We start from the raw sequence: 45938 nt of genomic DNA, 5'->3' as shown, positions 1-45938 counted from the left end.
TGAAAGAAGGAAGGTTATATGCTATGCGATGATTGCAGAAAAAGACCGGCGACGATATTCTTTAAAGAAGTGCTGCCCGGTAAGATAGTCGAACTGCACCTTTGTGAGGCATGCGCCCAGAAGCGGGGCCTTATTATGGCGCAGAAGATGTCGCAGATCGAAATTCTGCAGAAGCTGCTCAAAGAGAAGAGCGCCAAGGACGAAAAGGTTATATGTCCTGTCTGTTATCTCTCGCTTGCCGAGTTCAAACGTATAGGAAGGTTCGGCTGCAGTCATTGCCTGGGTACCTTCCAGCCGTATATTAAAAATCTTATAAAGCAGATCCAGCAGAGCGACAGACATGTGGGCAGAAAAAGGACAGCCGGTGCAAAGAGGGGATTTGAGGTTTTTAAACTACGTGAGCAGTTGAAAAAGGCGCTGGAAAAAGAAGCGTATGAAGAGGCGGCGAAGATTCGTGATAAGTTGAAGGCTTTCGGAGTCGATAATGTTGGATAATATCAAATGGATTCTCCCTTCTGACAGGGAATCGTACACCGGCGCCGAAGAGGATGAGATCGTCGTTTCTTCCCGAATAAGGATCGCCCGTAATATTTCGGATATTCCTTTTGAGATAAAGTTGAAGGACAATGACTCGGACCGGTTGGTGCGGTTGGTGCGTTCGGTGGTCGAAGAAAAGTTGAAGGGAAAGTTTCTGGACATCCAGAAACTTTCACCCCTGGAAAAGGAATCCTTGCTGGAATGCCATCTCATATCACCGGCGTTTCTTAAACTCAACAGACCAGCCGGACTCTTTCTGAGCGAGGGCGGCGGAATCTCCATTATGATCAATGAAGAAGACCATTTGAGAATACAGGGATTGTCGCACGGCTTGAATCTGACCGAGATATCCAGTGACGTCTTCGCCTTGGACGAGAAGATCGGCGAGGACCTGGAATATGCCTTTGACGAACAGTATGGTTTCTTGACTTCCTGTCCGACAAACCTCGGCACCGGGTTGAGGGCGTCAGTGCTTCTCCATCTTCCAGGCCTTGTTTTTACGAACGAGGTCGAGAAGGTATTGAAAGGTGCGGTGCAGATCGGTATGACCGTCCGCGGTCTCTATGGAGAAGGAACCGAGATAAAAGGAAGTCTTTTTCAACTTTCCAATCAACATACCCTGGGTTTGAAAGAAGAAGAGTTGATCCAGACCATTATCAAACTGACCCATATGATTATGGATATCGAAAAGAAAGCCCGAAATGTGATCTTTGAAAAGGCAAAGGATGAATTCGAAGATAAGATATTCCGCAGTTTGGCGGTCCTCAAGTCGGCGCGGCTGATCAGTACGGACGAGGTGCTGAATTTGCTCTCCGCGGTACGCTTCGGTATCGGTGTCGGTGTTATAAAAGATATAAGTCTTGATGTAATCAACGAAATTATGCTCGTCTCCAGACCGGCGAATATTCAGTTGTATTTCGGCGAGATTCTGGAGGAGCACGAGCGCGACGTCAAACGTGCGGAATACATCAGAAAAAGACTCACCGAGGCGGCTGGAGAGACGGGTGCGGAAAAGTAGAGCTTTTTAACCTATCTTTTTCTGAATCTTCCAATCTTCATTATCTTCGCGATATTGGCGTTCGGGTTTATGACAGGTTCGATAATCGGTTTCGCCGCCGACATCAGTGTAGTAACTCCAGGACCGTGTCCTGCATAGCGGCAGTCACCATGGATGACGATTCCGATTGTCACGGCTCCTTTGCGGAAACTTCTTCCGTATACATTGTCGTGGTTCATCAAAGCCACGAAATCACCGAAGCGTAACTTATCGATTTGATATTTTTTAATGAATTTTTTGTCGGTCGTCATTATATCGTAGTCACCGCCGGTCATCATCAAGCTGCCGGTTCCAGAACCCATCAGTTCGGCGGGGATCTTCGCCGTCACCGGTACCCGGAGTTTTCCCCGGACCGCTTTCAGCCCCATTTTACGCAGGAGGCGCGGGTCAAGATTGTAGATCACGACATCCGGGTAGTCAAGGAGCTTAAGCCCTTGACCATAGCCTTTGATCATTATCTTGTCGTCGTGGGTCAATTTTTCCAGGACAGAATCCGGGAAGTCGATCATCACGTGTTCTGCACCGCCGTGATGGCCCGTAACGATTCCTTTTTTCCCTTTTGCGTCGCCAGTTTTGATTATCGCTTCATTGCCCACGCAGGCGTAGAAGACATAACCGGTATTGGAACTGTCGTATCTGTTCTTTTCATCCAGGATCGAAGATACGCAGGGCTCGATGTGGTCCGCTTCCCAGCCGAACGCCGGATCTCCGACCTTTATGTTATACACGATTCCGCCTGTACCCGGTAGATGAAAGGGCTTTCCCTGGGCGTCGACGCCGTGCATTCTACGGGCGCCGGGATTACATACTTTACCCTGAACCGACATCATGACCAATTTTTTTTCATTTGTTCTCAACATAAAGTTCTCCTTTTTATCTTCTTCTTTACTACGGGGTGATTATTATCTTGTGCCATTCCCTCAGCACGTGCAACACCTAAACCTGCGGAAGTTTTTCCATCTGTTTCAAAACGGTCAATTTACAGATGGATTTCAATGTGTCGAAAACGCCTATTCCTCTTATGGCGACACTCTCGAAGTATGTATAACCGTCGCGGTTTATGTGAAGTTGCAGGTCGCTGATCGGCATGATATTTGGAAGATCACGTTTGTTGTATTGAATAACCAGGGGAATGTCCTTAAGGGTTAAATTGTAGCTTCTTAGGTTATCAAGGAGGTTATTGAAACTTTCGATGTTTTCATCAAGGCGCTCTTCCTGTGAATCGACGACAAAGACGATACCGTCCACATTTTTTAATACCAGTTTTCTGGAAACATTGTAGTATATCTGGCCGGGAACCGTGTAGAGATGGTGTCTCAATTTCCATCCTTTGACATTTCCGAGGTCAACGGGCAGGAAATCAAAGAAGAGCGTCTGATCGAGTTCTGTGGCGAGACTCATCATCTTGCCTCTTCGGTCGGGACCGAGGGCGGAAAAGATTGTCCGAAGATTGGTGGTCTTTCCGCATAGTCCCGTGCCGTAATAAACAATCTTGAGATTCAACTCTTTTTTCGCAAAGTTAAGATTCGCCATTATCTATTCCTCTGTCTATTATCCTCAATCGGTTGTCTATTGTATAAAAATTTATACCGTCTGTCAATACCGGCGGCGGATTTCCTTCACCGAACGGCAGCAACGGTTTCAGGATGTGAACATTCGATTTATCGAGGAATACCGGTTTTTCTTTTTTCAGAGTCGCCTCATTATTTTCAGTGGTTGAATCCCCGTCGTCTGAAACATATCTGATGACGGCTTCGACGAATCGGTCGAGATTTTCTTTCACCATGGTAAAGCCGGCGGCGGATTTGTGCCCACCGAAGTCCTGGAAAAGTTCTTGAAATGATTGGAGCATTTTATAGAGATCAAGATTATAACTGCGCAGTTCACCGAAGCACTTTTCGTCTTTCAGCCCGATCACGACAGCCGTTCTTTTGAAGCGTGATTTCATACGAGAAGCGACCACACCGAGATAGTGCTGTTTTGAAAAAGGGACGATTGAAACGACGATTTCGGGCAGGATCTTGGCTGCTGATACGGCTTCTCTGAAGAGGCGGTCGGCGCCGCGCCTCCGCTCACCGGTTGTTGTTTTCAGCTCTTCAAGAATCGCGTTCAGGTACTTCCGGTCGTCTTTTATCAAAAAATCGACTCCGTATTGCGGATTACAGTATGCCGCCGATGCAAGCGTCGGGATGATCTCTTCTGTGATCTGATTTATCGTCAACTCATTGTCTTTCCGAAACAGACCGGTCCAGGGCAGTTCCCTTTTTTTGAGTATCTCCATGCCGCAGGTACAGAATATCCTGTTTTCCTGAAGCAATGTCACACGGTCGGAAAAAGTGCCCAGCATAACCAGGACAAAGAAATCCTTTTTCAATCTGTAGAATTCGTCTGCTGAAAGTTTGAATACCTTTTGATAAAGAAACTGGGCGAGCTTGAAGCTTACTCCGACACCGGCGAGTTCACGAAAGGGATAGTTCGAATCAGGTCTTTTGGGGTCCACGGCAGGTACTGGAAAGTCGGTATTTCGGGTTTCATGATGGTCGCAGACGACGAGTTTCAGACCTCTGGTTCGGGCAATTGTAAAATTTTCTCTGTTGCTGATGCCGAAATCCACGGTGATGACAAGTTCGACTCCGCGTTTCTTGAAATCGTCAAGTACATCCGGGTTGAGGATATAGCCGTCTTTTTCGCGGACGACCGGATAGACGAAAAGTTTTTCAGTATCGCGGCTGATTTCTTTTAATGTTTTGTACATGACCGCGGCTGCGGTGTAGCCGTCCACATCGTCATGTGAATAGATGAGGAGTCCTTCGTTCTTCTTTATCGATTCTATGATTATATCTGCAGCGGTTTCAATGTCGGGAATGGTGTCGGGTGGATAAAGGTCTTTGATGTCCGGATTCAGAAAAGATTTTGCATCCCGGTATACAGGAAAGCGTTGAGCCAGGATCTGCGCCAGCTCTTCGGGAATGGAAAGATCAGAGGCGTATTTACGGGCGAGAACCGTATTTTCATCCTGCATACCCGGCCTTATTCCTTTTGTTCCTTTTCTTCTTCCTGCTCGATCCGTTGAAGGAAGAAATCAAAGATCACCTGAGATGCGTTCTCGTCCTGCGGAAGTAGTAAAAAGACACCGCGGAATTTATTGAGAAAGGTTTTGTGTTTGAAGGGGCTCAGAAGGAGGCCGTTCTTTCCTCGGTAAACTTTTTTGAATTCCGTTAATCTTCTTTTTTGTGTTGCGAAGATGTTTTTGATGATGATGCGTTCATCGTTGGCTTCATAACGGGTGGGGAAGTAATAGGAATGGAGCGACAGAAAGAGGACGATAAAACCAAAGACCGCCCAGAAGACACCGTAGAATACCGCAATGAAGATGAGAAACCCGAAGATGAAGACCAAACTCACAATCGTTTTTGTTTGATTATCCTTTGCGGGGTGGACAGACCATTTCATGAACCGACAATTATAGCTCTAAAAAGGCGTGAGTCAAGTAGGCAATAAAAAAAATGGGCCCGGAGGGATTTGAACCCCCGACCCGCTGATTATGAGTCAGCTGCTCTGACCAACTGAGCTACAGGCCCGATACTGAACGCCAAATTATATTCAAAATAATACGGTTGTCAATCACCTTAATCTCCGGGGCGTTTTTACACAGTGGAAAGGGTTGAAAAAGGTGATACGGACTATTGACTTTGAGCCGAATCTTTGTTATAATTTCGGGTGATGAATGAAACAAAGGCGATAACTGTTTCAGAAAAGAAAGTAAAAAAACTTGAAAATCTGCTCGGTGATTTTTGCGCCCGGGCAAATACGGTATGGGCGATATTTTTGACCATATCCGGACAGCTTCTTGTGCAGAAGGGGTTTGTATATTCATTCGATGTGCTTGCGATTTCAGCACTCGCCTGCGGTGTTTTCAATTCCACGATGGAACTCGCCCGCATCGTCGGTGAGAAGCGATTCAATCAGTTTCTGCAGGAAGGTGAAAAGTTCAGCATCTATTATATAGGTGTTAATGACGACTACTTATTGGTTTCACTCTTTGATGACCGCACACTGCCGGGTGTGGTCAAGGTCGCAAGTGAGGCGTTTTCACAGGGAGCAGAGGAAATTTTGGGGAACGGAGCATGAAACGGGATATGAATTTTGAAAATTTTTACGTCTACGAAGGGAATAAGGTCGCATTTCTGGCGGCTCAGAAAGTCATAGAATTTCCCGGAGAATTGTTTAATCCTTTATACATTTACGGCGGGACCGGGCTCGGTAAGACCCACCTTTTATGGGCGTTGTATACCGAGTTGAGTAAAAAATTTGAGGTTCTCTTTTTTTCAGCAAAAGAATTTGAAAAATATCTGGATGAGACAAAAGATTTTAACACCCCGATAATCGTCGACGATCTCCATATTGTGGCAAAAGAGTATCATGATTTGATACTGAGCCTTATTGATTCGTGTCTTACCAACAACAGGCAACTCTGTTTTTCGGGAAACGCCGCACCGAGGGAGTTGAAAAATTTCGATGTGAAATTACTCTCGCGGCTTGAAGGAGGACTCGTCTGTGATATATCTCCGGCAAAGGAGATGGCTCTGGTTGAAGTGATAAAGAAAAAGTCAGGGGAGAGCGGCCTCATCCTTCCCGATGATGTGGTGCTTGAGCTTGCTCAGATTTCCACTGGGTCCATTAGAACCATCGAGGGGATGGTTAATCGGCTGGTCGCTTACTCTTCACTGGGGAATCTTTCACTCGACGTCAACAGTATACGAATGATCTTGAAAGAGTTCTATCCCAAAGGGATATACAGTCCGGTGTCATCGTTATTGGAAGAGCTGAAGAAAAATGCGAGCGAAATCCTGGAGGGGGTGTCGGAAAAACTCGATCTGAAAGAGGAATATCGGGAAAAGATATACGTGTGGGAGATGAAGGGGTTTGATACTTCTTCTCTGAAGCCGCTTCTGGACGGAGATGTCGAAGTTCTAAAGAAGGAGTACGATAATTTCATCAAGAAGGTTGAGAAACTGATTGAACTTCAGAAAGAATTCGGGGCTCTGGACACCAGAGGGTTTTCAGATGAGGCGATGAAAATAGAATCGATGCTTTTTTCACCGGATCGTCTTGATGAGATCGAAGAGTTGATCAACAAAATCAAAAGTGCGGTTCCTGCTCCGGCGGCTGAGAAGCCGTTCGATAAACTGCTTATCGGTGAGCACAATCGGCAGGCGGTCGAGATTTATCAGGAACAGGTTTTGAAAAATTTCGGTGAAAAGTTTAATCCTTTTATCATCTTCGGTGCTCCGGGAACCGGCAAGACACGGTTGCTGAAGGCTGTTGATGCCGACCTGAAACAGCAGGGAAAGAAAGTGATGTTCGTTGATTTCGGCGGTTCTGAGAGCGGATTTTCTTCTGGTGAGCAAGAGCAGTATGATGCTTTTCTCTTCGATGATTTTCATCGGGTTTTTTCACAGGAGTTCGACAGGAGAGGAGAGGTTTTCGAACTTATCCGTGAAGCCCAGAAATCAAATAGGGCGGTTATCTGTTGTGCGGAAAGATTCTCTTCTGAGGTGACACTTTCAGAAGATGAAAAAGCGGTTTTTGAGATGGGAATCGAGGTCGAGTTGAAGCCGCCGGATAAAACTGTTGTTGAGGAGTATATCAAAACAAAACTGGATTCGGAAAGAGCAGAACAGGTGATAGGACAGGGGCTGCCGGAGTTCTCTTCTTTTTACGCAATAGATGAATTCCTGGAGAAACTTGAGAAAACACCGCCGGAGCCTGCTCCAGAGGTCGTGGCTCTCGGTCTGCCCGGCGAAGAATCCGCGCCGGTCAAAGAGGAGAAAAAAGAAGAGGCGGAAGTTATCGCACTCGGCTTGCCGGGAGAAGAGGCCGTTCCAGAAAAAGAAGAAGTCGTTGAATCTGCAGCTCCCGAACAGAAAGGAGCGGAAGTCGAAGCCAGGTCAGAGATCGAACTTCCGGTTTCTCTGAAAGCGGTCAAGGGTGAGAGATTCATCATTCAGGAGATTCCTGAAGAACTGATTGAGGATAATTATTGATGTCGTTCAAGAATAACAGAGGTGATTGAAAAATGGCGATCAAGGGTTCGTTGTCAGAAGCTTCCTTGCCTGATGTGATACAACTTTTGACATATTCCGGTAAATCCGGGTGCCTTTCGGTCACGGACGGCAGAAATTTCGGCAACATATTCATCTCAGAGGGGAAGATTATTTACGCGACGATTCTGAATAAGAAACAACGATTGGGCGATATTCTGTTGATGAAGAAAACGATTGATAATGAAACCCTTTCCAGGGCGCTGGAGATTCAAAAATCGGACAAGAAGAAACGGCTCGGTGAAATTCTCATTGATATGGGTGCCATAAACAGAGATCTCCTGGAGAAGGAACTCAAGGAACAGATCGAACAGACGATCTTTACGATGTTGACCTGGGAGAGCGGGTATTTTAATTTTGAAGCCGATTTGCTTCCCTCTGCCGAGGAATATACTGTTCAACTTTCCGCACAGGAACTTCTTCTTGAAGGTGCCCGTCGAATCGACGAATGGCGTAAGATAGAGAATAAGATTCCTCCTTTTGAAACGATCCTTGTCCGAAAAGAAAATACCGAAGAAATACCTTTGACGGCCGAAGAGAAGAAGGTGGTCGAACTCATTGACGGCAATAGGACCATAGATGACATTCTGAAACTTTCGGATTTTGATTTTTTCGAGACCTGCAGAACAATATACGGTTTATTGTCGGCGGGATTGATCGAGAAACCGGAGAAGCCGCTGGAAAAGAAACGGGTAACCGGAGACATATCAGAGCATAAGAATCTCGGCATCGCTTTTTACAAGACCGAGATGTACGAAGAAGCAGAACGTGAGTACAATAAAATACTGGAGATCGACGGACAAAACGCCGAGGCGTTTTTCTACCTCGGGCTTATAGAACTTGCACGCGGCAACTATGAGGAGGCGCGTGAGAAATTATTGGAGGCTTCTGAAAACGAACAGCGTGCCTCGATATTGATTAATCTCGCCTATGTAAGTTCACGCCTGAGCCTGTACGATGACGCGAAAAAATATTTGAATCAGGCGAGGGAACTCGAGCCCGACAACGTAAAGGCAAAGGTTAATCTGGGAATTGTTCTGTATAAAAACGGAGATTTGAATAAATCAGCCGGGATATTAAAGGAAGTGATTGAAGGATCTCCTGAAGTGATTACACCGTATTTTTATCTGTCGAAGATCTATCTTGAGGAAAATAAGATTGAAGAGGCATTGCAGGTGTTGAATGATGCCATCGATCGATTCCCCAGATTCACCGCTTTTAAAAATAATCTGGCGGTCCTTTACGAAAGTATGGATAAACCAGAAGAGGCTGAAAAACTGTACAGACAGGCGCTTGAGGTGACTCCTCAGGATGATTTGATATGCAGGAATCTCGCTGATTTTTATTATGAAGCTCAGATACTGGGTGCGGCGAAGGAATTATATGAGAAGATTCCTGATGACAAGAGGGACTGGCAGATTCTCTTCAAACTCGGCAATATTTATTTGCGTCAGGGAGATTCGGCGAAAGCCCTTGATTTCTGGAAAGAAGCTCAGAAACTGAATCCTTCCGAAGAGGTTATTGCGCGGAATATCGAGGTGCTCCAAAAATCTGGTGGAAAATAGTTTCAAGGAACTCATCGACTACATCGGAAAACAGACTTCATTCCGATGCCAGCATTACAAAGAGAAACCGCTGAAGAGACGGATAAAGGTGAGGATGAGGGCGTTGAACATCCACGGCTTTGAGGAATACCATCAATATCTGAAAAAAGAGCCTGAAGAGATGGAGCGGCTGCTGGACACGATAACAATCAATCTTTCGTATTTTTTTCGAAATCCCGAGACATTTGAGTATTTGAGCAATTCGATATTTCCGGAATTCAAAAAGAGGACCGGGCCGATGGTGTTCTGGAGTGCAGGTTGCGCCCACGGTGAAGAACCTTATTCCCTGGCGATCACCGCGGCGGAGAATTCACTGCTCCATCGAGTGGATATCTACGGCACTGACATCGACAATAATGTTTTGCAAAAAGCGCGCGCGGGAGTCTACACGAAGCTCGTCTTCCAGTATACCCCTGAGGAAATTTTAAAAAAGTATTTTACAGAGACTGAGGACGGTTTTGCTATTTCCGATAAGATAAAAAGAAGAGTTACTTTTTTGAACATCGACCTTTTTGAGCCACCGTCTTTTGACCCGTGTGATTTGATCGTCTGCCGGAATGTATTGATATATCTGGACCGCAGTGCGCAGTCGACCATATTGAAAAATTTCTACGACCACTTGAAACCGGGCGGTTATCTGGTCATCGGTAAGGCGGAATTGCTGATCGGAATCCCTGAAGTCAAGCTGTTCGAGGTCATCAGCCGTCCCGAACATGTCTACCGAAAAAAACCTGTTCAGTCGTAGCGTGGATATGAATGGGAAGGCGGCTGTGAACTGCGTTTTATGAAATGAACGAAGAGAAGGTAGGGATAGGAGAATTGAAGGTCGAACAGGGAGAAGCCGTGCTTGCTGCTTATGGGGTAGGTTCCTGTGTCGTTATTATACTTTATGACACCGAGAAGAAGATCGGCGGTCTGGCGCACTGCCTTCTGCCTTCAGGGAACGAGAACAGCTTGAAATACCCCAGGGCTGCGATTGCGAAGATGATGAAAGATATGATTGAGATGGGGGCGCAACCTGATAAGATAATCGCGAAGATCATCGGCGGCGCCACAATGTTTGAGGGATTTGCCAAACATGAGATCGGTAAAAGAAATGTCCTGCAGACGAGGGAAGAGTTGAATAAATTGAATATACCGATTGTCGGTGAAGATGTTTTCGGCAATTGGGGGAGAACGGTTTTTTTGAATCTCAGTACCGGCGAGGTGAGGGTACGTTCGTTTAAACATGGAGAAAAAGTTTTATGAAGAAGAAAGTTCTGATTGTTGAAGACTCTATTTTGATGCAGCGGGTGATAGGTGATATAATCGATTCATCCGGTGAATTTGAGGTATGCGGTTCAGCGCGTGATGTGGTCGAAGGATGGGCGAAGTTCAACAAATTGAAGCCCGACCTTGTGACCCTGGATTATGAATTACCGGGGGAAAACGGTCTGGTCCTTCTTGAAAGAATCATGCAGACAAACCCCACACCGGTTCTGATGCTTTCCGCCCACACCAAATCAGGCGCCGAATTGACGATACGTTCGCTGGAGATGGGAGCGGTTGATTTCTTCACCAAACCATCCGGTCCTATTTCGATTGACCTGTATAATTACAAAGAAGAGTTGATCGCCAAATTAAAAGCAGCCGCCGTTGCGAGATTGACACAGAGATTGAAGAAAAAGACTTTCCGTACGACTGAAAAATTCAAGGACCTTTACATCGGGATCGCCGCATCCACGGGCGGGGTCAGGGCGTTGAATTACATAATTCCTTCACTGCCTGCGAAATGCGGTTTACGGATCATCGTGGTGCAACATATGCCCAAGTATTTTACCGCGAGTCTGGCTCTTCATTTGAATGAAAGGTCCAGTATGGTCGTGAAAGAAGCGAGGGACGGTGATTTGATATTGAACGGCGAGGTGCTTATCGCTCCCGGCGGCTACCACACCACAGTGGACGGAGAAGGCAAGAGGGTCGTCTTGAATAATGACCCGCCGCGTCACGGCGTCAAACCGTCGGCTGATGTTCTGTTCGATTCAATGGCGTCCGCCTTCAAAAACAAGGCGATCGGGCTTGTTCTGACCGGTATGGGACACGACGGCGCCGAAGGAGTTATAAGAATCAAAAAACAGAATGGAATTGTGATCGCCCAGGATCCAGACGATGCAGTGATCGGCGGAATGCCGCAGTCCGCGATAAACACGAATATGGTGGATTATGTTCTGCCGCTGAAATTGATTCCCGATAAGATTTTCGAATTTATTTCCAGAAGATGAGCGGAGAAGATGAAATGGAAGATTTAAAAAATCGATTGCAGGCTTTGAAGAAAAAGGTTAAGGAATTCACCCCTGATAAAGAGAAGGAGATTAAAGAGGAGATCAAGGAACTTTACATCGACATAGCCCATTCCTTGAAATCTTTGAATGATGCACAGAATGAATTGAGGGCGATCGCCCAGGATTTCAAACGCAGCAAGTCATCGAAACTCGAGGTGAGTAAGTTCTATTCTTTTGTCAAATCGCAGACCTCTGCAGAACTGGATCTTGCAACCCTTATTGATCGGGCGTGGAATTTGATTGTGATGGAGGATTACAGTGAAGCGGTGAAGGTCCTGCGTCGGGTTCTCGATATTGATCCCCAAAATATCAAAGGTCTGGGTTTTATGGGATTGGCGCTGATGAATAAGGGACTTTACGACGATGCTATGCTCTATTTACAGCAGGTTTTGTTGACCGACCCGGATAATCCTTTTGCATTGAACAATATCGGTTATATCTGTTACAAAAAAGGAATCTGGGGAGAAGCGATAGAACATCTGGTAAAGGCTGCAAAGCAGACCAAAGATCGGATGGCGGCTCTCTATGCGAATTATTATTTGGGACTTGTATATTACGAACGCTCGATGCTGGCGGATGCGGTTAAGTTCTTTGAAAAAGCGCTGCAGCTGGGGCCCAATCTTCAGGAAGCCTATTATTATCTCGGGCTTTCAGAAACAAAACAGTATGAGTTCAAAAAAGCGGTTGAATATTTTGAAAAATGTATCAAGATCGACAAGGATTCCAAATACGGAAATCTTTGTGCTGAGGAACTCAATAAGATAAAACCGTTGATCGAACCTGACAAGATATTCAAGAAGGAAGATTCAGCTGAATGAATTCCCTGTCTTTGAACAAAACCCTTGAGTTTGTTGTTGAACTGGTGTGCCGCGTCGGCGGATATCTTTTTGAACAGATCGGCAGGCAGAAACGGATTCGTTATAAGGGGGAGGTCGATTTAGTAACCCAGTTCGACAGGAAATCCCAGGATATGATAATCCGGGCACTCAGAAAAGAATATCCTGATTACGGAATTCTCAGTGAAGAGGATATGACGCGTAGGATTGAAGCGGTCGTCAAATGGATTGTCGACCCCCTGGACGGCACCACAAATTTCGCTCATAATCTGCCGATCTGGAGTATTTCGATCGCCCTTGAAGTAGACGGTGAGGTGGTGCTGGGTGTTGTTTATGACCCTACGCGAAAAGAACTTTTCTCAGCGGTCAAGAACAGGGGTGCTTTTCTCAACAAAAAACGAATCAGGGTTTCCCGCATCAGGAAACTCGAGCATGCCTTATTGGTGACGGGGTTTCCGTATGACATCCGCAGGACGCGGAAGAATAATCTTTCCAATTTCAGTAAGTTTGCCCGCCAGGCTCAGGCGGTGAGGAGGCTTGGTTCTGCGGCGCTCGATTTATGCTATACGGCGTGTGGAAGATTCGACGGCTACTGGGAATTGAAACTCTCTCCCTGGGACCAGGCAGCGGGTTCATTGATTCTCAAAGAAGCCGGAGGAAAGATCACGGATTTTAAGGGGAGACCATTTGATATTTACGGTGATGAGGTGCTGGCGACCAACGGGTTTATTCATAAACAGATGATGAGGGTTCTCAATCCGTAAGAAAGATCAGAATTTACAGTGGAATTTCAACCCTCCGGCATACTGTCGTCCTTTAAGACGGTATTCATCAAATAAGAGGTCGGTATAATCGGTTGCATTGGATATCGTGGTGAAGAGTGTAAAGTGTCGGAACTGCAGGGCTATTGTCGGCGTGACGAGCATAGTCGGAGAAAGGGATTGGGTAAGTCCGTTTCTTCGGGATAAGTATTTTATCTCGGTACAGAGATTCAGAATACCGTATTCTATACTCAGACTGTCGCAGAAGAGATATTCAGGCATAAAAGGAATTTCTAAATCAGCCCGGTTATAATCAAGGCGTAATCCATTCACGATCTTCAATCGGCTGAAAGTGAGATTGTCGTTTAATTTGATTCCTATATTTATTTCCTTAACTTCTTCAAGATAGTCGATTTCAAAATTTTTTCCGATGATAAGGCGGTTGAACCAATCGTTATAAGTGCCTGTGATATCAAGAGATTGGTTAAGAAACTCAAATGAAATATTCAATTCAAAACCGACTCTCAGATTCTCTTCTGGTACCGCCATTCTATATTTCAGCGGTGTATTCGGGGTAAAGCGCTCTTTAAGTGTTTTATAGACGTCGCCTGAATTGACCCCTGCCGAGAACTTCAAACCGGGGATTGAATATTGAAGGTATAAACGGGGCGCAGGAAAGGCGTCGGATATTGAAGAGCCGATCGCCAGGTGAAGATTACGGATATGTACCTTTGCCGCGGCGTCGGTTTTCAATCCTCTGTTTATATAGAAATTGTTTATTTCAAAATATGGAAGAAACCAGAGGCGGTCGAAGAATATATTGAGTTTTGTCTTTCCTTCAATATGGTGCATACCATTTATTTCCCAGAGGTCGAATTCGGTTCTGCCTGAGATGATCGACCAGGGATTGGTCGAAGCGAAACTCAATCCCGGACAGACTGCTTCATAGTAATCGACCTTATCGAGGAAAAAGCCTGAGAAGCAGGGTTCAACCCAGAGATGCGTCAGAGGAATCGAATAAGAGCTTTTCATCCCGGCTTGTTTTGAAGGGAACCAGTCACTGCCTTTTTTATAATAACCGGAGGAATTCAGATTGCCGAATCTGAGGTTGTAGTATCCGTCGTAGAAGTCACCGGCGGCGCCGCTGATTGTAAGGATGTTGTCGATTTTTTTCAGCCAGAGCTCTGGTTCGGGAAAGAGAACATCAGACAGGATCGGAAGAGGAGGTAATGAGTCTACGGCGATTAAAAAGAATATGAGCGTCATTTTTGAGCAGTCCTGAGTAATCTTTCAATATTTTTTTCATAGGGAGGTTCTATGATTCCTTTTTCAGTGATTATCCCTGTGAGTAAAGAGTGCGGTGTGACATCGAATGCGGGATTGCAGACCCTGGCTTTTGATGCGGCGATCTGTTTTTCGTTGAAAAAACGGATTTCTTCTTCACAACGTTTTTCAATCGGAATCATTTCACCGGATTCGATTTCAAGATCAAAGGTTGATGTCGGAGCGGCTACGTAAAATGGAACACCAAAGTGTCCGGCTATGATTGCGATTCCATAGGTTCCTATCTTATTGGCGGTATCACCGTTCTTTGCTATGCGGTCGGCGCCGACAAGGACGAGATCCATTTCCGCCATATATGTCGCCGCCATATTATCACAGATGAGATTTGTGACAATACCGTTTCGGGTGAGTTCCCAGGAAGTAAGGCGTGCTCCCTGAAGCAGAGGTCTTGTTTCACAGGAATAGACAGAGAATTCTTTTCCTTGAGCCTTTGCCGTATAGAGAATTCCGAGGGCGGTTCCGATACCCGTGGTCGCCAGGGCGCCGGCATTACAGTGGACCATTATCTTTGAACTGTTTTTTATCAGTGGTGCACCGGCTTCGCCGATCGCTTGACAGGATTCGCGGTCTTCTTTTTCAATCGCCTTTGCTTCTTCCAAAAGAATCCCGTATATATCCTTGTCTTCAGCGGCTTTCGCTTCCATCCGCTCCACCGCCCATTTGAGATTGACCGCGGTGGGGCGTGCAGACTTCAACAGCTCTGCCGCTTTCATCACCTCGTCAGCGTTCCTATTGTATGCCGCCAGGACCATACCGTAAGCCGCCGCCACTCCGATCAGCGGCGCACCGCGCAGCTGCATATTTTTGATTGCACCGTACACTTCCTCGGGTGTTTTGAGATGGATGTAAATTTCCTGTTCGGGCAGTTTTGTCTGATCGAGTATTATGATTTCATTACTTTCTTTTATGTATTCGATTGTTTTAAAGTCGACCATAACAGAGGATGTTATTTAATATCGGCGTGCGCTTTCGCCGACTGGATTGTATTATACAGAAGCATTGTGATGGTCATCGGACCGACGCCACCCGGTACCGGAGAGATTGCACTCACTTTTTTACTGACCTCTTCAAAGTCCACATCACCGACCAGACGATACCCCCTCTTTTTGGTGCTGTCTTCCACCCGGTTGACTCCGACGTCGATGACCACTGCTCCGGATTTCACCATATCCGCGGTAATGGTATGCGGTCTTCCCACCGCCGCCACCAGGATGTCGGCGGTTTTTGTGATTGTCGACAGATTCTCGGTCCGGCTGTGACATATCGTAACGGTTGCATTCGCCTGCGGATTTTTCTGGATGAGAATCATTGCCAGCGGTTTGCCGACGATATTACTTCTTCCGACGATGACGACATGTTTACCCTGAATTTCGATTCCATTACGCACCAGCAGCAGCTGAATTCCATGGGGGGTGCAGGGAAGAAATGACGGAGCGCCGATCATCATCTTGCCGATGTTTATGGGATGGAAACCGTCCACATCTTTTTCCGGACTGATGCTGTAGATTACTTTTTCTTCATTGATATGTTCTGGCAGGGGCAGCTGGACAAGAATTCCGTGTATGGTTCTGTCATTATTCAATTCACCAATGAGATTCAGGAGTTCTTCTTCTTTATAGTCGGGATCGAATTTATATTCACGGGACAAAATTCCCACTTCGGCACATGCCTTTTCTTTTCCTTTCACATACGACATTGATGCGGGATCGTCGCCGATGAGAATGACCGCCAGGCCGGGAACAAGGTTATATCTGCTCTTCAATTCTTCTATTTCGGATTTGAATTCTTCACGCATCTTCCGGGAAAGTTCTTTACCGCTCAGGATTTTTGTCATTCAACCTCCTTATCCAGATAATATCCAGAATATCGGTATTGTCAATCATTTGAAGAATCTCCGATGCAGGAAGCGGGACAGCGTGAAAGAACCGAACATCATCAAATAGATTTCCACGGGCATTCGGTATCTTATCAGCCCCACATGAGTGATTATATAGATGAGCGAGAGGAGAATGATGAAACAGGTTATAAAGACCGCTTTTTTATTCACGGGATGATATAGTGAAAAGAAAACGCCGCAGAGTCCCAATATCAGGACGGGCAGGTAGAGTACGATATGGAAATTACGGTATTTATTTGCGTCGGGAGACCCGTTTATCTGCAGCGGGGCGAACCACCAGAAATAAAGGGCCTTTTTGCAGAGGAGGATGATGAATTTTGCGGGTTCTTTTTTAATGAACTTCATTCCCTCAGACAGAAAAAAATTCGCACGTTCGATTTCCGTATATGAGATCAGGTTCTGTTTCATGCTCCGCGGCAGGGTTTCAACCATGAGAACAAAATCACCCTGTTCAGGCGAAGATACTTTATAGTAATCTGTGCCGGTCGCATGGGGATTGTTGCCGATCCAGAAATTCACTCCCGCCTGTGTAGTGATTGGGATGAGCGAGTGGTGGACCGCATAATTTCTGATTGTCCAGGGAATGAGGGTGAGCAGGGTGATGACGAACAGAATGATATATTGTTTCAGGATTTTCCTTCCCGTGATGATCCAGTGTAATATGATGGCGGGAATGAGGCTGAAAGCGACGGGATTGCACAATATTGACAGGCCGAGTGTAAACCCGGCGGCGATTGCGGTTCGGCGGCGGGCGTTGTTCAGTTTTAAAATCAACAGGATTGTGGAAGCGAGTAAAAAGAGAAAGAGCGTCGTCGGCGTGAGTTTAATGGAGTAGTAAATCAAAGGAGGGTAGAGGCAGATGAACAGGGCGCTTATGGATGCGGCGGTTCTGTTGAACAGAAGCAGGGCGGTTTGATGTATCAGCAGGATGGTTATTGTGGAAAGAATTATCTGTAATATTAAAAGCGGTACGGCGCCGCCGGTCGTTTTATATGAAAAGGCGAGGAGATACGGATATAAAGGAGCATGACTGGAAGTGGGTTCTAAGGAGTCACTGAACCGAGCCACGCGACTGAAACCATTGCCTGCGGCGATATTCTGTGCGATGTCACCGTATTCCCATGCCCCGGGATGTTCATACGCTTTTGTTCCAAGGAGAGCACCTGTTCTCAACAGCAGACCGATTAATAACAGCAGTGTTACAATGCCGGAGATTCGAAATTTTTGCTGCACTTTTCATTATATTGCGCGTGCCGAGGATGTCAATATGAAGGTTATCTGACTCCTCTTCACTTTTCTCATATTTCCATTTCTCCCTTCTCCCATTCTCCGTTTCCCCCTTTCTCCCGCTCTCCGTTTCCAACGCTCACAACGCTCTAAACGCTCCTCCTTGTCATTCTGAGTCCGCCGCAGGCGGACGAAGAATCTCTCTTTTTTCCAGCGCAGCTCCCTTCCATGCACGAAGTGCATCCCTTCCAGCGCAGCTTTCTTCCAGCACCGCTCCCTATGCCCTCCGCCCTTCGCCCTATGCCCTTAGCCCTTCGCCCTCCGTCCTGAGTAGAACGAAGAAATGACAGGGAAAAGGATGGTCTGTAAATCAAACAGGGCTATTTTTTATTGGTGCAATAAAACATTTGACATCGGCGGATTTCTTGTTATTATTATAGCAAACGTTCTATGAAAATACTTCTATCATCTGATTCATACTATCCGCATCCCGGAGGCGTGTCAGAATATATGCATTTTCTCGGTAAATACCTGGAAGACCTCGACAATGAAGTCGTGATTCTGGCACCACATTATTCTGAACCGTATCATGATGATCTTAAGACAAGACGAATCGGAAAGTGTTTTTTCTTCAACGGGAACAAAGCGACGATCACCTTCACCTTTCATCATAGATTACCCATTCTGGTGAGAAACTTCGTGCGGAATGAAAGATTCGACATCATACATACAAACGGTCCCATCGGCTGGAATCTGCCTTACTGGGCGCTCCACTATTCCAGGGCAGTGAATGTTGCGACGTTCCACACCGCTTTCACCGGTGTGAATCTATATAAGTTCGCGAAGGTCTTCTTCAAGCGTATGTATCATAAGAAACTACACGGTGTAATCTATCCGTCGAAAACCGCTTCATTGACCACGTTTCCGCATTTTCCGATTCCCTACCGTATAATTCCAAACGGCGTCGATACCGAGCGATTCCATCCTGAGGTGAAACCCCTCGAAAAATTTCCTGCAGACAGACCGAAGATATTATTCCTGGGCAGACTCGATCCGAGAAAAGGGCTTGATAAGCTCTTGAAGGCGTATCCTTTGATAAAGAAGAGAATTGAAGATGCACTTCTCATTGTTGTCGGCGCCGGTCCTTTGATGGAGCAGTATAAAGAGATGGTTCCCCGCAGGTTGCGGGAATCCGTGTATTTTGAAGGGAGGGTGACCGGCGAGATGATTCCACGTTATTATGCGACATGTGATATTTATGTTTCACCCGCCACCGGCGGCGAAGTTTTCGGCATCGTCCTCACTGAAGCGATGGCTACGGCGAGACCTGTTGCAGCATCGAATATCGCCGGATATAATGAAGTAATTGAGGACGGAATGAATGGATTGTTATTCGATCAGAACAATCCCTATGATATTGCGGATAAGGTTATACGGATTCTGGAAGACAGCCGCTTGAGAAATAGATTGAGCACCAATGCACGGAATTTCGCCGTTAAACTTTCCTGGCGTAACATCGCTGCAAGGGTTATGGCTTATTATGAAAGTTTATTACAACGGCAGCGCGGTTCATCAATCTATGGCCATAAAAAGGAGGTAAGATGAAATATCTGGCTGCATTTTTTCTGATTTTGCTCGCCTGTGCCGGACCTAAGACCGAAAAGGTTGAAGCAGGCGGTGAAGTTAAGGAATTAGGGAAAGGATTATATATGAATATCAAAGTAAAAGACTTCGGGGATATCGTCATTAAATTATATCCGGAACACGCCCCAAAAAATGTCGCCAACATCGTGAAATTGACGAAGAAAGGTTTTTATGATGGTCTGACATTTCACCGGGTGATAAAAGGTTTTGTGATTCAGGGAGGCTGTCCCAAAGGAGACGGCACCGGTGATCCGGGTTATGAGATTGAGGATGAAATTTCACCGACACTCAAACATCTGAAGGGAACCGTGGCGATGGCTAACCGCGGACCCAATACCAATGGTTGCCAGTTTTATATCTGTCTTGCTCCGCAGCCGCGTCTGGACGGCGGCTATACCATCATAGGAAAAGTGGTGGAAGGGATGGATGTTGTGGAAAAGATCGGTGACGTCAAGACCGGTTATATGGATCGACCCGTCACTAAGGTTGTAATGGAAAAGGTCTGGATTGAAGAGAAAGAATGATAATTCTCCGCGGATAATATAAATATTTCATTCTTTAAACCTTTCCGTCGGCGCAACCGTCTAATTTCATAGAAGGAGGTTAAAATGAAACAAATATTTTCTATAACAGCCGTTCTTTTCATCGTAGTTTCACTCGGTTTTGCACAGGAGGGATGTAGAAATTTCCCACCCGGCCAACCGCCCCACGGGCATAGGATGATGCCTGAGATGAGACTCGAGATGCTCGATCTGACGGCTTCCCAGCGTGATGAGATAGAAGCGGCGCGACTTGAGGCTCAGAAAAAGATAATTCCTTTAAAGGCTGAGATTGAATTGAAACGACTCGACCTGGAAAAAGAGATGAGGGCTGATACGCCGAATAGAAGTAAAATAATGAAATTGACCGAAGAGATAAACAAGATCGAACTTAAAATAAAACAGACAAAACTCGACGAGATGCTTAAAATCCGGTCGGTCCTCACTCCGGAGCAGAGAGAAGAACTCAAAAAACCGCTTCTGAAGAAAATAATGAAGAAGAAGATAATCAAGAAACACTGCTGCGAGGAAGAAGAAGTCGAGGAATAAGAGAATTATGCCTCCTCTTCTAAAAAGAGGAGGCATAAAACATTTCTGTTCGCACCCTTTACTCTTAAGATGTATAAGAAGATGTTGATGTAATTCGGTTGTATCCTTCTATTGACAACCCTTTTTATTTTTGTATAATCATAACCTGAATAGTAAAACTATTCAAAGGAGGATTTATAGCAATGAAAAGTTATTCAGAAGAAGAAATGAATAAACTTCTTGAAGCATCTTTTGTTACACCGAGAGAGGGGGAGATTGTAAAAGGTACGATAATCAAACAGACGGAAAACGGCGTTCTTTTGAATCTCGGGCTGAAGGCGGAAGGTTTTTTACCGATTGAAGAATTCGCCTCGCCTGAAGACGCCTTTGTCGGCAAAGAGGTCTATGTTTTTCTGGAGGCCTATGAGGACCGCGACGGTTTTCCGGTGATTTCCAAAAAGAAAGCGGATTTTCAATTGGCTTGGGACCAGATAAAACATCTCTATGAAAACGGTGAACTTGCGACTGCAAAAATCAGAAAACGTATCAAAGGTGGATTCGCCGTTGACATCATCGGTGTTGAGGCGTTCTTACCCAGTTCCCAGATTGAATTCAAATCTCAGGCTGATATCGACGCCGCGGTCGGTCAGAAGATCGAAGTCAAGATTGTAAAGATAAATATGATGCGCAAGAATATCGTGGTTTCCCGGAAACTCGCGGTTGAAGAAGAACAGGCAAAGGCACGGAAGAAGATATTCAATAAGGTGAAAGTGGGGGATGTGATAAATGGTGTAGTGCGTAATATCACTGATTTCGGCGCGTTCATCGACATCGGTGGAATCGATGCCCTGCTTCATATAACGGATATTTCCTGGTCCAAGATCACCCATCCGGCTGAAGTGGTCAAGATCAATGATAAGATAAAGGTTAAGGTCCTGGTTATGGACCGTGAGACAGGCAGGATTGCGGTCGGACTCAAACAGCTTTCACCACATCCCTGGCTTAAGATTGAAAAGAAATATCCGGTTGGGACAAAGATCAAGGGTAAGGTCACCAGTGTGGTGGACTACGGCGCCTTTATCGAGATTGAAAAAGGTGTGGAAGGTCTTGTCCATGTTTCAGAGATGTCCTGGACCAAGGATATCAAAGATCCGACGAAGATTCTTAAGGTCGGCGATACAGTGGAAGCGGTGGTCTTGTCGATTGCGCGCGAAGAGAGGAGAATTTCGCTCGGCATAAAACAGACAAAACCTGATCCCTGGTCAACGGTCGACGAAAAGTTCAAGGTGGGGCAGAAGGTCGTCGTCAAAGTCACCAACCTGAAGGATTTCGGCGCCTTTGTGCAGCTTATGGACGGTGTAGAAGGTCTTATCCATGTGAATGACTTCTTCTGGGACAAGAAGGTCAAGAAGGCTTCTGACTATCTCAAAAAAGGACAGAAGATTGAAGCGGTGATCAGGACGATCGATCGCAAGAACCGCCGGATTTCGTTGAGCATCAAACATACGAAAGAAGACCCGTTCACCAAATTTACTGAAGCGCATTCAGAGGGTTCGACGATCACCGGCAAAGTGAGTGATATTCTGCCCAAGGGAATAAGGCTTATGCTTGAAAACGGTATCGAGGAGTTCATCCCGGCGAATTACCTGGCGCGGCGCGGCAAAAAACCAAAGGATTTATATAAACTCGGTGAAGAGATAGAGGTTTTGATAAAGAAGATAAATCCGAGATTACGGAGAATCATCCTCAGTGAAAAAGAGTTGCACAAACCGCCGGTTAAGAAGAAAGAAGCCGTTAAGCCGAAACCTACCGATAAATTCACCATCGGTGATATTCTCGGCTTGAATAAAAAACTCGGCGAAAAAGAAAAATAGTTTTCTATTTGTAGTTGAGTATTGCAGAAAATATTCAATTTAGGTTGCAAACTGAATCAATATGAGGGCTTTTGCCTGCTTGAAAAGTTCGGCGGAGTACCCGACCTCGTAATCGTCAATACCTGCTGTGTCACTAAAGAAGCCGAGATTAAATCACTGAAAAAATTCAGATATGCGCTGAAAAAATATCCCGGCGCGAAGATTATCGCGACCGGCTGTGCCTGCAGGATCCACCCGGAAAAGTTTTCCGGAGCGTTTCGGGTCATCGACCATATTCAACGTGAAGAACTAATTCAGGGGATTTATCCTGAACCTGATCGGGGACGCTTCTTTCTCAAGATTGAAGACGGATGTAATGAAGAGTGTACTTATTGCATTGTAGCAAAAATAAGAAACAGAATAAAGAGCAAAAGATACGAAGATATCAAAAGAGAGATCCAGTGGGCAGTGGACAGAGGATATAAAGAGATTGTCCTGGTCGGTGCGAACATCGGTCTTTATGGAAAAGAGGTCGGTGATTCCCTTATCGGACTTTTAAGGTTTTTGAGCGGGCTGGAGCATTTGCCGCGGATAAGATTATCTTCCCTGGAACCGAAATTCATTGATAAAGAATTGATTTCGGTTTTAAAAAGCTTACCTTTTTGCCGCCACTTTCATATTCCACTGCAGAGTGCCGATGATGAGATTCTCTCGAGGATGAAGCGCGGTTATGATGTGAAATATCTCGGGACGGTGATTGATTTGATAACGACGAACTTCGACGATGTTGCTGTCGGTGCTGATATTATCGTAGGTTTCCCCGGTGAAGACGATGGAAGGTTCGACAACACCCGCCGGTTCATCGAGGAGAATCCGTTCACCCATCTTCATGTTTTTCCGTATTCTCCACGGCCGGGTACTGAAGCATACGGTCTCGGCGACCCGGTGGTGCATAAGGTAAAAAAAGAGCGGCTCTGGGTATTGAAGAATTTGATTCGTCAGAAGAATCACATTTTCAGAAAGCGTTTGTTGAACCGCATCTTCAGTATTATCACTGAAGAGAAGAACGGTTCTGTTTCGGGCATTACTGATAATTACATCCGGGTGAAGATTGCGGAAAAATGCGGCGGAAACCGATTATTGAATGTGAAGATTACAGAGGTCACTTCAGACGGAACTTACGGTGAAGTCGTATCTGATTCTGATATCGGCGGTTGAAGATGGCGAAGAAGTTTTATATCAGAACCTTTGGATGTCAGATGAACAAGAACGACAGTTCGATCATCACGAAGATACTGGAGGACAGAGGATATACGCGGACCGAGGAAATTCCACTGGCTGACATACTGCTCGTCAATACCTGCTCGGTTCGGGAACACGCCGAGAACAGGGCATTGGGGTATATCTCCACACTGAAGCGATGGCGTAACGAGAAGAAAAGGGTGCTTGGTGTGGTCGGCTGTATGGCGAAGCGTTTAGCCGGCAGGATCACCGCCCAACTGCCTTTTGTCGATCTGGTGATCGGACCGGATTCTTATCGGAATCTGCCGGATTACATAGAAGATGTCATTGAGAGCTGTACCAGAATTATAGAGACCTCTGATTCTGACGAGACCTATTGCGGGATTTATCCCCGCAGCCCGGCTGTTTGTGACTTTGTTTCGATTATGCGCGGCTGTAACAACTACTGCTCATACTGTATCGTTCCCTATGTCAGGGGCAGGGTGAGGTCAAGACCTCCTGATGATATAATTTCAGAGATAAAACATCTGATTGCAAAAGGGGTGAAGGATATAACCCTTCTCGGACAGAACGTCAATGCGTATTATTTTGACGGTGCCACTTTTGCGGTTCTGCTTCAAAAAGCGGCGCAGATTCCCGGGTTGACCAGGTTGCGGTTTCTGACTTCGCATCCAAAGGATTTCAATGATGAAATGATTGATACTGTAAAAAAGTATGAAAACATCTGCGAGTGGTTTCATCTACCCCTGCAATCAGGATGTAACCGGATTTTGGAACTGATGAATCGAGGGTATACAAAAGAAGAATTTGTCGAGCTCGTTACAAAGATCAGACATTGTATTCCTGAAGCGACGATCACCACGGATGTAATAGTCGGTTTTCCTACTGAGACAGAAGAAGAATTTATGGAAACACTGGCGCTTCTGGACGAACTGAAATTCGATGATGCATATATGTATCGTTACTCGCCGAGACCCGGAACCCGGGCGTGTAGATTGACGCCGTTGCCGGAAGATATAATAAAAAGCAGGTTGAAGAAGTTGATAGAGTTCCAGAACAAAATTATGCTCGATAAAATAAAAGCAATGGTCGGTCATACCTATGAGGTTCTCTTTGAAGCAAAGAGCGAATATGGAGGGACACGGGGTAAGACAAGGGGTAATCGGGATGTCGTTGTCGAGGAGACGATTGAACCCGGCGAGATCAGAAAAGTTTTGATTTGTGAAGTGAGGGGGAGAACCCCGATCGGAAAGACAGCGTAGACAAAGTCTGGTTCTACTTGACAACTGAGGATTCATTGGGTATCATTTATGCAGACAGGTTTATGATAAAAGAAGGGGAGTATTTACCGGATTTTATCGGTCCCAGGACAATGGAGGACAAATTGCGCGGAGTGCGATACACAATGACCTATGGAGGTGGTCAGGAGCAATGGATTGAGGAGTATGCTGTAGATTCCAGGGATTATGCACCAGGTATGCATACGTTCAAGGCAGAGGGCTGGGGCGGCAGAGCACCAGTGTATGATTCAGTGAGTTTGTGTGTGTTTGATTTCTATATTCGAGAGCATCTGGTGAAGAAGTACTTTAATCCGCTTAAACCAGACAGTGCCCGTGTGGTTTATCAGATACTGCCTCCAGAATATGCCGATCCTGAGGTTGCTCCCAGTCCGATAAAGATGGAGGTGGAGATTCGTGATAAGGATTCAGTTTTAGTCTATGGGCCGCGAGAATTGACCACCCAGGAGCAAAAGTATCAGCTGTTGTGGTGGGATGGGAAGGATAATGGAGGGGAGGTGGTTGCTTTTGACGAGGGTCCTTATAATTGCAAATTGACAGTTTACTATCGAGAAACTGGGGTTCGTCTATTATGGGGATGTTCTGAGAAGACACCCTTGTATCCTACAGAATTCAACTTAATTGCCTATGATTATGAAAACAATGAAGTTCCTGATAGCGAGGAGGTTAATCCTGGCGTTTATGTGCATTTTAATTTGGATAATGATAATAACAGCGATAATTCAATAGCGGGTTCGGAGGGTCGTCATCCTGGTGGTGATTATCTTGAGGATGGTCCGGTGAGTGGGGAGGATGATTTGGAGTTGGTAAAGATTGAGATGAAGCCGTTATTACATACTGGTAGGGTGGAGTTAAAACGAGACAATGCGAGTATTCGTGTCTGGAGCAGTTCGAATAAAGGTGCTGATAAGAAAGTATTGTATGACAATGATGTAAAGTCCTGGAATCTTGCGATTCCATCAGAACGGCAGGAGTTTGAGAATTTGAAGGAGAATCTTTGGGTTGAAGGTCTGGGGTACAATGCAGAAGGCCATCTTTTTATCTGGTATTACGATGCCTCAGGTACTCGTTGGACAGGTGATTTAGTGAAATATACATTTATTGCTGCGGATTGTGGTAGACAACCGAGGACCGAACCTGAAGCAGTATACTTTCGGATTTATAACCCAATAACACAAGAGTGGCATTGGGAATTGAATCCTACTTATGTCCAAAAGGATAACTATCAAAATCCTAACATATTTCCTAATTTGAAAGGTTGTGAATGGAGTGTTACTCAAGACCTGCGGGTTGTCGGAAACAAGAAATATTCAAGGCCAGAATACAATTGCATAGCATGGTCTGTAGGTGAAAGCAATGTTTGGTATAACCCAAACTACATTGATATGAATTACGGTAACCACAATGGTATATTTGAAGACGTTGATATGGATAGTTTTTATTTTAAGAAAAAGGGATGGAAGTTAGTCACCTCAGGTTCAGATGAAGAAAAAGCAAAAATTGCCAAGGCAATGTACTATTCGTATGTAGGAGATTGGAATTATTTAAATGAACCACCACCAGCGAGGGGTTGGAATTACCTAAGTGAACCGCCCGATAGTAAACTTATTGGTAAATCAATCGGTTTTCATGGAGCAAGGCGCTATAAATGCGATTGCGGTGCAGGAAAGTGGATAATGTATGAAAGTAAATGTGGACAAGGTGAGAAGATTGAGCACATATGGAATCAATTGAACGGACCCGTTTATGGGATTCCAACTAGGTTCTATAGATGAAAGGAGTGAGCAATGCAAGAATATTCTTCAATTGATAATTTATTATTTGTGGTTTTTGGGTTTTTGTTAATTTTATGGCCGTATTCTTCTACTGCAGGTGTCGATTCAGCAGAGGTTAGAGCGAAATTTGAGGAAGAATACAATAGACCTATAAAAGAGCCGCTTTCAATTCGGATTCTACGTTCAACAATTGGACCTGAGGAATGGTGGAAATATCGGAGAATTGCGGACTTAGGACCAGCTGTAATTCCTCATATAATTGAGAAAATGGAAGCGGGCGATTTTTTTATAACTCTTTCTCTACAGATGATTACCAAAAAGTTTTTTGAAAAAGAAGAATATAAATCTTTTGGTTGCCGTGATTCAAGAGATGAAGCTAAGTTATATATTTACTGGTGGCGTGAGGGCCGAAAGCAGACCCCCCAGCGATTTAAAAAGTTATATACCGAGTGGCAGAGTTTAAGGAAAGAAGGGGAAACCGAAAAAGCAAAAGAAAAATATCAATGGATAATTGATATGGGTATTATTGTATTGCCCTATCTGATTGAAAAGATATCTGAAGGTGATACTGCATTAATTCCTGCGGTGTCCGAACTTACTGACGGAGAGGTCAAAGAGGACGCCACACCTGAGGAGTGTGTGAGGTGGTGGAAAGAGAACAAAGAGAGGTGGTATATACCGATTGAGGGTGATCCGGGAGAGGAAGAAATAAAAAAAGACGATAAATAGCGGAAACTTTATTGGTCATTGAGTCATAGTGCAACCGAGGTATGTCCCCGTTTGCATTTATCTCTTGACTTCAGTTGTTTCTCGTTTATAATAAAATTAAGGAGAAAAGATATGATTGAAGCTTCATTATCAAAGAAGATATTAACTCTGGAAATGGAATTGAAAGTCATTGAATCACAATTGAAAGAATTCGCGTTGAAGAAGAAAGGGAAAAATAAATTTGTGGCTTTATATGGAATATGGCGATTTTACTTATAATGAGATAAAAGAATCAGAAATCAAATTACCTTCCGAACTATCGTAAATAATGGTATATATTGTAGCTACACATACATTGGTAGTCTTGACTTTATGTGAATTTTGATTACATTTATTTATAGATAATGGAGGAAATATGGCCACAATTTTAGAAAGAATCAAGCGGGAAGCTGAAAAATTAACACCCGAAGAGTTGTTGAAGTTAGTTGATGAATTTATCCATCGTTTACTGGAAAAACAGACAGTAAAACATAATAAATTTGATGTAAATCGAGTTTATGGTTTAGGTAAAGGATTATGGCATAATAAAGATGTTCAAGATTATGTAATTCGATTAAGGGAAGACCGTTTCAAATAGAATGCTTTTAGTTGAGGAAATCAATAAAATCAAATCTATTTTTATTGATACGGCTCCGATTATTTATTATATTGAAGCTCATCCTGAATTTGGTCCTTTAGTTAAGCAAATTATGGAGATTTTATCACAGGGACGATTAACAGTTTTTTCATCGGTGTTGACCTTGACCGAAGTTTTAGTGAAGCCGGTTCAACTTGGTAGGGAATATTTGGTGGTGGAATTCATTAATTTTTTAACAAACGGACTGTGTCTTGTTGAAATTGATCCAATTATCGCGGAGCGAGCTGGTAGGTTAAAAGGTAAATATTTTAGTCTTCGAACACTTGACGCTTTGCAGATCTCTGCGGCATTGAGTGTGAATGTAGATGCTTTTTTGACTAATGATAAAAATCTTACTCAAATAGAGGAGATAAGAATTCTGTTGTTAAAGGATTATTTAAGTTAATTTTCAGTTGTTGAGAGAATTCCATACGTATGTCGACAGGATGAATTCCATTGAGATTCTTCGCTTCGCTCAGAATGACAAGGGAGCGTTTAGAGCGTTTGGATCGTTGTGAGCGTTGGAAACGGAGAAAGGGAGAAACGGGGAAACGGAGAAAGGGAGCGGTGCTGGAAGGGAGCTGCGCTGGAAGGGACATTTAGTCATTGGTCATTGAGTTATTGAGTCATTAAGTCATTAAGATTCTTCGTCCGCCTGCGGCGGACTCAGAATGACAAAGCCTGTTTATGCTTAAATCGTGTATTTACCTCTATTATTGACAAACCCCTGAAATTCCATTATGATTCCTGTATGAAAAAGATCAATAAATACATAGATCAGACGATTTTAAAACCAGACGCCGCTAAGGATGATATACTGGTGTTTATCGATTCAGTCAAAAAATACCGATTCTATGCGGCGGTGGTGAATCCCTGCTGGGTGGAACTGCTGCACAGCGCCCTTCCTGAAGAGATAAAGGTATGCAGTGTTGTGGGATTTCCCTTGGGTGCATCGAGCACAAAGGTAAAGGTCTATGCTGCCCTGGATCTTATAGATAAGGGCTGTGATGAGATTGATGTGGTAATGAATATCGGCAGGTTTAAGAGCAGGGATTATAAGTATGTCGGAAAAGAGATCAAGGCAGTGGTTAATGCTGCCCAGGGCAGGATAGTAAAGGTCATTATTGAGACCTGTTTACTGGATGATGCTGAGAAAAAAGCCGCTGCCCGGATTATTATGGAAAGTGGGGCGAAATTTGTAAAGACTTCAACCGGTTTTTCAAAACAAGGAGCCACAATAGAAGATGTGCGGCTTTTAAAACAGACAGTCGGTGATAAGCTGCATATCAAAGCCTCGGGTGGTATTCGTGATCTTGAGACTGTAAAAGCGCTGCTCAAAGCAGGTGCAGACCGCATCGGAACCTCGGCAGGCGTAAAGATCATGGAACAGTCCCTTAAAATCCACTGAAAATTGAGAAAAATGCCATAATTTTAAGACTTTTTTAAAATTACCCCTTGACAAAGCCCGATTTTTCGCTATAATGTAATTGTCGAAAGGAGGTGCAAAAATAGATGACGAAGATCACGGTCTACGAGGGCGAATCTTTTGATAACGCTATCAGACGTTTTCGCAAGTCAGTCGAGCGTGCAGGGATTTTAAGAGACGTCAAAAAACACGAAGTTTATGAAAAACCGAGTGAAAAGAGAAAAAGGCGTCTTATAATGGCTCGTAAAAAAGAACTGAAGCGGCAGAGGGAGGAGATATAACAGATATCCGGACCCATGCCGAAAATGTTTTAGAACTCACCAAGGTACTTAATATCCTCTCAGGGTTCTGTCAGATTGAGGCTACAAAACAGAGGGTATTGACATATCGGCCATTCACAAGGAAACAGGACGCTGAATATGAACTTAAAAGAGTGGAGAAGATAATTAAATTTGGTGAGTCTGCAGACTTCAGTATACCTGCTGACCCTGGTGTTCTACGGGAAAAATTGGCTGTTTCGGCTTATTTACCGGTAGAAGATATAATTAAGTTAAAATATTGGTTTAATTCAATCGGGGTTTTAAAAAAGAAATTCAATAAAAGTTCATTGAGGGAATACTTTATTAAACTTGGAGAATATTCTGAACTTACTGATGAAATCAACAGAATATTCGATGGATACGACCAGGTGCGCGACGACGCCTCTGAAAGGTTGCTGAAGATACGAAAAGAAAAGAGACGCATCAAACAGACGATTGAAGAAACGCTCAATCGGATTCTTGCGAGGCGTTCTTCTCTATTTACGGATACGACAATCATAAAACGAAATCAGAGATTTGTGCTGCCGGTAAAACGGAACTTCAAGAACGATTTCAAGGGGATTATTCATTCTTATTCCAATTCCGGTGAAACCGTGTTTATCGAACCGATGGAGATAACCGAGTATTCTGCACGGTTGTTTGAACTGTCGGCTCAGGAACAGGAAGAAATAGAGAGGGTGTTGAAGTCTTTGACCGACCAGATCCGGCTTCGGATTGAGGATATTGAAGCTGATATTGAGGCGGTTATTGACCTCGACCTTTTATTTGCCAAGGCAAAATATGCCCGGGATCTGGATGCCGCCATGCCGGTATTTGATGAGCAGATCAATATTGTGAACGGTTTTCATCCAATTTTGAAGACGGTCGAAACAGAGGTGGTTCCCCTTAATCTGAAGATCGGTTCTGATAAGAAGATTCTTTTGATTTCCGGCCCGAATGCCGGCGGTAAGACTGTAGTTTTAAAGACCGTGGGATTGATCGCCTTGATGGCGAAGTGCGGTATGTTCATCCCCGTGGAAGAAGGAAGCACGATTCCCTTTTTTGACCGGATGTACGCGGACATCGGTGATGAGCAGAGTATTGAATCTCATCTTTCCACCTTTGCGGCACATATCAAGCAGATAAAAGAGGCATTATCGGCTCCGTCCAATTCCCTTGTGCTGCTGGATGAATTGATGAGTCAGACTTCAGTCGAAGAAGGGTCGGCGCTTGCAATCGCGATTCTTGAACGGCTCTCACAGCGCGGCGCCACAGTACTTGCAACGACCCATAATGAGAATCTCAAGATTTTCGTGAGTACCAGGACCGATATGGTCAACGCCGGCATGGAGTTCACTGACAGACCGACCTATCGGTTGATTCTGGGTATACCGCAGCCGAGCAATGCCATAAGGCTGGCAGGAGAACTGGGGATCAACCATGGTGTGCTCGAGAATGCACTGAAACGGCTTGATAAAGAAAAGGTTTCGATGAACAACCTGTTTAGTGATCTGTCAAAGGAGTTGAAAGAGGTTCAACAGGAAAGGGCGAAGTTGAACCGATTGATCAAAGAATATGAGTCGAAACTGGAAGAGCTCAATTTGAAGAAGAAACGCGAACTCGACGAGTTGAAGGCTAAATACAAAAGGGAGCTCATTCAATCAAAGAGGAGTATTGAACGGCTCATAAAAGAGCTCAAAAAAGAAGGCCCGAAACCTGAAAAAGTGCACGAAATGAGAAAGTTCTTTGATGAAGCGCTTCATGAAGACGATGAATCCCGGGTTCCGTACTTTCCTTCCATAGGGGAGATCGTACGTATCAGGAGTTTGAAAAAAACCGGTCAGGTCGTGGAAGAACACGCTGGTAAGTTCAAGGTGAGCCTTGAAAATATCTATTATTGGGTGGAACCGAAAGAACTGGAATCATTACCCGGTGACGGATGAACCGTGATGGATTTTAATCTATGATTGAGAAAGAGAAGATCGAAGAGATAAAAAGGCAGACCGATATCGTGGGTTTGATCTCTCAGTATGTCCAGTTGAAAAAGGTCGGTAAGAATTACCGGGGTTTGTGTCCGTTCCATTCCGAGAAAGAGCCCTCTTTCTATGTGGTTCCGGAAAAGGGAATTTTTTATTGCTTCGGCTGTAAGAAAGGTGGGAGCGCCATCAACTTTTTAATGGAGTATGAAAAATTGGATTTTCCATCAGCGGTTAAAAAATTGGCGAAAAATCTCGGCATCGAGATCGATACGACAAAAGGTTTGAAATACAAGGAGCTGTACGAGGTCAATGATTATGCGTCTCAGTTCTACACTTTATGTTTGAGTAAGGAAATAGGTAAAAGAGGAAGACATTATCTGGAAAGTCGTAATATTAATATTGATTCCTTGAAGGAATTCAGACTCGGTTATGCACCTGTTTCCGGTGGACTCGTCACCTTTATGCGCCAGAAAGGAATTTCAGTAGAGGGGTTGATAAAGGCGGGGCTTGTTTCCCGCTCAGAATCGGGCAGAGGAGCTAATCGGGAGGTATTCAGAGACAGAATTATTTTTCCGATATTCAACCTTTCCGGACGGATTATCGGTTTTGGCGGACGCGGGATTGATGAATATCTAAAACCCAAATACTTGAACTCTCCTGAAACCCCGATCTTCAAAAAAGGTGAGATTCTTTACGGTCTGTATCAGGCGAAAGAAGCGATGAGAATGAAAGGTGAGGCGGTTATCGTTGAGGGCTATTTTGATATTCTGAGTCTTTTTCAGAAAGGAATAAAGAATCTCTGCGCACCTTTAGGAACATCTCTGACCGAGAGCCAGTGTTTTTTAATCTCACGGTTCGCCAGGAAGGTTAATATTCTCTTTGACGGAGACCTGTCCGGCATAAAAGCCGCACTCAGAGCGATCGGTCTGCTTATCAATGCGCAGGTCGATGTTTTCGTCACCGAACTGCCGCAGGATACGGATCCGGATACTTATATAAATAAAGAAGGCGCCGACGGATTAAAAGAGATGCTCGGTTCTGCTCAGGACTTCTTCCATTTTTACAGGAAGGTGATTAAGCCCAAAACCGTTGAAGAAGAGGTTGGTGTGGTGAAAGATTTGATTCAGATAATCAGCAGGATTCGTGATCCGATCAGATTCGATAGATATTTGAAATATGCATCACGTGTGTTCGACATTCCGAGTGATACTATTCTCAAAGAGATGAACAGAAAAAAGCAGACAACTGAGAAAAGAGTGCAGAAACTGAATACCAATACCGAAGAACGATTGATGGCGATGATACTCAACAGCCGTGATGATTTTTATTTTGTGAAGGAAGTATTGAAACCGGATGATTTCAACACCCCCGGTTTGAAAAGACTTTATAAGGCGATGCTTAGAGATCAAAAGTTCGACGTCTCTGATCTCTCGGAGACGAATTTAGTTGATGAGGTCTTACGGGAGAAGTTGCTTTCCTTGATTATCAAGGAACTCCCGGTTTCAAAAGAGGCATTCAGAGAAGCGGTCTTCCGCTATAAATGCAGCATTGAGGAGAAGAAGATCAAGGCGCGGATCAGTAAGGCTCAGGCAGAAGGAGACGAAGTGGAATGGTCCAGGTACCAGAAGAAACTCAATGCGCTCAAGCGGAAAATGCTTCATATTAAGTTAGACGGAGTCGCGCCGAATGAAAAATTTTAAGTGCCTGTATTCAGGCGGAAAACGTCGGAGTTTTTCTTAAAAAAGGAGTGTAAAATTGAAATATTCGCGGAAAATATTTGAAAAAGCAAAATCGGCGGGGAAGATTTCGCTTAATGACATCAATAAGTTGATACCCGAAAAGGCGACACCCGAAGAGATCGACGAGATCCTGGCGGTGCTGTCGCGTCAGGGTATTTCCATTGTCCAGGATGAAAAGAAGGAGCCTGCCAAACGCCTGCGTTCCAAAAAATCACTGAAACCCGAGGAGCCGATCCGTGCTTATTTCAGAGAACTGGCTAAATACGACCTGCTTACAAAAGAGGAAGAGTACGAGCTCGCCGTGAAGATTGAGACGGGGTATCGGATGATTGAACGCCAATTTCTGCCTTATCCCTGTGCGGTCCGTAAATTACTTGAAATCTGCAGACAGGTTGAGTTGTGCCATAAGAGTCTCGATCAGATTTCGCGTGTCGAGATCGAAGCGATGATGGATAAGAGGACGTTCTGGGCTGAGCGTCAGCGTTTTGTCCGTCGTGTTAAATCCATAGAAAAGGATTATGATTCTCTGCTGGCGCTTTACAAAAAATATAAAAAGGACAAGTCGAAGGCAATCGAATGGCGGATATTCGAGAAAGAAGAAAGAATCCTCAGGAAACTTTCGATTCTTTCTTTACAACACAGCGTCGTTAACGTCGCGATATATACCTTTAAAGAGAAGATTGAAAGATTGAAAAAGGTTGAGAAAACACTGCCCAAGTTGCGGAACAAAGATGAAATAAAGGCATATACAAAAGAGAGAAAGAGTCTGTTGAAGGAGTTGAACACCGATACAGACGGAATCAACGAGACATTGATGATCGTCAGGACATGGGAAAATTTGATCAATCGTGCACGCCAGAGGATGATTGAAGGCAATATGAGGCTTGTTATTTCCATCGCAAAGAAGTACGTCAATCGAGGGCTGGAGTTCGCCGACCTCGTCGGTGAAGGGAATAACGGACTCATCAAGGCGGTTGAAAAATTTGATTATCGAAAAGGATATAAGTTTTCCACTTATGCAACCTGGTGGATCAGGCAGGCGATAACAAGGGCGATCGGTGATCAGGCGAGGACTGTCCGAGTACCCGCCCATATCCTCGATACAATGAACAAAGTGGCGCGCGCCAAACGGGATATGATACAGGATCTGGGACGTGAGCCCACAGTCGAAGAGATCGCAGGCAGACTTGATATTCCGACCGACAAAGTAAGGATGGCTCATAATATTTCTCTGATTCCGATTTCTCTTGATAAACCGATCGACGATGAAGAGTCGAGTTTTGTGGGTGACTTCATCAAAGACCCGCTTGCTGATTCTCCGTCCCGACGTGCCGCCATCTCCGTGTTGAAAGACCGGTTCAACGATATTCTGAAAGACCTGCCGAGGCGGGAAGAGAAGATTATCAGACTGAGGTTCGGATTGAACGACGGGCTGCCGAAGACCCTTGAAGAGGTCGGCAGAATGTTCAATATCACACGAGAACGCGTCAGACAGATTGAAGCAAAGGCGCTGAAAAAGCTCCGACATCCGACCAGACTGCGTAAGTTGCAGATGTACAAGGATCTGATCGATTAGTTCTTTGACGGTATTGACAGAAGAGATAATTTAAATATAATTGCCTATGAAAAAATCACGAACTGTTTTGAAGAATATCAGAAAATCTGAACGTCGCCGCAAGATTAATGTGGTGAAGAAAAAAGTTTTGAAGAGCGCAATCAAACGGCTCAAAAAGATGACGTCGAAGAAACAGGCGCTGAAGGTCTATCCCGAGGTACAGTCTTTGATCGACAAATCAATCCAGGATGGCATCATCAAGAAGAATAAAGCGGCGCGTTATAAATCACGCCTTTTGAAACATATCGCGACGAAGAAATAATTTTTCAAAATTTCCTGTTGACACAAACCACTATATTCTTATAATATGGTTATGTTTTGATTTCGATCCCCTGAAATTGCGGAGAAGATCATCCACAGGGGAATTTTTTTATTGCGATTTTGTATAACAGATTGAAGGAGGCAATTATGAAATCGAAAATCCTTGGTTGTATCGTTATAATAATGTCACTGGGGTTTTTGTTCGGAGTGAACTCATCAGAGAAAACCGGTGACGAATTGCATCTCAATATTCCCATTATCGGCATGAAGGGCAGGATCGGTAAATGTGAAGTCGAGATACTCGACCTTGAAGATAATGTACTCGGAACCGGTTATCGTTATGCCTACATCAGTAAAGAACACTACAAATTACCGGTGCGGATTACCCTGAAAGAGGAGGTCGAAGATTATGACCTTTTACGGGTTAAAGTGACTTTCAAAGAGCAAAAGCGTATTTATTCATTCTATCAACTCAAGGACAGAATGACCGTGAAGATTGTGGGACAGAATGAGTTTATCAAGGGAACAGATGTTACTTACAGGATAATCGTGCGTAATCAAAGTACAGGTGAGGCGATTCCCGGCGCCGAGGTGAAGATCACCTTAAGCGATGCCGAGAACGGAGATTATCTTTTTAAAGGAACAACTGACCGCAATGGTGTCTGCACCACGGATTTCACACTTCCTGATTCACTCGACAAAGCCGATTTACATTTTGAAATCACATCAAAACTCGGGAAGGACCAGTATGATACAAGCATAAAATTGCTCAACGGTGATCTGACCTATCTGGTCACCGACAAACCCATATATCAACCGGGTCAAACAATCCATATCAGAACCCTGTCACTGCAAAAACCAGACCTTAAGGCGGTAGAGGGTGGCGATCTGACTTTTGAGGTGGAAGACAGTAAAGGCAACAAGGTTTTCAAAAAAAGCATTACGACCGATGAATTCGGAACGGCGTATGTGAAATTTACGCTTGCCGACGAGGTCAATTTCGGAGATTACACCATAAGGGCGGTTCTCAACGGAGAAAAGACCGAGAAGACGGTCAAGGTGGAGAAATATGTCCTTCCCAAGTTCAAGATCGTTTTTAAAACCGATAAAGAATTTTACCTTCCGGCGGAAAGAATGGAGGGTGACATCGATGTCCAGTATTTCTTCGGTAAACCGGTTGTAAACGGAAAGGTCAGGATCACCACCTACCGCTATGACATCGGGTTTCAGAAAGAAGCGGTGATAGAAGGTAAGACAGACGAGAACGGCAGATACCATTTTGTCTATACTCTGCCCGATTATTTTGTCGGAGAGCCTCTGGAAAAAGGCGATGCCTTTGTCCGCGTCGATGTTGAGGTGATAGATAAGGCGAATCACAGTGAAAAGATTTCAGCCAAGAAAAAGGTCGTGAAGAATTTGATCTCCCTTTCAATCGTTCCGGAAGGCGGTTCTTTGAGACCCAATCTTGAGAACAGAATTTATGTACTGGCGAACTATCCAGACGGCTCACCCTGCAGTGCCCGTATTGAAATGACCGTCGATGACAGAACGAGTACAGCCGTCACCGATGAGTTCGGAATCGCGGAATTCAAGTACACCCCTGTCGGGGCGGACACCCGTATCCTGGTGAAGGCACAGGATGAAAAAGGGGAGACCGCGGAACTGGAAAAAGATTTCGCACTTGATGTTGAAAACGACCAGATTATTATGAGGATGGCACGCGGTATTTATGAAGTCGGGGATTATGTGGAACTTCAGTTTTTAACGACGAAACAGAACGGAAGAGTGTTTCTTGATATCATCAAGGACAATCAAACATTCCTGACAAAGTCCATTGCGGTGAAGAACGGCGAGGGCAGGTATCGTCTGCACCTGACTCCTGAACTGAGCGGTTCTATCTGGCTCCACGCCTACATCGTCACCACCGGAGGAAACATCATTCGTGATACGAGGTTCTGTTATGTACATTCCGCCGATGACCTTTTGATCTCTGTAAAAGGGGATAAGAAAGAGTATTTACCGGGTGAAGACGGTGAGATATTGTTCACGGTTACGGACAAAGACGGCCGCCCCCGGGTCGCGGCTCTATGTGTCGCGGTCGTCGATGAAGCGGTCTTCGCCGTATCCGAGTTGCAGCCTGGACTGGAAAAGGTTTACTTCAGGCTGGAAAAAGAGATTCTTGAACCCCGTTATGAAATTCACGGGTTTGAGCCGGTTAAGATCGTTGAAAGACCGGGTATCAAAGCGCGCGCCGAAAACGTGCTCTTCTCCACACTCGTTCCCAGAGAACCTTTTCCGGTCAATTACACCACGCCTCAAGAAGTGATTGATAAGATAAGAAGGGTCTTCTATGATCATCTGCTGAATACGCGCGATCGGATCTACAGGGCGATCAATGAATACTACGCAAAACATAATAAGTATCCGAAGAGCGCCGACGGCGTGAATGTTCTGATAGAAGAAGGGTTCCTCTCTGAAGAAGATATTCTGGATCCCTGGGCGCATAAGTACCGCATTACCACAGGCGGTGAGTACTTTTCCTGGTTCGAAATCGTCTCCGCCGGACCGGACGGTGTCTTTGACAATGAAGACGATATCAATGAGTGGTCGTTCCAGCGTTTCCTGCCCGAAGAAGAAAAGATGTTGGATCGCGTGATGGCACCTATGGCAGCCGGCAGAGTGGCAACTGAACAACCTGCTGCCTTTCCGCGTGGAAAGGTGAAATCGCAGACAAAAGGAGCGAGAAAAGAACCACGGGTACGCGAATTCTTTCCTGAAACATTCATCTTTGAACCGGCTTTGATAACCGATAAACAAGGAAAAGCGCGCCTCTGTGTGACTATGCCGGATGCCATCACCACATGGCGGGTGACATCATTCGCGTCCTCGGCTGACGGTGAACTCGGTTCAGCACTTTCTCAGATACGGGTCTTTCAGGATTTCTTTGTTGATATTGATCTGCCGGTGGCGTTGACCAAAGGAGACGAAATTTCTATACCGATCGCGGTTTACAATTATCTGCCGCGCGCTCAGGAAATAAAGCTGGTCCTTCAACAAGAAGATTGGTTTGATATCCTTGGAGAGAAAGAAGTAACGAAGAGATTGAAAAAAGACGAAGTTTCCGTCGTCTATTTCCCCATTAAAGTCAAAAAGCTCGGCTACTATTCACTTCTCGTCAAGGCATACGGTGAGATAAAGTCGGATGCAATTAAAAGAAATATCGCCGTGCTTCCGGACGGCAGAAAATTCGAAGACATAATTTCCGACAGACTCGAAGGGAATGTCGTGAAGAAAATAACCTATCCTTCGGATGCAATCGACGAAGCGAACACCTTAATCCTGAAGATCTTTCCGGGTATCTATTCTCAGATCGTCGAGGGGCTCGACGGACTTTTCAGAATGCCCTTCGGCTGTTTTGAACAGACCTCCTCGGTCACCTATCCCAATATTCTTATTCTGGATTATTTAAGGGAGACTGAACAGATCAAACCGGAAGCAGAACTTTCTGCAGAAGAATACATCAGTATCGGTTACCAGCGGTTATTGTCTTTTGAAGTCCAGGGTGGAGGTTTTTCCTGGTTCGGTGACGCTCCTGCCAATAAGGTCCTCACTGCTTACGGTTTGATGGAGTTTAATGACATGGCAAAGGTTTACGAGGTCGACGAACGTGTGATCAAACGTACGGCTCAGTGGCTCAAGAGTCAACAGAACAAAGACGGTTCCTGGTCACCTGACAAACAGTACCTCCACGCCGAATCCTGGACAAGGATACAGAAGAACGAAATCCTTCCGACCGCATATATCTGCTGGGCACTGGGTGAAATCGGAGAACAGGGCGGCGCAGCGGCGAAAGGTCTTGCCTTCCTGAAGAAGAACTGGAAAACAGCAAGAGACCCGTATATCCTGGCACTCATCGCCAATGCCTTTGTCGCCGTTGAACCGAAGGGGACGGTTACCATGGAAGTTCTCAAACATCTCGTCGGTATGGCGAAAGAAAAGGATGATGCTGTTTACTGGAACTCGGATATTCCATCGATAACCTTTTCGCGCGGAAAGGGTGCGGATATCGAGGCGACCGGCCTGGCGGCATACGCACTGATCAAGTCCGGAAAATACAGCGATCTGGTTACAAAGGTGTTGACCTATCTGATCAGGGAAAAAGATGCATCCGGATTGTGGTATACTACACAGGGAACAGTCATCGCCCTGCGTTCCCTCGTTGCCGCTTTGGGCAGTACTGCCGAAGATATCGACGCCCGCATCGTCGTCAAGATGAACGGTGAAAAGATCAAAGAACTGAAGATCGATGACAGTAACGCCGATTTGATGCATCAGGTCGAACTATCCGATTATCTTAAAAAGAACAATACCGTTGAAATCGATATCCGCGGTGAAGGCAGCTTCCTGTATGAACTTACCCGCGGATACTATATTCCCTGGGAAAAACTGCCCCGACCGACAGAACCGCCTTTTGTTATCGACGTCAAATACGACCGAACAGAACTGGCTGTGAATGATATCGTGGGAGTCGATGTTTCCATAAGACTGACTAAACCCGGTACCGCTCAGATGGTTATGGTTGATCTGGGAATACCCCCGGGCTTTGAAGTCCAGACACCGACTCTGGATGAGCTGGTCGGCAAGAAGATTCAGAAATACACCATTACACCACGACAGCTCATTATCTATCTTGATGAAGTATCTTCCAAAAAGCCGGTTCGTCTGACTTACAGTATCAAGGCTAAATATCCGATAAAGGCGAAGATCCGTTCTTCACGTGTCTATGAATACTACAACACGTCAGATGAAGGAGTTGAGGTTCCGATTGAGATGAAAGTCACGCTTTAAAAAAACAGAAATAAAGAATGAAAGCCCCTGCAAAGCAGGGGCTTTCATATTTATCAGGACCACGCCCGACTGAGTACGACAATCCGTCGTATATTCTCTATATTCATCAAAAATGCGATGAGGACAAGTGCTGCAAGGGGCTGGTTGAATAATCCACCGAGAAAGATTATAAAGATCCTCAGATCCCTTCCAATTCTGAAATATTGATTTCTTTTCTTACTGAAGAAACCGTCGTATTTCTCCGCGGTATAGCTGTTGATTAACGAACCGATGAGTGCTGCCGCTCCCAAGAAAATCACTCCGGGGTTGTTCATCTCCTGGAAGATGTGATAGGTGAGTCCCAGCAGAAGCAGGGCATCTGCATATCGGTCGAGCACGGCGTCGAACCATCCGCCGAATCTGGTTTCAAGGTCTTTAAGCCGGGCTATTTCACCGTCACAGCCGTCGAGGATTGAAGCCAGTTGAGCCAGCACCGCTCCGATGGCCAGGGGAAGGTACCCTTTCAATGAGAGAAATAACGCGGCGATAATGGAAATCAGAAAACAGAAAACGGTTATGGTGTTGGGTTGAATTTTCGTCTTCATCAAGAACTTCGTGATTCGCAGGGAAAACGGTCTATTTATGTATTTCGCAACAGGACCGTCGCATTCTTTGTTTATCAGGATACGGGTGAGATGATGTTCCGCCCGCATCAGTTGTGCTTCATCATCGACATCGATCCAGTAATTTCCATTGACGTCGAACGCTTTAACACACGATTTCCGCGCCAGTATCTTCATCCCACCGGAGAGGCTGGTATTACCTCTTTCAGAACTCTGTTTTAATGCCTTGAAGATCGCCGGCGTACAGAGAAAAACACCGGTGTCATAGGCATTATATGATTCAAGTTCTTTGCCGATATCAACGACCCTCTGGTCTTTTACAATCACTTTTGTTGCATCATCAATATTAACGAATCTGTTGTTTTTGATATTTGAATCCACGGCCAAAATGACCTCACCGTCGCTTATTTTTTGATTCTTTAATTTTTTTATGATATTCTCGTCTATAATATGGTCGCTCATAAGAAGAATAAATTTTTCTTTAATAACGTCCTTCGCCTTCAGCACTGAGAGGCCGTTTTCCCTTTCCCAATTTTCATTGTGCAGGCAGGTGATCTTCAATCTTCTCTCTTCAGCGAAGAGTTTCAGGTATTCCTGAAGTTCTTTTCCACGGTAGCCGGTGACGATGTAGAACTCTTTTATACCCGCTTTTCGCGCCTTCAGGATGACGCGGGCGATAAGGGGAAGACCCAGAACAGGGGTCAGGGGCTTGGATGGAGATCTGGTAGCGAGGCGGCTGCCTCTACCACTTGCAATTATCAGACATTTCATTTTCAATCACCTCCTCGTAACAAACATCAACACCATCTACTCTATAAGGTTCGGTCGATTAAAAAGAAACTATCTTATCAGCAAGTGTGTTTCCACAACCAGATGCTTTTGATGTCAATAAGTTACGTTATATTTTATTATAATAAAAATCCCTCTTCTGTCAAGGTCCTGCGGGTTTTTCCATACCACGGCCGCCGGTCTTTTCGCTTTGTTCAAGATAGACCGTACGGATCGGAAAGGGAATATTTATGTTTTCTTCCTTGAACCTTTTGTGGAGAGCTTTTATAAATTCGTGCTTTACCAGATATTGGTTGACGAATTCCTTTACCCGCAGGATTACCGAAAAGTCGATGCTTGAATCACCGAAAGTATGGTAGCGGATAAAAGGTTCGAATTCGGACTGTCCTCCCTGCACGTTTTGCAGAACTTCCTTTGCGACTTCGATCGTCACTTTTTCAACCTTCTCAAGGTCACTGTCATAACTCACACCGCACTGAATCACTACTGACATCTCTTTCTGGGGTTGGTGAAAGTTCGTGACGATCGTGTCGGCTAATTTGGCATTGGGAATGACGATGATGTTATTCGGCAGTTCTCTTATCTTTGTATTACGCCAGGAGATGTCAGTGACATAACCCTTTTCACCGGATTCAAGCTGAATATAGTCACCGACTTCGAGCTGTTTGGAGATGATTATCTGAATACCGGCGAAGAGATTCGACAGGGTGGGTTGAAGTGCCAGGGCGACTGCAAGACCTCCTATTCCCAGGGCAGTAATCAGGGGCGTGATCGAGACACCGATCGACTGCAGAATGATGAGGCCGCCGATTGCAAAGATCGTTATCTTGGTGAGATTAACGAACAGAGACGCGGACGGCAGGGCGGTCGTCTTTTTACTGTGGAGATTGATCAAACCGCCGGCGATTTTAGCCAGTACCACAGTGGCGGAGAGAATTAAGACCACGAGGAGTGATTTCTGCAGGATATTCGCGAGATTCGGTTTAAACGGAAGATTCAAGAGCGCGCCGTAGAGCCCGCCGATTCCACACCAGAGAATCGCCACCCCGCGGATCGCTCCGATTATTATTTCATCGCCTTCCCATCTTGTTCGCTCCGCAAACTTCCTTAACTTCGCCAGAATTATTTTTTCCAGGATAACACCGATGATGACTCCGACGGCTATGAATATCATTGAAATCAACAAATTATTAAAAGACAATTTTTCTGTGAACATAGACGACTCCTTTTTTTATTATGATGATATCTTTACCATAAACGTTTATTATTTATTTCCGTCATATTCTATTCAAGCCGACTGCGAAGTCAAGTGGGGAATGGGCGAAACGGAGAGCGGGAGAAAGGGAGAAACGGGGAAACGGTGAAGGGGCGGAGGGCATAGGGCTAAGGGCAGAGGGAGCGGTGCTGGAAGGGAGCTGCGCTGGCAGGGATGCACTTCGTGCATGGAAGGGAGCTGCGCTGGAAAAAAGAGAGATTCTTCGCTTCGCTCAGAATGACAGAAGAGAGAAACGGGGAAACGGAGAGCGGGAGAAACGGGGAAACGGAGAAAGGGAGAATGGGGGAAACGGGGAATGGGCGAAGGGCAAAGGGCGGAGGGGGAAGGGTTGGATAAAATATCTTGACGAATGGCTTGAAATTTGTAGAATAGATGCATGGCTTGGCCCAGTCAAAACCATTTGGAAAATTTAGAGGCGATTCTTGTAAGGCTGCACTGGCTTCTGCAGCCGGATACAGTGCTCACCGAACTTCCTTATGACCTCGAGTTTGTGAGTCAAACAGACCTCGAGCGTTTTACTGATTGGTGCCGCAGCGCGGTGAGTAAGAGCGAACTGGAAAAAGGGACCCACACAATCAACCGTGCCCTGATTGATTTCTTCGTTAAAAAGAATCATCCCCAGGTGGGACTGGAGCAGCGCAAAAAAAGGGTGGAGTCCCTCTTCAGACAGCTCCACAATATTCTTGATTTCCCTGATTATATGCCGATACCTTTGAATAAAGAGAACATTGGAAAGATCTTCGTAAAGATAAATGAAACACCCGGGGAGAGCCACTTTGAGAAGACCGCCAAGAAGATCAAGATCGGTGTCGCCCTGAAATGGCTTCAGGACAGCGAACTTAATGAAAAACTTTCAGAAAACACCGTCAGATTCATCAGCCGGCTCGGTGATTATTACGGCAAGGTGAAGCGCGGGGAACGGGTGTATGTGCGTGATATCGGAACCTACAGAACTCCGGAAGACGATACAAAAGTGATTGTGGAGGATTACGGTAGAAAGGTTGAACTTGCATTGATCGAGGCGTCTTCAGAGATCAAGAATGTAAAATTGAAATATCATAAAGACGAGGAGTTCGGTCAGTTCGGAAAAATCATAAATATGGTGAGGAGGATAGAGAAATATATAAACGGCGGAGAGAGCGAAGAGTATGACTACATCGAACAGTTCAGGGATATCATCTTCGTGGTGATAATACTCAACTATATCCAGGATCCGTATATCAAACGGACAAAAGAAGCCGTAAATCTTCTCAAGTTGACCCTTCCTTTATATCAGAAATATCTTGAATTCGAAGGCAGGGAGTTAAAGCCCGAAAGAAAGCCCTATGTATAATGTTTGATGGTTATAGATATCACCCTGATTAAGATATCTATCCGCCGCCCTGAAGAATTTTAATTCGTGCTTCAGTACGTTTTTTGTAATCTTTCGCTCCGATATGGTCGGGATTCAAAACAAGAACCTGTTTAAAGAGCTTTAATGCATCGTCATATTTTTCCGCATTGAAATATTTGACACCTTTACGGTAGAGCGCCTCGATCTGTTCTTTTGTGACCGCCGGTTCTTTCGGTTTCTTCGGCTTTTTCGGTTTTGCCGGTTTTTTCACAGGGGAGATCTTTTTCTTTAAATTTGCGATCTCTGTTTTCGCCTCGCTGTTCTGGATATCCAGTTCCAGCACTTTGTTCCAGAGTTCAATCGCGCCGACATAGTCTTTTGCCTGGGTTTTTGATATTGCCTCGGCACGATAGAGATTGATCAATTCTTCACGTCGGATTTTGATCTTTTCCGAGAATCGCTCGGCTTCTTTATTTGCCGGATCGAGTGAAAAGACCATTTCCAGCGCCACCTGAGCGGCGTCAAGGTTATCTTTTTCATAATATTTTTCCGCCTGTTTCAGATATTGACTGATATATTCATTCTTCTGCTCTGAAGCAGCAGTCTGCTGGTCTGTTTCTTTGCGTTTCTTCAGATGGAAGAAAAGCCGACTTTTTGTTTTCGGTTTCACGGAGATTTTCGCCATGTAGTCTTCATAATTCGGTTTAGAGATTGCAATCGTGTAGTTGCCCACGGGCAGACTGAGGCTGAAAGTGGAACCCTTTGTCTTATACCGCTTGTTTATTTCTTTGATGTCGATGACCGCACCGACAAGCGGCTGCTTTGAAGTATAGTCACGAATCACACACTCAATCGAACCCACCTGAGGACCTTCCATCAATGCACGATTAGTCGCCTCAACCCCGAGCGTAAAACGCGGCGAAAAAGGCTCCGGACTCCAGAAATGCTCACACTTGGTGACCGCCAATGTTCCGGTGAAATACTTATGACGATACCTGATCCCGGCATTGCCGTCCCGACCGTCGATCTCGGCAATCAATTCCATTGGCCCGGCTTTGATCGAACCACCAAAGAAAATCCCGAACGCCCACCAGGAATGACTGCGCGTCATATACTCCTCACCCAGAACAAATAGATCCGTATTGAAGATATGACTGCGCGGTCCATACCCGACAAACCGGCCACGCCCCAGACCAACCACTACATTGAAGACCGGCGCAAACGACTTCTGCATCGCAATATAGGTCGAAAACAACTCCCAGGGACGGCCATTACACTTTAAATGATAATTCTTCTCTTCTATAAAACCGGTCTCACCCTGCATCCCGATCGTCGATAGATGCGTGTTGTAAGAGATATCATCCACCCCGCAGAAGAACGCAGGTTTGTTGTCTTGTTCAGGTGAGAGCAGATAAGAGAAGCTTAGGGCATAGGTGACCGGTGTGTACATCGCCAGAGAGATTTCGGCTCTGCCGGCAAGGCCGTAGCGGAAGACCATGGTGAAGTCCATTGGGTCGGGTTCCTGGTCATCAGTAGGATCAGGATCATCGGTCGTAAACGGGAACGAAAAGGTCAGACCACCGCCGTACATCCCTGAAATATTGTACTGAGGAACCGTCGGGATATCGATAAACCCCGAGGTATGACAAAGCTCTCCAATCAGAAAAAATGCAACTATTATCATAACCGCCTCCTCTTAATTTAATAAAAAATACACCTATTTTATCTGAATATTATTATTATCTAATTATAATTACAATTTGTCCTCTGTCAAGAGGAGATTTTACCGCAAAAGACCGTTCTTTTGATACCATTCTATT

General features: G+C 45.0%; 39 protein-coding genes and 1 tRNA gene. 28 read left to right on the top strand and 12 right to left on the bottom strand.

The window, feature by feature from the left end; genetic code table 11:
- Nucleotides 1-18: 18 nt before the first annotated feature.
- Entirely contained in the window at nt 19-495 is a 477-nt protein-coding gene (locus ENI34_10520) for a hypothetical protein (protein ID HEC79551.1), read from the top strand.
- A complete protein-coding gene (locus ENI34_10515; protein HEC79550.1) occupies nt 485-1555 on the top strand; it encodes a protein arginine kinase in 1071 nt (356 codons plus the stop codon). The genes ENI34_10520 and ENI34_10515 overlap by 11 nt, the downstream gene beginning before the upstream one ends.
- A gap of 11 nt (nt 1556-1566) precedes the next feature.
- Here the strand turns inward: ENI34_10515 and ENI34_10510 are convergent, their stop codons facing one another.
- The 5 genes from ENI34_10510 to ENI34_10490 all read right to left on the bottom strand — a co-directional run bounded on the left by ENI34_10510 (nt 1567) and on the right by ENI34_10490 (nt 5175).
- On the bottom strand, nt 1567-2454 hold the full coding sequence (locus tag ENI34_10510; GenBank protein HEC79549.1) for a DUF4438 domain-containing protein: 888 nt from the start codon (nt 2452-2454) through the stop codon (nt 1567-1569).
- Nucleotides 2455-2530: 76 nt separating this feature from the next.
- Nucleotides 2531-3127, bottom strand: coding sequence for a gliding-motility protein MglA (locus ENI34_10505; GenBank protein HEC79548.1), 597 nt, complete (start codon nt 3125-3127; stop codon nt 2531-2533).
- Nucleotides 3114-4616 carry a hypothetical protein gene (locus tag ENI34_10500; GenBank protein HEC79547.1) on the bottom strand — a complete coding sequence of 501 codons (1503 nt, stop codon included), beginning with the start codon at nt 4614-4616 and terminating at the stop codon, nt 3114-3116. Before ENI34_10500 ends, ENI34_10505 begins: the two co-directional genes overlap by 14 nt.
- 8 nt (nt 4617-4624) lie before the next feature.
- Nucleotides 4625-5047: a hypothetical protein gene (locus ENI34_10495; protein HEC79546.1), complete on the bottom strand. Its 423-nt coding sequence runs from the start codon at nt 5045-5047 to the stop codon at nt 4625-4627.
- A 54-nt stretch (nt 5048-5101) separates the two neighbouring features.
- Nucleotides 5102-5175, bottom strand: a tRNA-Met gene (locus ENI34_10490).
- Between the two features lie 142 nt (nt 5176-5317).
- On the opposite strand from ENI34_10490, the gene ENI34_10485 reads away from it, so the two are divergent.
- The 8 genes from ENI34_10485 to ENI34_10450 are packed head-to-tail and all read left to right on the top strand — an operon-like array spanning nt 5318 to nt 13223.
- Nucleotides 5318-5725 (top strand): hypothetical protein, encoded by a 408-nt coding sequence (locus ENI34_10485; GenBank protein HEC79545.1) that lies wholly within the window; start codon nt 5318-5320, stop codon nt 5723-5725.
- Entirely contained in the window at nt 5722-7641 is a 1920-nt protein-coding gene (locus ENI34_10480; GenBank protein HEC79544.1) for a hypothetical protein, read from the top strand. Before ENI34_10485 ends, ENI34_10480 begins: the two co-directional genes overlap by 4 nt.
- 32 nt (nt 7642-7673) lie before the next feature.
- A complete protein-coding gene (locus ENI34_10475) occupies nt 7674-9263 on the top strand; it encodes a tetratricopeptide repeat protein (GenBank protein ID HEC79543.1) in 1590 nt (529 codons plus the stop codon).
- A complete protein-coding gene (locus tag ENI34_10470; GenBank protein ID HEC79542.1) occupies nt 9253-10047 on the top strand; it encodes a protein-glutamate O-methyltransferase CheR in 795 nt (264 codons plus the stop codon). The genes ENI34_10475 and ENI34_10470 overlap by 11 nt, the downstream gene beginning before the upstream one ends.
- Before the next feature lie 44 nt (nt 10048-10091).
- Nucleotides 10092-10550 (top strand): chemotaxis protein CheD, encoded by a 459-nt coding sequence (locus tag ENI34_10465; protein ID HEC79541.1) that lies wholly within the window; start codon nt 10092-10094, stop codon nt 10548-10550.
- Entirely contained in the window at nt 10547-11563 is a 1017-nt protein-coding gene (gene cheB / locus ENI34_10460; GenBank protein ID HEC79540.1) for a chemotaxis-specific protein-glutamate methyltransferase CheB, read from the top strand. The genes ENI34_10465 and cheB overlap by 4 nt, the downstream gene beginning before the upstream one ends.
- The gene (locus ENI34_10455; protein ID HEC79539.1) at nt 11560-12441 is read left to right on the top strand and encodes a tetratricopeptide repeat protein; all 882 of its coding nucleotides are present in this window, start codon (nt 11560-11562) and stop codon (nt 12439-12441) included. Before cheB ends, ENI34_10455 begins: the two co-directional genes overlap by 4 nt.
- A complete protein-coding gene (locus ENI34_10450; GenBank protein ID HEC79538.1) occupies nt 12438-13223 on the top strand; it encodes an inositol monophosphatase in 786 nt (261 codons plus the stop codon). The genes ENI34_10455 and ENI34_10450 overlap by 4 nt, the downstream gene beginning before the upstream one ends.
- Nucleotides 13224-13229: 6 nt before the next feature.
- Here the strand turns inward: ENI34_10450 and ENI34_10445 are convergent, their stop codons facing one another.
- From ENI34_10445 to ENI34_10430, 4 genes are read right to left on the bottom strand one after another with little or no spacing between them, the layout of a single operon-like run.
- Entirely contained in the window at nt 13230-14486 is a 1257-nt protein-coding gene (locus tag ENI34_10445; protein HEC79537.1) for a hypothetical protein, read from the bottom strand.
- Nucleotides 14483-15499: an S-methyl-5-thioribose-1-phosphate isomerase gene (mtnA, locus tag ENI34_10440; protein ID HEC79536.1), complete on the bottom strand. Its 1017-nt coding sequence runs from the start codon at nt 15497-15499 to the stop codon at nt 14483-14485. The genes ENI34_10445 and mtnA overlap by 4 nt, the downstream gene beginning before the upstream one ends.
- 11 nt (nt 15500-15510) lie before the next feature.
- Nucleotides 15511-16398 carry a bifunctional methylenetetrahydrofolate dehydrogenase/methenyltetrahydrofolate cyclohydrolase FolD gene (folD, locus tag ENI34_10435; GenBank protein ID HEC79535.1) on the bottom strand — a complete coding sequence of 296 codons (888 nt, stop codon included), beginning with the start codon at nt 16396-16398 and terminating at the stop codon, nt 15511-15513.
- Nucleotides 16399-16443: 45 nt separating this feature from the next.
- Complete coding sequence (locus ENI34_10430; GenBank protein ID HEC79534.1) at nt 16444-17694, bottom strand: glycosyltransferase family 39 protein; 1251 nt, start codon at nt 17692-17694, stop codon at nt 16444-16446.
- 444 nt (nt 17695-18138) lie between these two features.
- On the opposite strand from ENI34_10430, the gene ENI34_10425 reads away from it, so the two are divergent.
- From ENI34_10425 to ENI34_10345, 17 genes are all read left to right on the top strand, one after another.
- On the top strand, nt 18139-19293 hold the full coding sequence (locus tag ENI34_10425) for a glycosyltransferase family 1 protein (GenBank protein HEC79533.1): 1155 nt from the start codon (nt 18139-18141) through the stop codon (nt 19291-19293).
- A gap of 104 nt (nt 19294-19397) precedes the next feature.
- Complete coding sequence (locus ENI34_10420) at nt 19398-19856, top strand: peptidylprolyl isomerase (GenBank protein ID HEC79532.1); 459 nt, start codon at nt 19398-19400, stop codon at nt 19854-19856.
- Nucleotides 19857-19940: 84 nt separating this feature from the next.
- A complete protein-coding gene (locus ENI34_10415; GenBank protein HEC79531.1) occupies nt 19941-20420 on the top strand; it encodes a periplasmic heavy metal sensor in 480 nt (159 codons plus the stop codon).
- A gap of 182 nt (nt 20421-20602) precedes the next feature.
- Nucleotides 20603-22273 (top strand): 30S ribosomal protein S1, encoded by a 1671-nt coding sequence (locus ENI34_10410; GenBank protein ID HEC79530.1) that lies wholly within the window; start codon nt 20603-20605, stop codon nt 22271-22273.
- A 21-nt stretch (nt 22274-22294) separates the two neighbouring features.
- Entirely contained in the window at nt 22295-23470 is a 1176-nt protein-coding gene (locus ENI34_10405) for a MiaB/RimO family radical SAM methylthiotransferase (GenBank protein HEC79529.1), read from the top strand.
- 2 nt (nt 23471-23472) lie between these two features.
- Nucleotides 23473-24756, top strand: a complete 1284-nt coding sequence (gene miaB / locus ENI34_10400; protein HEC79528.1) for a tRNA (N6-isopentenyl adenosine(37)-C2)-methylthiotransferase MiaB — start codon at nt 23473-23475, stop codon at nt 24754-24756.
- Between the two features lie 35 nt (nt 24757-24791).
- Nucleotides 24792-26567, top strand: coding sequence for a hypothetical protein (locus tag ENI34_10395; protein ID HEC79527.1), 1776 nt, complete (start codon nt 24792-24794; stop codon nt 26565-26567).
- 12 nt (nt 26568-26579) lie between these two features.
- Nucleotides 26580-27296, top strand: a complete 717-nt coding sequence (locus ENI34_10390) for a hypothetical protein (GenBank protein ID HEC79526.1) — start codon at nt 26580-26582, stop codon at nt 27294-27296.
- Between the two features lie 394 nt (nt 27297-27690).
- Nucleotides 27691-27912 (top strand): hypothetical protein, encoded by a 222-nt coding sequence (locus ENI34_10385; GenBank protein ID HEC79525.1) that lies wholly within the window; start codon nt 27691-27693, stop codon nt 27910-27912.
- Nucleotide 27913: 1 nt separating this feature from the next.
- The gene (locus ENI34_10380) at nt 27914-28357 is read left to right on the top strand and encodes a PIN domain-containing protein (GenBank protein ID HEC79524.1); all 444 of its coding nucleotides are present in this window, start codon (nt 27914-27916) and stop codon (nt 28355-28357) included.
- A gap of 345 nt (nt 28358-28702) precedes the next feature.
- Nucleotides 28703-29359, top strand: a complete 657-nt coding sequence (deoC, locus tag ENI34_10375; protein ID HEC79523.1) for a deoxyribose-phosphate aldolase — start codon at nt 28703-28705, stop codon at nt 29357-29359.
- 104 nt (nt 29360-29463) lie between these two features.
- Nucleotides 29464-29658: a 30S ribosomal protein S21 gene (gene rpsU, locus ENI34_10370; GenBank protein HEC79522.1), complete on the top strand. Its 195-nt coding sequence runs from the start codon at nt 29464-29466 to the stop codon at nt 29656-29658.
- A gap of 152 nt (nt 29659-29810) precedes the next feature.
- Nucleotides 29811-31619: a hypothetical protein gene (locus tag ENI34_10365; GenBank protein ID HEC79521.1), complete on the top strand. Its 1809-nt coding sequence runs from the start codon at nt 29811-29813 to the stop codon at nt 31617-31619.
- Between the two features lie 20 nt (nt 31620-31639).
- On the top strand, nt 31640-33355 hold the full coding sequence (locus tag ENI34_10360) for a DNA primase (protein HEC79520.1): 1716 nt from the start codon (nt 31640-31642) through the stop codon (nt 33353-33355).
- A gap of 55 nt (nt 33356-33410) precedes the next feature.
- Nucleotides 33411-34970: a sigma-70 family RNA polymerase sigma factor gene (locus tag ENI34_10355; protein ID HEC79519.1), complete on the top strand. Its 1560-nt coding sequence runs from the start codon at nt 33411-33413 to the stop codon at nt 34968-34970.
- 46 nt (nt 34971-35016) lie between these two features.
- The gene (locus ENI34_10350; GenBank protein HEC79518.1) at nt 35017-35271 is read left to right on the top strand and encodes a 30S ribosomal protein S20; all 255 of its coding nucleotides are present in this window, start codon (nt 35017-35019) and stop codon (nt 35269-35271) included.
- A 146-nt stretch (nt 35272-35417) separates the two neighbouring features.
- Nucleotides 35418-40118 (top strand): hypothetical protein, encoded by a 4701-nt coding sequence (locus ENI34_10345; protein ID HEC79517.1) that lies wholly within the window; start codon nt 35418-35420, stop codon nt 40116-40118.
- Nucleotides 40119-40171: 53 nt separating this feature from the next.
- Here ENI34_10345 and ENI34_10340 read toward each other — a convergent pair whose 3' ends face one another.
- Nucleotides 40172-41491: a hypothetical protein gene (locus ENI34_10340; GenBank protein HEC79516.1), complete on the bottom strand. Its 1320-nt coding sequence runs from the start codon at nt 41489-41491 to the stop codon at nt 40172-40174.
- Between the two features lie 160 nt (nt 41492-41651).
- Complete coding sequence (locus tag ENI34_10335; GenBank protein ID HEC79515.1) at nt 41652-42725, bottom strand: mechanosensitive ion channel family protein; 1074 nt, start codon at nt 42723-42725, stop codon at nt 41652-41654.
- Nucleotides 42726-43161: 436 nt separating this feature from the next.
- Between ENI34_10335 and ENI34_10330 the strand changes: the two genes are divergently transcribed.
- Nucleotides 43162-44118 (top strand): hypothetical protein, encoded by a 957-nt coding sequence (locus ENI34_10330; protein ID HEC79514.1) that lies wholly within the window; start codon nt 43162-43164, stop codon nt 44116-44118.
- Between the two features lie 37 nt (nt 44119-44155).
- Here the strand turns inward: ENI34_10330 and ENI34_10325 are convergent, their stop codons facing one another.
- Nucleotides 44156-45802, bottom strand: coding sequence for a tetratricopeptide repeat protein (locus tag ENI34_10325; protein HEC79513.1), 1647 nt, complete (start codon nt 45800-45802; stop codon nt 44156-44158).
- Nucleotides 45803-45938 lie beyond the last annotated feature (136 nt).

The sequence above is a fragment of the candidate division WOR-3 bacterium genome, from assembly GCA_011052815.1.
Taxonomy (GTDB): domain Bacteria; phylum Hydrothermota; class Tepidihabitantia; order SM23-42; family SM23-42; genus DRIG01.
This window is presented reverse-complemented; position numbering and strand designations above follow the sequence as displayed.

Coding starts and splice junctions, on each gene's coding strand:
- mtnA (HEC79536.1), bottom strand. CDS start 15,499: ATGGTCGACTTTAAAACAATCGAATACATAAAAGAAAGTAATGAAATC.
- ENI34_10410 (HEC79530.1), top strand. CDS start 20,603: ATGAAAAGTTATTCAGAAGAAGAAATGAATAAACTTCTTGAAGCATCT.
- ENI34_10350 (HEC79518.1), top strand. CDS start 35,017: ATGAAAAAATCACGAACTGTTTTGAAGAATATCAGAAAATCTGAACGT.
- ENI34_10325 (HEC79513.1), bottom strand. CDS start 45,802: ATGATAATAGTTGCATTTTTTCTGATTGGAGAGCTTTGTCATACCTCG.
- ENI34_10345 (HEC79517.1), top strand. CDS start 35,418: ATGAAATCGAAAATCCTTGGTTGTATCGTTATAATAATGTCACTGGGG.
- ENI34_10380 (HEC79524.1), top strand. CDS start 27,914: ATGCTTTTAGTTGAGGAAATCAATAAAATCAAATCTATTTTTATTGAT.
- ENI34_10495 (HEC79546.1), bottom strand. CDS start 5,047: ATGAAATGGTCTGTCCACCCCGCAAAGGATAATCAAACAAAAACGATT.
- ENI34_10500 (HEC79547.1), bottom strand. CDS start 4,616: ATGCAGGATGAAAATACGGTTCTCGCCCGTAAATACGCCTCTGATCTT.
- ENI34_10475 (HEC79543.1), top strand. CDS start 7,674: ATGGCGATCAAGGGTTCGTTGTCAGAAGCTTCCTTGCCTGATGTGATA.
- ENI34_10450 (HEC79538.1), top strand. CDS start 12,438: ATGAATTCCCTGTCTTTGAACAAAACCCTTGAGTTTGTTGTTGAACTG.
- ENI34_10465 (HEC79541.1), top strand. CDS start 10,092: ATGAACGAAGAGAAGGTAGGGATAGGAGAATTGAAGGTCGAACAGGGA.
- ENI34_10480 (HEC79544.1), top strand. CDS start 5,722: ATGAAACGGGATATGAATTTTGAAAATTTTTACGTCTACGAAGGGAAT.
- ENI34_10485 (HEC79545.1), top strand. CDS start 5,318: ATGAATGAAACAAAGGCGATAACTGTTTCAGAAAAGAAAGTAAAAAAA.
- ENI34_10445 (HEC79537.1), bottom strand. CDS start 14,486: ATGACGCTCATATTCTTTTTAATCGCCGTAGACTCATTACCTCCTCTT.
- ENI34_10505 (HEC79548.1), bottom strand. CDS start 3,127: ATGGCGAATCTTAACTTTGCGAAAAAAGAGTTGAATCTCAAGATTGTT.
- ENI34_10510 (HEC79549.1), bottom strand. CDS start 2,454: ATGTTGAGAACAAATGAAAAAAAATTGGTCATGATGTCGGTTCAGGGT.
- ENI34_10515 (HEC79550.1), top strand. CDS start 485: ATGTTGGATAATATCAAATGGATTCTCCCTTCTGACAGGGAATCGTAC.
- ENI34_10340 (HEC79516.1), bottom strand. CDS start 41,491: ATGAAATGTCTGATAATTGCAAGTGGTAGAGGCAGCCGCCTCGCTACC.
- deoC (HEC79523.1), top strand. CDS start 28,703: ATGAAAAAGATCAATAAATACATAGATCAGACGATTTTAAAACCAGAC.
- ENI34_10360 (HEC79520.1), top strand. CDS start 31,640: ATGATTGAGAAAGAGAAGATCGAAGAGATAAAAAGGCAGACCGATATC.
- folD (HEC79535.1), bottom strand. CDS start 16,398: ATGACAAAAATCCTGAGCGGTAAAGAACTTTCCCGGAAGATGCGTGAA.
- rpsU (HEC79522.1), top strand. CDS start 29,464: ATGACGAAGATCACGGTCTACGAGGGCGAATCTTTTGATAACGCTATC.
- ENI34_10415 (HEC79531.1), top strand. CDS start 19,941: ATGAAACAAATATTTTCTATAACAGCCGTTCTTTTCATCGTAGTTTCA.
- ENI34_10520 (HEC79551.1), top strand. CDS start 19: ATGCTATGCGATGATTGCAGAAAAAGACCGGCGACGATATTCTTTAAA.
- ENI34_10420 (HEC79532.1), top strand. CDS start 19,398: ATGAATATCAAAGTAAAAGACTTCGGGGATATCGTCATTAAATTATAT.
- ENI34_10455 (HEC79539.1), top strand. CDS start 11,560: ATGAGCGGAGAAGATGAAATGGAAGATTTAAAAAATCGATTGCAGGCT.
- ENI34_10425 (HEC79533.1), top strand. CDS start 18,139: ATGAAAATACTTCTATCATCTGATTCATACTATCCGCATCCCGGAGGC.
- cheB (HEC79540.1), top strand. CDS start 10,547: ATGAAGAAGAAAGTTCTGATTGTTGAAGACTCTATTTTGATGCAGCGG.
- ENI34_10330 (HEC79514.1), top strand. CDS start 43,162: ATGGCTTGGCCCAGTCAAAACCATTTGGAAAATTTAGAGGCGATTCTT.
- ENI34_10390 (HEC79526.1), top strand. CDS start 26,580: ATGCAAGAATATTCTTCAATTGATAATTTATTATTTGTGGTTTTTGGG.
- ENI34_10335 (HEC79515.1), bottom strand. CDS start 42,725: ATGTTCACAGAAAAATTGTCTTTTAATAATTTGTTGATTTCAATGATA.
- ENI34_10385 (HEC79525.1), top strand. CDS start 27,691: ATGGCCACAATTTTAGAAAGAATCAAGCGGGAAGCTGAAAAATTAACA.
- miaB (HEC79528.1), top strand. CDS start 23,473: ATGGCGAAGAAGTTTTATATCAGAACCTTTGGATGTCAGATGAACAAG.